This is a genomic window from Phenylobacterium composti DSM 19425 (assembly GCF_059568645.1).
The window spans coordinates 276314-330678 of the sequence record NZ_JCANTT010000011.1 but is presented as its reverse complement, the minus strand read 5'-3'; the positions used below and the strand labels follow the sequence as shown (position 1 = coordinate 330678).

Below are 54365 nucleotides of genomic sequence, written 5' to 3'. Positions count from 1 at the left end.
AGGGAATCCATGCCCTTCAGGGCCTTGGACTCGATGGGCACGCCCAGGACCGGCAGGTCGGTGAGCGAGGCGGTCATGCCCGGCAGGTGGGCCGCCCCGCCCGCGCCGGCGATGATCACCTGCACTCCGCGCGCCTTGGCGGTCTTGGCGAAGTCGTACATGCGGTCGGGCGTGCGGTGGGCCGAGACCACCTTGGCCTCATAGGCGACGCCGAGGCTGTCGAGCATCTCGGCGGCGTGTTTCATCACCGGCCAATCGGACCGACTGCCCATGATGATGGCGACGGGCGCGGCGGTAGCGCTCATGTCGTGTTCGGTCCTGATAGCCCCTTCCGGAAGGGCGCGGAGTATAGGCGCCGCCTTTGCGTGAGCAACCGAGCAGGGCTAGTTTCGTTCGAATCAACCGCCAGCCATTGATTCTCCTCGGAGAATCGCCCCTCGGGACCCGCCATGAAGATCGCCGGCGCGCGTAACGAAGCCGTCTCCCGGGTCCGCCGCGCGGCCGAGGCCGAGCTGCGCGCCCGGCTGGTGCCGCCGCCCGCCAGCGCCGAACGCCGCCCGCTCCAGGGGCTGACCGAGGCCGAACTGCAGAGCCTGCTGGCCGAACTCGACGACCTGCGCGAGGAGGTGAGCCAGCTGAAGGCCCGCCTGGCCGAGGCCCGGGGCCTGGCCGACCGCGACGCGCTGACCCCGCTGTTCAACCGCCGGGCCTTCCTGCGCGAGCTGCAACGGGCCGTGGCCTTCGCCCGGCGCTACGACGCGCCCACGAGCCTGGTGTTCTTCGACCTCGACGGCTTCAAGCAGGTGAACGACCGCTTCGGCCACGCGGCCGGCGACGCCGCCCTGCAGACGGTGGCCGAGCGCCTCGCCGGCAATGTGCGCGAAAGCGACGTTGTGGGCCGTCTGGGCGGCGACGAGTTCGGGGTGATCCTCATCCAGGCCGACCAGGCCGCCGCCGAGGCCAAGGCCCGGGCCCTGGCCCAGGCCATCGAGGGCGAGCCGCTGCAGGTGGGCGACTGGGCCGCGCCGCTGCGCGTCAGCTATGGCGCGCGCCAGCTCACGGCGGGCATGACGCCCGAGACCCTGCTCGCCGAGGCCGATGCCGCCATGTACGCCCACAAGCGGGCGCGGCGTCAGGCGATGATGTCGGGGGTCAGGTAGCTCTCGACCCGGGCGATCTCGTCCTTGAGGGCGAGCTTCTTGCGCTTCAGCCGGCCGATCAGCAGGAGGTCGGGCATGGGCGTCAGCGACAGGGCCTGGATGGCGGCGTCGAGGTCGGCATGATCCTGCTGCAGCTCCGTCAGGCGCGCGAGCAGGGCGTCTTCCGAGAAGGTCGAGTAGTCGATCATGGGGCGGCGGCGATCCTACTCCAGGGCGGCGGCGAGAACAGCCAGGGCCTCTCGCGGCGGCGGATTTTCCGGCGACCAGGCGCCGGCGGCGGCGGCGAGAGCCTCAAGAGCAGGCGCCTTTTCGGCGCAGGGCCCCAGGGCCGCCAGGGTCTCCAGGAGGACGCGCTCGGCCCGCAGCTCGACCGCCTTCACCTCCTCGCGCAGGCCCTCGCGGTCGGCGTCGGCCACGGGCGGATGGACGGCCTTGAGGGCGCGGCGGACAGCCCGCAGGGGCGATATGGCCTTGGCGTCCCACGCCCGGGCCACCTCGGCGGCCCGGCCGACGAATTCGGGATCGCGGGCGCCCGCCCACGCGGCCCAGAGCAGCAGGGGCACGTTCTGACCATGCGCATCCTGAAGACGCAGGCAGGCCTCGGCGACGCCGGGCCGGCCATAGGTGCGCAGCGACCAGGACCAGATGTCCACGCTCAGGCGTCGCCGGCGATGGGCCCGACGTCCTCGCCCCAGCGGCGAACCGGACGCCAGGAGAGGCCGAAGAGGTCGAGGGCGCGGCCGACGGACTGGTCGACCATGTCCTCCAGGCTGGCGGGCCGGGCGTAGAAGGCGGGCATCGGCGGGGCGATCACGGCGCCCATCTCCGCCAGGCGGACCATGGTGCGCAGGTGGCCCAGGTGGAGCGGGCTTTCGCGCACCATCAGGACCAGGGGCCGCCGCTCCTTCAGCGTCACGTCCGCGGCGCGGGTGAGCAGGGTCGAGGTCACCCCGGTGGCGATCTCGCTCATGGTGCGCACCGAACAGGGTGCCACGATCATGCCCAGGGTGCGGAACGAGCCCGAGGCGATGGCTGCGCCCACGTCCGCGACCTTGTGCACCACGTCGGCCCGCGCCTGGACCTCGGCCAGGGACAGGCCGGTCTCCTGGGTGATCGTCAGGGCCGCCGAGCGGCTGACCACCAGGTGGCTTTCCACGGCCAGGTCGCGGCAGGCGTCCAGCACCCGCAGGCCATAGATGGCGCCCGAGGCGCCGGACACTCCGACGACCAGGCGGTCCGGGGCGCCCGCGCGATGATCTGGCGACTGGTCGGATGTCGGCATGCGGAGGGTCCCCAACGCCTATGGCCGCGGCGCAGCTTCAGGCCCCGCCTTGCAAACATATGTGATCTGACAGGCCGTGAAAGCGGGTGTTCACTCTCCTGCCGTCCATTAGCGAGGAGGCTCTCCAGCCATGGCGTTAGATGCCCGTATCCGTGAACTCGGATCGCGTCACAAGTCTCTCGAACAGGCCATTCAAGACGAGTTGCGCAGGCCTTACGCCGACGAGCTTCGGCTCCAGGAACTCAAGCGACAGAAGCTCAGGCTGAAGGAGCAGATCGAGTCCTTGCAGGCTCAGCTCCACTGATCCCCTGGTCCTCGCCGCAAGGCGAGGGCTTCCGCGGCGACCGGGCGGGGAAGCCTTCCTCGCCCGGCGCTGGCGGCGTCGCCCTTCCGTCAGACCGGAAGGGCGGAATTCGAGGCTAGTCCTCGTCGCCGTCCGTCTCGTCGGTGAACACGCTCTCGGCGGTATGAACGCTGAGGTCGGCTTCCTCTTCCTCGGCGACAACGCCCGTCTCGGACGCCGGCCGCAGGGTCGGGCCGTCGGGATCGACGTCGCCGCGGCGGGCCGCTTCCTTGGCGCGCTTCTCGGCCGCCTTGCGGACCACGGCGTCCAGCTCGAGCTGGGTGGCCAGGCCCAGGGTCACCGGATCCACGGGCTTGATGTTGGCGCTGTTCCAGTGGGTGCGGTTGCGCACCTGGTCGATGGTGGCCTTGGTGGTGCCCAGCAGACGGGCGATCTGGCTGTCCGGCACTTCCGGGTGGTTGCGCAGGAACCAGGCGATGGCGTCCGGGCGATCCTGACGGCGCGACACCGGGGTGTAGCGCGGCGCCTTCTTCACCGGCTTCAGCAGCTCGGCATGGCGGCTCTTCTGGGGCGCCATACGGTAGTTTTCGTTCTTCTCGGCCTTGTCGAGCTCGGCCCGGCTCAGCTGGCCGTTGGCGATCGGGTCGGCGCCGCGGATGTCGCGCGCCACCTCGCCGTCGGCGATACCCTTCACCTCCAGCGGGTGCAGGCCGCAGAAATCGGCGATCTGGTCGAAGGTCAGCGACGTGTTGTCCACCAGCCAGACGGCGGTCGCCTTGGGCATCAGGATTTGGGTCATATTCGGCGTTCCGAAACGAAGGCGCCCGGCCTTTCGGCCGGGCGGTGAGACTTTGACATATAGGCCGGATCGAACCGCCTGAAAACGGTCTTGTGCTTGACCTTACGAGAAGATCCACCCCGGCGGCAGGCTTTCGAGCCGCACATTGGTCAGCACCATCCGGTCCGCGCCGCCCAGATCGACGATCACGTCGGCCCCTGACTGGTAGGCCGTATAGGCGTCGCCGGGGAACACGTTCACCCGGTCGCCCTCGCCCGGATTGAAGTCCACCACGAGGTCCAGGCCGGCGCCGGAGAAGGTGTGGAAGATATCCGCCCCCGGGCCGCCCGAGATGGTGTCGTCGCCGCGGTCGCCCGCCAGCCAGTCCGAGCCGGCGCCGCCGGAGACGCTGTCCGAGCCCTGGCCGCCGCGGACCACGTCATCGCCCTCGCCGCCCAGGAGGGTGTCATTGCCGAGATTGCCCAGCACCACGTCGTCGCCGCCTTCGCCATAGAGCAGGTCGCGCCCCTGGCCGCCCACCACCCAGTCGCCGGTGTCGCCGCCGAAGAGCGTGTCCTCGCCCTTGTTGCCGTGCAGGTCGTCGAAGCCGTCGCCGCCGTAGATGAGGTCGTCGCCGTCCTCGCCGCGCAGGTAGTCCTCGCCGTCGAAGCCCCGGAGGGTGTCGCCGCCCGCCCCGCCGTAGATGGCATTGGCCGCGGCGTTGCCGTTGATTTCGTCCGCGCCCCAGCCGCCGCGCGCGTTCTCGATCACCGCCCCCTTGGCGACGGCGACATTGCCCACCAGCCCGCCGACGTTGGAGAAGAAGCCCTCGCGCAGGTCGATCAACTGGCCGACGGAATAGCCGGAGAAGTCGAAGGTGTCGGTCCCGCCCGCGTCCCACACGGCGAACACCAGCCTCGTGGAAGCGCTGGCGGCCACGAACCACGGGCGGTCGGCGGTGGCGTTGAAGCCGTAGACCGTGTCGCCCGTGCGGGTGGCGAGGTTGGGACCGTATTCGAGCTGGGCGCCCGCGATGTCGTCCAGCAGCGGGACCGCGGAATAGACGCCCTTGAAGTCGGCGCCGGTGTTCCGCTCGCTGAAGTAGCTCATCACCGTGTACTGCCGGGAGTCTTCGTAATACTCGGCGCTGCCGGCGTAGGTGGTGGCGGTGTTGGCCTCGGCGTCGTAGTCGCCCGGGTGGGTCAGGCCGATGGCGTGGCCGATCTCATGGACCAGCACATGGGCCCCATAGTTGCCAATGGACGGCTGGGCGTTGCTGTTGGCGGTGATGTTGACCCAGACATCGCCCGAGGCCGAGCCGTAGGCGGGGTTGCCGGGATAGTTGGCGAAGGCCGCCGCGCCTTCCTGGCCCGAGGCATAGTTGCCGAACAGGATCGAGGCCTGGTCCGAATAGGCCGCCTCGCCGTAGCTGCCCGAGCCCACACGGACAAAGCGGATATTGGCCACGTCCGCCCATGCCTGCAGGGCGAGTTCCGCCTGGGCGATCTGGGCGGCGTTGAAGCGCGAGAAGCCGGCGGTCTCCTCGGGCATGGGGTCCGGCCCAGTGGCCCGGAAGGCGTAGGTCACGGTGTAGCCGACGCCGGGCCTTTCCGACCAGCCGGGATAGGGCTCGCCGGTGAGGAGATCGAACCCCGTGAGCTGCTTGGCCGCCCGGTCGATGGTGAAGCTGGGCTTGCCGGCGGCCGTCGCGCCGCGGGCGTCGGCATTGAGATAGGCCTGACCGTCCGGCGCGCCGCCCTCGCTGGTCATGGCGGCGTGGAACGGCTCCAGCGTGGCGACGGCGGCGTTGACGCGGACTTCGGCGGGCATATCGGCCGCATTCTAACAGGGCATCCCGTCCGAATCCTTAAGCGAGCAGCATCGCGCCGCCCCCGCGACCGTTGGGCGCAGCCCCGTGGGTCAGGCCAGGCGATCCTTGAGCCTCAGCGCGTCCAGGGGCGCGGCGCTCTTGATGTCGTTGTCGAAGTAGGCGTGGACGTCGAGGCCGCGCCGGCGCCAGGCGACGATCCGCCGGCCCCAGGCGGCAAGCTCGGCGTCGGGATAGCGTCCCGCATAGCGCCCGCCCGGGCCATGGCCGCGGACATAGGCCCAGGACGCGGTGAGCTCCCAGGGCGCGGGGGCGTGGTGGTGGTCGGAGATGCAGAGGGCGGCGTCGAAGTCCGCGAGGATGCGGAACACCGCCGGCTCGTACCAGGAGGGATGGCGGAACTCGACCGTCACCCGGCCGGGCGGCAGAAGCCTGAGGAAGCCCGCCAGCCGCCCATCGTCGCGCTTCAGCATGGGGGGCAGCTGCACCAGGGCTGGCCCGAGTTTGGCCCCGAGGGGCGCCATGCGGCCCCAGACCAGGGCCACGGACTCCGCGCAGTCCTTCAGCTTCTTGTTGTGTGTGATGAAGTGGCTGACCTTCCAGGCGAAGCGGAAATCCGCCGGGGTGCGCTCGGCCCAGCCCTCGACCATGGCTTCGGTGGGCAGGCGGTAGAAGCTGGCGTTGATCTCTGCCGTGTCGAACCGGGACGCATAGACCTCCAGGCGCTCACGGTCCTTCGTCCCCTCGGGATAGAAGGGCCCCTTCCAGTCCTTGTAGGTCCAGCCGGAGCAGCCGATGCGGAGTTCGCCCATCCGCACCGGAATGCGGACAGGCGCGCCGGGTTCTCGATCCGGCTCAGTCGAGCGGGACGCGACCCAGGATCTTCAGGCCATAGCCGCCGGAGCCCGGCAGCACGGTCGAGGAGGAGGTGAGCAGCATCATGTCGCGCACGCCGAGGTCCAGGAGGATCTGGGCCCCGATGCCGTAGTCGCGCAGCACGTTCTGGCTGTGGTCGGCCTGCTGGCCCCCGTAGCGCTCCGAGAGCCAGTGCGGATTGCTGTCGCGAATGAACACCGCCACCCCGGCGCCATCGTATTCGGCGATGGCCTTCAGGGCGTTGGGCACATAGCTGCGCCGGGCCTCGACGGCGCCCAGCATGTCGGCGGCCAGGTCCACCCGGTGCATCCGCACCAGGGTCGGCTTGTCGGGATCGATGCGGCCCTTGGTGAGGACCACATGCTCGGTCTGGTCCAGGATGTTGCGGTAGATGACCATCCGGAACCGCCCGCCGTAGGCGCTCTCGAACGGCGTCTCCAGCACCCGCTCCACCTGCCGCTCGGTGCGGCGGCGGTAGGCGATCAGGTCGGCGATGGTGCCGATCTTCAGGCCGTGCAGCTGGGCGAAGGCGACGAGGTCCGGCAGGCGGGCCATGGTCCCGTCGTCCTTCATGATCTCGCAGATCACCCCGGCGGGAACGAGGCCGGCCATGCGGCTGATGTCCACGGCCGCCTCGGTGTGGCCGGCGCGGACCAGCACGCCGCCGTCCTTGGCCACCAGCGGAAAGACGTGACCGGGCGAGACGATGTCGTCGGCGCCCTTGGTGGGGTCCACGGCCACGGCGATGGTGTGGGCCCGGTCATGGGCCGAGATGCCGGTGGTGACGCCTTCGCGGGCCTCGATCGAGACGGTGAAGGCGGTGCCGTGGCCGGACTGGTTGTCGCTGGCCATGGGCGGCAGGCGCAGCTGCCGGGCCCGGTCGGCGGTGATGGACAGGCAGATCAGGCCGCGGGCGTGCTTGGCCATGAAGTTGATCTGCTCGGGCGTGGCGAACTGGGCGGGGATGATGACGTCGCCCTCGTTCTCCCGGTCCTCGGCGTCGACGAGGATGTACGGACGGCCGTTGCGGGCGTCCTCGATGATGTCCTCGATCGGGCTGATGGCCTGGCTCACGGCGTCGGCTTCCGTTTCGCGCGGCGCGGCGCTGTCGGACGGGGTCACAAGGTAGGGGCGCTTCATGCGCGAGCCTTCATGCTGGCGAAGGCCATGACCTGCTCGGCGACCGTCGCGAGCTGCCAGGCGTCCTTCGCATCCTTAGGTTCACCGTCCTGGTCGAACAGTTCGGTGGTGGCGTTGAGGGCGGCGCCGAACGGCGTCGGCCAGCCCCGCAGGGCATGTATGATCGCACGCAGCGCCGTCAAAGTGGTTCCGGCGGCCTGCCAGCCGTCGGCGGTGATGATCGTGCCCACCGGCTTGCCCGTGAGATAGGGCGAGGCCTCGCCCCGGGTGAGCTCGAGGGTGTCGAGGGCGTTCTTCACCACCCCCGAGATCGAGCCGTGGTAGCCCGGGCTGGCGACGATGACCCCGTCGGCGCGGCAGATCGTCTCGGACAGCGACTTCTGGGCCGCGGTGACCTCGGTCGGACGCGGGTCGAAGATCGGCAGGGTCGAGATGAACTCGCCGCCCAGCAGGCAGGTCTCGGCGCCGAGATCCGCGCAGCGCCGGAGGCTGGCGACCAGGGCGCGCTCGCTGGTGGAGCCGGGCCGCACCGTGCCGCCGAGGCCGACGATCAGCGGCCGGCTCATCTTTGGGTCCCCAAGGTCATGCCGCCCGTCTTAGCGCGACGAACGCGCCGCGTCGCCCCTCACGCAAGGACCGACTCAGGCCGCCTCGCTCGCCTCCGGGAAAGCCGCCTTCAGCTCGGCCTTCATGATCTTGCCGTTGGCGTTGCGCGGCAGGGTTTCGGGCCAGAAGGCCACCTTCACCGGCACCTTGAAGGCCGCCAGGCGCGAGCGGACCAGCTCCCGCAGCTCCTCCTCGGTGGCCTTGCCGCCCGGCCGCAGGTGGACCACCGCCGCAGGCTCTTCGCCCAGGGTCTTGTGCGGCAGGCCGATGAGGGCCGCGTCCATCACGTCGGGATGCTCGTAGAGGACGTTCTCCACCTCGACGCAGTAGATGTTCTCGCCGCCGCGGATCAGCATGTCCTTGGCCCGGTCGATGATGTAGAGGAAGCCCTCCTCGTCGAGGCGGGCGAGGTCCCCCGTGCGCAGCCAGCCGTCGACGAAGGTCTCGGCCGTGGCCTCGGGCTTGTTCCAGTAGCCCTTCACCACCTGCGGCCCCTTCACCCACAGCTCGCCCACGCTGCCGGCGGGCAGGACGGTCTTGCCATCGGCCGGGTCACGGATCTGCATCTCGCCCACCGGCGCGGCGGGGCCGGCGCTGTCCGGCCGCGCCTCGTAGTCCTTGCCCAGGTGCGAGGTGAAGGTGGCGGTGGTCTCGGTCATGCCCCAGCCGTTGCCCGGCTGCGACCCCGGGAAGGTCTCGGCGATCCGCCGCACCAGCTCGGGGGCCGACGGCGCGCCGCCGTAGGTGACGGTGACCAGGGACGAGAGGTCGTACTTCTCCCGGGCCGGATGCTCGATGAGCTGCCAGGCGATGGTGGGCACCCCGCCGGTGGCGGTGACCTTCTCGCGCTCGATGAGCTGCATGGCCGGCTCGGCTTCCCAGCGCCGCATCAGCACGATCTTGCCGCCGCTGTTGAGGGCCGGCGACAGGGTCGCCGACAGGCCGGTGGCGTGGAACATGGGGATGACCAGCAGGGTGACCCGCTGGGGCAGCTTGGTGGGGTCGAGTTCGGGCAGCGGCTGGCCGGCCCGCAGGAAGTTCCGCGCCGACGAGATGCCCCCGGCCCCGATGTTGGAGGTCATGTTGCGGTGGGTGCCGAGGGCGCCCTTCGGCTTCCCGGTGGTGCCCGAGGTGTAGAGGATGGTGGCGTCGTCCTCCGGCTCCAGCGGCACGTCGGGGAGGGCCTGTTCGGGCAGGGCGCCCCAGTCGTTGACCTTGCCGATCACGTCCTCGAGGCGCGCGACGCGGGCGTCCGTGGCCTCGCCCTTGAGGCGCGAGACATAGATGCGCTCCAGGGCCGGCAGGTTGGCCAGGTGCGGGGCGATGCGCTCCAGCCGCTCGTCGTCGATGATGGCGACCTTGGCGCCGGAATCGGCCAGGCCGTACTCCAGCTCGGGACCAGTCCACCAGGCGTTCAGCGGGGTCACCACCGCGCCGACGAGCTGTCCGGCCCAGAAGGCCACCGGCCATTCCGGCAGGTTGCGCATGACGACGGCGACCCGGTCGCCCTTCCTGACCCCGTCGACGATCAGCCGGTGGGCGAGCGTCACCGTGGCGCGACCGAAGCTGTCGAAGGTGGCGCGGTCGCCCTCGTAGACCAGGAACTCCCGCTCCTTGAAGCGCATGCCGTTCAGGAACACGTCGCGCAGGGTCGGGGGCGCGTTCTTCCAGATGCGCGTGCGGACCCCACGGATGGTGGCCTCGGCGATCTCGAACGGAGCCCCCGGCGCCGTGAGGCGGGCGTGGGCCTCGGCGATGCTCAGAACCGGCCAGGTCTCTTGGCTCATGCGACTGTTTCCTACTCCTGATCCGCGGCCGGGGACTTGTCCCTGCGTGCCGCGTAATGGGCCCGTATCTCGGCCAGCTCCTTTGCGTACCGCTTCTCCGCCTCGGCGCGCAGACGGGGAATATGGTAGCTCGGGAATAGATCGTTATCCGGCGCGTAATCCTTCAAGACCTGCTTGGCCAGCGTCACCTTGTGAACCTCGGTTGGGCCATCGGCGATACCCATGACGAGGGCCGAGTTGACCATGTGCATGAACGGCATCTCGTTCGAGACGCCGAGCGCGCCATGCAGATGCGCCGCCTTCGTGGCGACGTCGTGGTAGACCTTGGGCATGGCCACCTTGATGGCGGCGATGTCCTTGCGGACCTTGTTGTAGTCCTTGTGCTTGTCGATCAGCCAGGCCGTCCGCAGCACCAGCAGGCGGAAGCTCTCAACGGCGATCCAGCTCTCGGCGATCTGCTCCTGGACCATCTGCAGGTCGGCGAGGCGGCCATCGCGGGTCATGCGCGAGACCGCCCGGCGGCACATCAGATCCAGGGCGTGGCGGCAGGCGCCGACCGTGCGCATGGCATGGTGAACCCGCCCGCCGCCCAGGCGCACCTGGGCGATGGTGAAGGCCTGGCCCCGCTCGCCCAGCAGGGCGTCATAGGGCACCCGCACGTTGTCGTAGCGGACATAGCTCTCGTTGCCGCCGCCGATCTCGCCGCCCGCGCCCACGGCCACATTGCGGATGATCTCCACCCCCGGCGTGTCGGTGGGGACGAGGAAGATCGAGGTGCGCCGGTACGGGTCCTTGGTGTCCGGATCGGTGACCGCATAGACCACCAGAAGCTTCGAATAGGCGGCGTTGGTGGAGAACCACTTCTCGCCGTTGATCACCCAGGTGTCGCCGTCGAGGACGGCGGTGGTGCGGAAGGTGAGCGGATCGGAGCCGCCGGTGGGCTCGCTCATGGAGAAGGCCGAGCGGATCTCCCCCTCCAGCAGGGGCTTCAGCCAGCGATCCTTCTGCGCCTGGGTGCCGTAGTGGGCGATGATCTCGGCGTTGCCGGTGTCGGGCGCCTGGCAGCCGAAGACCGTCGGCGCCAGGCTGTTGCGCCCCAGCTTCTCGTTCATCAGCGCCAGCTTGAGCTGGCCAAAGCCCTGGCCGCCCAGTTCGGGCCCCAGGTGGCAGGCCCATAGCCCCTGTTCCTTCACCCGGGCCTGCAGCGGCTTGATGAACGTCTCGCGGCCCAGCGAACTCCAGACGATCCGGCCCAGATGCGAGAGCGGCTCGACCTCGTCCCGCATGAACGTCTCGATCCAGTCCAGCTTCTCCTGGAACTCTGGATCGGTCTCGAAATCCCACGCCATCGGCATCTCCCCCCCGGGGGCCGTCCCAAGGGACGGCGTTTCGAATTTTCGGTATCCCCGTTCTGCATTATCTACGCGGCGGGCGGCTCCGCAACCACCAGAAGCCGCCGCGTGAGACGCCCCCCGCCGGCCGCATCGCCCTTGCGGCCCCCAGCCGGGCGTGGGCAAAACACTGTCATGAGCAAGGCCAAGTCCCTCGGGTTCAGCCCCGACCGTCTCGCCCGCATCGACCGTTTCCTGCAGGAAAAGTACGTGGAGCCGGGCCGCCTGCCCTGCGCCCAGTTCCTGCTCGCCCGCGACGGCGAGACCGTGCATCAGAGCGTGCTCGGCCAGCAGGACCCCGAGCGGGGCGTGGCCCTCGCCGAGGACACGGTCTTCCGCATCTATTCCATGACCAAGCCGGTCACGAGCGTGGCCCTGATGACCTTTGTCGAGGAAGGCGCCATCGCCCTCGACGATCCGGTGGCCGGGTTCATCCCGGAGTGGGCGAACCTCGGGGTCTTCTCGGCCGGGACGGGGCCCTACCTGACCACGCCGCCCACGCGGCCGATGCAGGTGGTGGACCTCCTCCGGCACACCTCGGGCCTCACCTACGGCTTCCAGAACCGCACCAACATCGACGCCGCCTACCGGGCGCAGAAGCTGGACGAGATCTTCGGCGGATACGACCTCGAGGGCATGATCCAGGCCCTGGCCAAGCTGCCGCTGGAATTCTCGCCCGGCGAGGCCTGGAACTATTCCGTCTCCACCGACGTGGTCGGCTATCTGGTGCAGAAGCTGGCGGGCAAGCCGCTCGACCAGGCTCTGAAGGAGCGCATCTTCGATCCGCTGAAGATGGCCGACACCGGCTTCTCCGTGCGCGAGGACCAGCGGAGCCGCTTCGCCGCCTGCTACGAAGCCCTCCCGGGCGGGGCCAAGCGGCTGCAGGACGATCCGACGACCAGCCCCTACCTGGGCGCGCCCAGGCTGCTGTCGGGCGGCGGCGGACTGGTGTCGACCGCGGCCGATTACATGCGCTTCGCCCGAATGCTGCTGAACGGCGGCGAGCTGGACGGGGCGCGGATCCTGGCCCCGAAGACCGTTCGGCTGATGGCCTCGAACCACCTGCCCGGCGGCGCGGATCTCACCCAGGTGTCACGCTCGCTATTCTCGGAAAGCACCAACGCCGGCATCGGCTTCGGCCTGGGCTTTGCGGTGGTGTTCGATCCGGTCAGGACGCTGCTTCCCTGTTCGCCGGGCGAGTTCTACTGGGGCGGCATGGCCTCGACCGCCTTCTGGGTCGATCCGGTGGAGCAGGTCACGGCGGTGTTCATGACCCAGCTGATCCCGTCGTCCGCCTATCCGGTCCGGCGCGAGCTGCGGACCCTGACCTATGCGGCGCTGACCGAGAGCCGGGCCTAGCGGGCGGTCTCCCCCTCCTCGACGGGCAGGCCAAGGCCGGTGTCGGGCGCCTCGCCCTCAACCTTGTCGGCGGTGGGCAGCATGTGGGCGTTCCGCCAGCCGCCCCAGCGGTAGTAGCCGGCGGCCAGCAGCACCATGACGATGCTGCCGACCGGGAAGCTCCACCAGATGGCGTCCGCGCCGATCCGGGGCATCAGCACCGAGGCGAAGGGGATCCGCACCACCCAGAGGGCGATGATCATGGCCAGCAGGGGCGGCCAGACCGAGCCGGTGGCCCGCACCACGCCGTTGAAGATGAAGGCCATGCCGAAGGGGATGAAGCCCCACAGGGCGATGGTGTTGATGCGGGCGGCGATCGGCAGGGCCGCGCTGTCCGCGGGCAGGAAGGCGGCCATGACGAAGGGCTTGGCGATCTCCAGCACCACCACCAGCACGGCGGTGCCGACGAAGGCGAAGAACACGCCCTTGCGGGCGATCTCGGCCACCCGGTCCATGCGGCGGGCGCCCACATTCTGGGCGGCCATGGTGGAGACCGCCGCCCCCAGGGCCATGGCCGGCATCTGCACATAGGTCCAGATCTGCACCGCCGCCCCGTAGGCCGCGGCGGTGTTGGAGCCGAAGCCGTTCACCAGGCCCATCATGGTCACCGCCGCCAGGCTGATGACCATCATCTGGAAGGCCATGGGCAGGCCCTTGAAGACCAGGGTGCGGATGATAGCGAGGTCGGGCTTCAGGAGATGGAACTCGCCCGGCCGCAGCACCAGGATCGACCGGCGCCGGTAGAGATGGGCCAGGAAGGCGGCAAGGGTGATCGCCTGGGCGATCAGGGTCGCCGTCGCCGAACCGGCGATCTCCAGCCGGGGGAACGGCCCGACGCCCAGGATCAGCAGCGGATTGAGGATGATGTCCAGCACCACCACCAGGGCCGAGAACAGGAACGGCGTGCGGCTGTCGCCCGTGCCCCGCTTGGCCATCATCAGGAAGGTGGTGAAATAGATCAGCGGCAGGGCCAGGAAGATGACCGTCAGATAGGCCACCGCCTCGGCCCGGGCGTCGCCCGGCGTGCCCATGGCGTCGAGGATGGCCGGGGTCAGGACGACGCCCGCCACGCCCACCAGGGTGGAGGCCACGGCGAAGAACAGGGTGCAGGTCCCCACCACCTTCTTGGCCAGGGCCTCGTCGCGCGCGCCCACCGCCTGGCCGATGAGGATGTTGGCCGCCATGGTCAGGCCGAACATGGCCCCCAGCATCAGGAAGAAGATCTGGTTGGCGTTGGAGATGGCCGCCAGGGCGGATTCGCCCAGGGTGTGGCTGACCCACATGGCGTTGGCCGAGCCGTTCACCGACTGCAGCACATTGGAGCCCAGCAGCGGCAGGGCGAACAGGATCAGCGTCTTGCCGATCGGCCCAGCCGTAAGGTCCGGCCCGCGCCGACCCATTGATCCCGTGCGCTGCACCCGCGTCCTCCCCCGTTTCTTCCGCGGGCTCTAAGGCCACGGCGCCCCGGAATCCATACCGGAGTTGCGATAATCGAACCGATTCGGCGGGCGGCGTCGCGCCCCGCGCGCGCCCCCTGCAGGGTTGAGCCGGCGGCGTTTCGCTGTAAGTACGGCGCGCGAGGGGTGAACTGGGTTCTTGTGCGGCGGGGCGCCGCAAAGCGAACGATCAGAAAGGCCGTATGAAAATCCTGATCACGGGCGGAGCCGGCTTCATTGGGTCGGCAGTGATCCGCCGGGCGATCCAAGAGGGCCACGCGGTGGTGAACCTCGACGCCCTCACCTACTCGGCCAACCTCGAGAACGTCGCCTCGGTGGAGAGCCACGAGGCCTATGCGTTCGAACAGGCCGACATCTGCGACAAGGCCCAGGTCGAGGCGATCTTCGCCCGGCACCGCCCGGACGCGGTGATGCACCTGGCCGCCGAGAGCCACGTGGACCGCTCCGTGGAAGGGCCCCTGGACTTCGTCCAGACCAATGTGATGGGCACCGCGGTGCTGCTGGAGGTGGCCCGCGCCTACTGGTCGGGCCTGGATGAGACCGGCAAGGCCGCGTTCCGCTTCCACCATGTCTCCACCGACGAGGTGTTCGGCGCCCTCGGCGAGGACGGCGAATTCACCGAGGAGACCCCGTACGATCCCACCTCGCCCTATTCGGCCTCGAAGGCCGCGGCCGACCATCTGGTGCGCGCCTGGGGCCGGACCTACGGCCTGCCGGTGGTGATCACCAACTGCTCGAACAACTACGGCCCGTATCAATTCCCGGAGAAGCTGATCCCGACGGTGATCACCCGGGCGCTGGAGGGCAAGTCGATCCCGGTCTACGGCGACGGCCGGCAGATGCGCGACTGGCTGCATGTAGACGACCACGCCGAGGCCCTGCTGACCGTGCTGCAGAGGGGCCGGCTGCACGAGACCTACGCCATCGGGGGCGACGCCGACCACCGCAACATCGAGGTGGTGCGGATGATCTGCGCCGAGCTCGACAAGCTGGCCCCCGCCAACACGCCCCACGCCGACAAGATCGAGTTCGTCGCCGACCGGCCGGCGCACGATTTCCGCTACGCCATCAACTGCTCGAAGATCGAACGCGAGCTGGGTTGGACGCCCAAGGTGACGCTGGAACGCGGCCTTGCCGACACGGTTCGCTGGTACGTGGACAACTACGGCTGGGTGGAGCGCATCCGCCAGCGCGGCTTCCATTCGGAACGGCTGGGGCTGGTGAAGGCGTGACCCTCCGCGCCCTGATGTTCGGGACCACGGGGCAGCTCGCCCGCGAGGTCCTCCGCCAGGCCGACGCCCACGACGTGACGCTGACGGCCCTGTCCCGGGCCGAGGCCGACCTTTCCGAGCCCGCGGCCTGCGCCCGGCAGGTGCTCGAGCACGGGCCGGACGTGGTGATCCTCGCGGCCGCCTACACCGCCGTGGACCTGGCCGAGACCGAGGGCGACCTGGCCGGCAAGGTCAATGCCGAAGCCCCCGCCGCCATCGCCCGGGCTTGCGCCGAGGCCGGGGCGGCGCTCGTCCATTTCTCCACCGACTATGTGTTCGACGGGACCAAGGGCGCGCCCTATGCCCCCAGCGACGCCACAAACCCGCTGAACGCCTATGGCGCCACCAAGCTGGCGGGCGAACGGGGCGTGCTGGCCGCCTGCGCCCGGGCCGCGGTGATCCGCACCTCCTGGGTGGTGTCGGCCCACGGCAGGAACTTCGTGAAGACCATGCTGCGGCTGGCCGGCGAGGGCCGCCCGCTGCAGGTGGTGGACGACCAGTTCGGACGCCCGACCAGCGCCGCCGATCTGGCCGGCTTCGTGCTTGGCCAGCTGCCCCGCTGGGCCGCCGCGGCCGCGGGCGATCCGGCCTTCGGCCTGCACCACTTCGCCAACGCCGGCGAGACGAGCTGGCGCGGCTTCGCGCAGGGGATCTTCGAGCTGGCCCTGGGCGACAAGGCCCCCGAAGTCGGGGCCCAGAAGACCGCCGACCGGCCGTCGCCGGCCAAGCGGCCCCTGCACGGCGTCCTGGACACCTCCGCCACGGAGACCGTCTTCGGCGTGAGCATCCGCCCCTGGCGCGAGGCCCTCGCCGAGATCATCGCCGAGCTGAATTCCAACCCCACGGCCGGTGGTCCGGCCCTAACCGAAGCGAGGCCGGCATGAGGCGCGGCATCATCCTGGCGGGCGGCGCGGGCACGCGGCTGCACCCGCTGACCCTGGCGGTCTCCAAGCAACTGCTGCCGGTCTACGACAAGCCGATGATCTACTATCCGCTGTCGGTCCTGCTGCTGGCCGGCGTGCGCGAGATCCTGATCATCACCACCCCCGAGGACCAGGCGGCGTTCAAGCGGCTGCTGGGCGACGGCTCGCAGTTCGGCGTGCGCTTCCAGTATGTGGTCCAGCCCACCCCCGGCGGCCTCGCCGAGGCCTATCTGCTGGGCGAGGAGTTCGTCGGCGGCGAGCCCAGCGTGATGATCCTGGGCGACAACATCTTCTTCGGCCAGCACTTCCGCCAGATGCTGCGGCGGGCGCACGAGCGCGACGTCGGCGCCACCGTCTTCGGCTATCCGGTGCACGATCCCGAGCGCTACGGGGTGGTCGAGCTCGCCCCCGACGGGCGGGCGCTCTCCATCGAGGAGAAGCCGGCCAAGCCGAAGTCCAACTACGCGGTGACCGGCCTCTATTTCTATGACGGCCGGGCCAGCGAGATCGCCAAGACCCTGACCCGCTCGGCCAGGGGCGAGCTGGAGATCACCGCCCTCAACCAGGTCTATCTGGAGGAAGGCGCCCTGCACGTGGAGCTGCTGGGACGCGGCTTCGCCTGGGAGGACGCGGGCACCCACGACAGCCTGATCCAGGCCGGCGAGCTGATCCGCACCTTCGAACAGCGCCAGGGCCTGCGCATCGGCTGCCTCGAGGAGATCGCCTACCAGCAGGGGTGGATCGGCCGCGAGGAGCTGATCAAGGTCGCCGACCTGCAGGCCAAGAGCGAGTACGGGCGCTACCTGCGCCAGCTCGCCGAGCGGCCGCCCGGCGAGCCTGCGGAGTAGCCGGCGGGTCAGCCGTCAGGCCGCGGCCAGGCGGCTCTTCCGGCGGGCGTAGGCCAGGTAGACCACCAGGCCGATCGCGTTCCAGATCAGGAAGTTGCGCATCGTCGTCAGCGGCAGGCTGGTGAACAGCCACAGACAGCCGACGATCGCCAGCACGCCCACCACCGGCCACAGGGGCGTGCGGAACGGCCGCGCCACGTCCGGCTCGCGCCGGCGCAGGATCATCATGCAGGCGGCGGTGGCGATGAAGGCCACCAGGGTGCCGGCGTTGGCCAGGGCGGCGATCTCGCCCAGCGGGAAGGCCCCGGCGATCACCGCCGCCACCATGCCGGTGAAGATGGTGACGAACACCGGCACGCCCCGGCCATTGACCTTGGCGAGGCCGCCCGGGAGCAGGCCGTCCCGAGCCATGGCGAAGAAGATCCGGCTCTGGCCGTACATGAAGGCCATGATCACCGTCGGCAGGGCCACAAAGGCCACCGCAGCCATCATGCCCGCGGCCAGGGGCTGGCCCAGGGTGCGCAGGACGAGGGCCAGGGGCTCCTCGCTCTTGGCCAGCTCGGCGGCCGGCATGGCGCCGAGGGCCGCGCCCGCCACCACCATGTAGATCAGGGTGCACAGCAGCATGGAGCCGACGATGCCGATGGTCAGGTCTCGGCTGGGATTCTTGGCCTCCTCGGCCGCCGTCGAGATGGCGTCGAAGCCGTAGAAGGCGAAGAAGATGATCGCCGCCGCGGCCGCGACGCCCACGCGGGTCCCCTCGGCGTTGGTGGTCGGCAGGAAGCCGTTGGGCATGAAGGGGTGGAAGTTGTCGGCATTGAAGGCAGTGGCCGCCACGGCCACGAACACGGCCAGGGCCAGAAGCTTCAGGATCACCAGCACGAAGTTGACGTTGGCGCTCTCGCGGGTGCCGGCCAGCAGCAGGCCGCTGACGGCCAGGGCGATGAACACCGCCGGCAGGTTCACGAGGCCCCCGGCGTGCGGCCCGGCGATGAGGGCGGCGGGCAGCTCGATCCCGGCCTGGTGCTGCAGGAAGCCCACCGCATAGGCGCTCCAGCCCACCGACACAGCGCTGCACACGACGGTGTATTCGAGGATCAGGCTCCAGCCCACGATCCAGGCCAGGAGTTCCCCCAGCACCGTGTAGGAGTAGGTGTAGGCGCTGCCGGCCGCCGGCATCATGGTGGCCATCTCGGCATAGGCCAGGGCCGCGCAGGCGCAGACCGCGCCGGCCAGGACGAATGACAGGATCACCCCCGGCCCGGCCAGGCCCGCGCCGACCCCGGTGAGCGTCAGGATGCCGGTGCCGACGATGGCGCCGACGCCCAGCGCCACCAGGTGCGGCCAGCTCAGCGTCCGGCGCAGGCCGTCCGCCGTCTCCGAGACCTGCGAGGCCGCGAGCGGCTTGCGGCGTCCAATGAAGCTCATGGTTTCCCCCTCGAACCGAGAAGCGCCACAATTCGCTGATCGGCGAGCGCTGGACAAGCCTTGCCTTGGCTATAGCCTGATCGCGCAATTTCATTGCGGGGGAACGTCGAAATGGGTCGCTTGCTGCCGGCCGTCTGCATGGCCTTCACCCTGATGGTCCAGCCCGTCGCCGCCCAGGAGAGCGCGGGCGAGGCCGCCATCGCCCGGCTGGTCGCCGACTATGAAGCCTGGTGGCTGTCGGAAGACCCGTTCACCGCCGGAAATCTGGGCGACCGGGCCGCGCTCGCCCGGCTGCCCGATGTGACGCCCGCCGCCGACGCCCGGCGCAAAGCGGCGCTGGAAGGCTTCAAGACGCGGCTGGCGGCGATTCCGGACGCCGGCCTATCGGACGAAGCGAGGCTGAACCGCCACCTGCTGCTCTGGACCGTGGACTCCGCCCTTGGGCGGCTGCGCTTCGACGAGGCGCGGATGCCCCTCTCCAGCGACGGCGGCTTCTACGACACCCTGGACTATTTCGCCTCGGTGACGCCCGTGCGCAGCCGCGAGGACGCCCTGGCCTGGATCGCCCGGCTGGAAGCCGCGCCGGTTCATTTCCGGGACAATGTGGAGAACGTGAAGCGGGGCGCCCGGACCGGCTTCACCCAGCCCCGCTCCACCGTCGAGGCCGTGATCGAGGCCCTGAAGACCCGGCAGGCCACGCCGCCAGAGGACGATCCGCTGCTGAAGCCCCTGGCGAAGCTGCCCGACACCGTCCCGGCGGCCGAGCAGACGCAGCTGAGGGCGCGGGCCCGGGCTGCGGCCGCCGCCCTGCGGCCGCTGCGCGCGGCCTTCATCGCCTATCTCGAAACCGACTATCTGCGCGCGGCCCGCCAGGGCCTGGGCGCCCGTAGCCTGCCGGACGGCGAGGCCTACTACCGCTTCGTGGTGCGCGACCACACCACCACCGACCTGACGCCCGACGAGATCCACGACCTGGGCCGGTCCGAGGTGGCCCGCATCCGGGCCGAGATGGAGGTGGCGATGAAGGAGGCTGGCTGGACCGGCGACCTTTCCGGCTTCATCGCCATGCTCCGCAAGGAGCCGCGCTTCTACGCCGCCTCCCGCGAGGCGCTGCTGGAGAAGGCCTCGGAGATCGCCAAGCGGATCGACGATCAGCTGCCCGGCTACTTCGCCACCCTCCCGCGCCTGACCTATGGCGTGCGGCCGGCGCCGAAGGAGATCGAGCAGGGCTATACCACCGGCCGCTATTTCCCCGGCAGCCCCGAGCGCGGCGTCGCCGGCGGCTACCTGGTCAACACCTACGCCCTGGACCAGCGGCCCCTCTACGAACTGCCCGCGCTCACCGCCCACGAGGCCGTCCCGGGCCATCACCTGCAGATCGCCCTCGCCCAGGAACTGCAGGGCGTGCCGGCCTTCCGCCGGGAGGCCGGCTATTCGGCCTTCGTCGAGGGCTGGGGCCTCTATTCCGAGAAGGTGGCCGGTGAGATGGGCATCTACCGGACGCCGTACGAACGGTTCGGCCAGCTTTCCTACGAGATGTGGCGCGCCTGCCGCCTGGTGGCGGACACCGGCATCCACTGGAAGGGCTGGAGCGTGGACGAGGCCAAGGCCTGCTTCCTCGAAAACACCGCCCTTGCGCCCCTGAACATCGAGGTGGAGGTGGCCCGCTACGTCTCGTGGCCGGGCCAGGCTCTGGCCTACAAGGTGGGCGAGCTGACCTATCTGCGCCTGCGCGCGAAGGCCAAGGCGGCGCTTGGCGAGCGGTTCGACATCCGCCGGTTCCACGACGCCGTGCTGCTGGCCGGCCCCCTGCCCATGGGCCTCCTCGAAGCCCGCATCGACGCCTGGATCGCGACCGAGGCGGCGCGTACCTGAACGCCGTTCACAAAATCAGTCTGAACGCTGTTCAGAAATATTCGTGCAACGTCGTTTTGCTGGGTTAGGATAATCAGGCTTATCAGGGACCGGACCGAAACCTCGAAAAATTGGGGATCGGCCTTGGGGAGGAAAATTGATGACGAAGGCACGCATTTCCGTGCTGGGCCTGCTGGCGAGCGCCGGCATGCTTTACGGCTGCGCCACCGATGATCAGGCCGCCAGCGCGCTGACGAATGCGGCGAATGTGGCGACGGTCGAAACCGCCACGGCGGCGACGCCGGCGATCGTCGACAACTTCATGCTGCCGGACGAGACCCTGATGGGTCACGAACTGTATCGGCTGGCCGACGCCAAGGCCGTCGTCATCATCACCCAGGCCAACGGCTGCCCGATCTCCCGCAGCCTCGCGCCCTCCGTGCGCGAGCTGAAGGCCAAGTTCGAAGGCCGCGGCGTCGAGTTCCTGATGCTGAACTCGGCCCTGCAGGACAGCCGCGAGGCGATCCTCAAGGAGGCCACGGAGTACAACTTCGGCATCCCGGTCCTGCTGGATTCCAACCAGCTCGTGGGCGAGCAGCTCGGCGTGACCCGCACGGGCGAGTTCTTCGTCATCGACCCGAAGACCTGGAAGGTGGTCTATCGCGGCCCGCTGGACGACCGCCGCGACTACGGCGTGCAGAAGGCCGTGGCCACCCACAACTGGGCCGCCGACGCCATCGAGGCGACCATCGCCGGCCGTCCGGCGCTCGCCGCTACCAAGGCCTCCCCCGGCTGCCTGATCGACTTCCCCGAGCGGGCCCGCAAGGCCCAGCACGCCCAGATCTCCTACGCCAAGGACGTGGCGCCGATCCTCGAGTCCAAGTGCGTGGGCTGCCACCAACCGGGCTCCATCGGGCCGTTCTCGATGACCAGCTACGAGATGGTGAAGGGCTTCTCGCCGATGATCCGCGAGGTGATCCGGACCGACCGGATGCCGCCGTGGAACGTCACCCATCACGTGGGCAAGTTCGAGGATGACCGCAGCCTGACCAAGGACGAGGTCAAGACCCTGGTCCACTGGATCGAGGCCGGCGCGCCGCGGGGCGATGGTCCTGACCCGCTGGCCAAGGCGCGAGCGCCGGTCTCCGACTGGCCGCTGGGCAAGCCGGACCTGATCCTCGACATCCCCTCCTACACGATCCCGGCCTCGGGCGTGGTCGATTACCAGCGTCCGTGGGTCCCGAACCCGCTCACCGAGGGCAAGTGGATCAAGGCCTCGACCTACAAGATCGGCTCGCGCCAGGGCGTGCACCACTACCTGTCCGGCTATGTGAAGCCGCAGGACCTCCCCAAGCCCGGCGAGCAGGTCAATGAAATGCGCTGGGGCGCGGGCGTGGGCGGCTACGCCGTGGGCGCCGAGTCCACCTTCTGGCCGAAAAACGTGGGCACCTACCTGCCGCCCGGCGGCGGCGTGGCCTTCCAGGCCCACTACACCCCCTTCGGCAAGGAGGAAGTCGAGAAGTCGCAGATCGGCCTCTACTTCTACAAGGACGACGAGCTGCCGAACCTGATGATGCGCAGCGTGGTGGTGATCGACAACACCATCGTCATCCCGCCGGGCGCCGAGCGTCACAAGGAAATCGCCTACGTCGAGTTCCCGAAGGACGCGCTGCTCTACTCGGCCTTCCCGCACGCCCACTACCGCGGCTACGCCTCGGACCTGTGGATCCACTACCCGGACGGCCAGAAGAAGCAGCTGCTGGCCATGCCGCGCTATGACTTCAACTGGCAGCGCGAATACACCTTCGCCGAGCCGATCAAGGTGCCGGCGGGGTCGAAGATCGTCGCCCACTACTGGTACGACAATTCCAAGCGGAACCCGGCCAACCCGGACCCGACCAAGGAAGTCCTCTGGGGCGACCAGTCGTTCGAGGAAATGTTCTTCACCTCCCTGCGCTTCCGCTGGATCGACGAGACGGCGACGAACCAGGTCAACTACGACGAGCTGATGAACCAGACCCGCATGCTGGGCATGCTGGACGACAATCTGGACGGCAGGATCCAGAAGGCCGAGCTGAAGGGGCAGCTCGGCAAGCAGCTCGCAGCCTTCTTCGGCCAGATCGACCGCGACTCCTCGGGGGCGATCGAGAAGGAGGAACTGGCGGCGGTCCAGCAGATGCTGTTCCAGCGCCGGCGCCAGGCGGAACGGCAACAGCAGGGCTCGAGCCCCGGCGGTCGCTGAGCCCCGCCGATCCTAGGGCCGCCCCCTGAACGAGAGGCCCCGCGGGCGACCGCGGGGCCTCTTCCTTTCAGCTCGGTCCGGACGCTCAGTCCGCCCAGATGTCGTGGATGTCGCCCTTGCGGTTCAGCATCCGTACCGCCCGCTTGACCACGGCGATCAGCCGCTCGCGGCGGGCGTCCTGGTCGTAGGTCATGGCGCCGCGGGCCAGGCCCTCCAGCAGAAACCGGCCGAGGTCGCGGCTGGTCTGGAAGCGCGGATCGTCGCCCGCCTGGACCATGGCCCCGAACCGGTCGCCGCCCAGCTGGGCGTGGTCGAAGGCGCTCTGGGCGGTGACCAGCCGCTCCCGCAGCATGGAATCGGTGCGGGCCGCGGCCTCCAGCTCGGCGAAGGCGATGAACGGGATTTCGTGCAGCAGCGCCCAGTAGCTGTCGATGGCGTGTTCGGCGGCGTCGACGCCCGGCGGCGGCGAGGCGGCGGCCTGTTCCAGCAGCCTGGCCCGGTTGAGCTCGATATGGGCGATCGCCGCCTCCACAAGCTCCTCGCGGGTGGCGAAATGATAGAGCATGGCGCCGCGGGTGAGACCGGCGGCGTCGGCGATCACCGCATTGGTCGCGGCGTGATAGCCGATCTCTGCGAAGAGGCGCATCGCCGCTTCGAGGATGCGCGCGCGTGTCCGCTGCGACTTCGGCGTCGCCTTGGCGGGGTAGGTTCGGGCGTCCATCGGACCCAATGTTTTGGCGACCTGGGGAGGGTCTGCTCTCTGCTCCATTCCGTAGCAGGACAAGGGAAAGCTCCGCCAGGAATTCAAGGGGGCGCCCCGCCTCTGGCATGCAATCCGCCCAACGACCAGGCGATGGAAAGCCGCAGAGGACGCGATCCGGCCCCGCGTCGGCCCCTCGCACGTCATACGCCCGCGTTGACTTGCCGCCGCAACTCGTGACAGTGGCGCTGCCATGAGGAGCCCCTCCGCGAGCCAGCGCGACCGCCAGCGGGAGGAGACCCGCGAGCAGATTCTAAGCGCCGTCGGCGCCCAGCTTGAGACCCGCTCGCTGGAAGACCTGAGCTTCGCGGAGATCGCCAAGGCCGCCGGCGTCGGTGAACGCACCGTCTATCGGCACTTCCCCACCAAGGAGGCGCTGCTGGGCGCCTTCTGGGCCTGGATGCAGACCCAGGCCATCGGCGAGGCCGATCGAATCAGGCCCGACCGGTCCGACCGGCGCCTGCGCGAGGCCATCACCGCGCCCCGCGACGCCCAGCGGCCGATGCGCATCCTCCTGGCGACCGACGCCTGGGAGCCGCAGGTCAACGGCGTGGTGCGCACCCTGACCCGGGTGGTCTCCGAACTGAAGGACATGGGCCACACGGTGGAGGTGATCCACCCGGGCCAGTTCAAGACCTTCCCGCTGCCCACCTATTCCGAGATCAAGGTGGCGATCGGGGTCTATGAGCCGGTGCAGGAGCGCTTCAAGGCGTTCGAGCCGGAGGCCATTCATATCGCCACCGAAGGGCCCATTGGCCTGGCCGCCCGGCGCATCTGCGTGGAATGGAAGCTGCCCTTCACCACCAGTTACCACACGCGGTTCCCGGAATATGTCTCGGCCCGCCTGCCGCTGCCCCTGGCCGCCGGCTATGCGTACATGAAGTGGTTCCACAAGCCGTCGGGCCGGCTGATGGTGGCGACGCCCACCATGCGCGACGAGCTGACCCGCCACGGCTTCCGCAACATCTCCGCCTGGTCCCGGGGCGTCGACACCGAGGTCTTCCGCCCGCGCGCCGAGGGCGACCCGGACGTCTTCGAGGGCCTGCCACGGCCGGTCTTCCTCTATGTGGGCCGGGTGGCGGTGGAGAAGAACATCGAGGCCTTCCTCAGCCTCGACCTGCCCGGCAGCAAGGTGGTGGTGGGCCCCGGCCCGCAGCTGGAGGAGCTGAAGGCCAAGTACCCCAAGGCGGTGTTCACGGGCCCGAAGTCCGGCGCCGACCTCGCGGCGGCCTACGCCTGCGCCGACGTCTTCGTCTTCCCCTCGCTCACCGACACCTTCGGCCTGGTGATCCTTGAGGCCATGGCCTCGGGCACGCCGGTGGCCGCCTATCCCGCGCCCGGCCCCATCGACCTGATCCCCGGTTCCGGAGCAGGCGCCCTCGCCGCCTCGGCCACTGAGGGCCTGCGCGACGCCTGCCTTGAGGCCCTGAAGCTCGATCGAGCCCAGGTGCGCCGGTTCGCCGAGGGCTTCTCGTGGCGGGCATGCGCCGAGGACTTCGTGCGCAACCTGCAGCCCTATCCCGAGCCGCAGAAGACCCGCTTCTGGCGCCGGCTGCGGCGCCTGGCCCGGGTGCGGCGGGGACGCGAGTTCGTCTGAGCACGGACGTCCTGCCCGCGGGATGGGGCGGGACGGAACGATCCTGACATCCACAGAAGCGCCGATCCGAACGTCAGTTCGATGGCGCTCATGTGATAGCGGATGTTGGCGCGGTGTGGGCCGGCAGTGTAGAGGGGCCTCGTCCGTACACCGCCCGAGCGGCCGACGCGCCAGGGGACCCGATGCTGAGCTGGTTCAACGCCATCATGCCCAAGGAAGCGGGCTTCTTCGATCTGTTCGAAGCCCACACGCGGACCATCTGCGGCGGGGCGAGGTCGCTGCGCGAACTCCTGGACGGGGGCGACCGGGTGCCTGAGCTGTGCGCCGACATCGCCCGCCACGAGGAGGCCGCCGATGCGGTCACCCACGAGGTGATGTTGGCCGTGCGCCGCACCTTCATCACGCCCTTCGACCGCAGCGACATCCGCAACCTGATCGGCTCGATGGACGATGCGGTCGACCAGATGCACAAGACCGCCAAGGCGGTGATGCTGTTCGAGACCCGCGCCTTCGAGCCGGACATGAGGCGCCTGGGCGACGTCATCGTGCAGACGGCCGAGCTGACCGCCGAAGCCGTGCCGCTGCTGCGGCAGATGAAGGCCAACGCCCAGCGGCTGAACAGCATCACCGAGCAGATCACCCAGCTCGAGGAAACCTCGGACCAGATCTACGACGAGGGCATGCGGGCCCTCTACCGCGGCCCGGCCCGACAGGATCCCATGGCCTTCATCGTCGGCGGCGAGATCTACGACCACCTGGAGAAGGTGGTGGATCGCCTGGAGGACGTGGCCAACCGGATCAGCGGCGTGCTGATCGAACACCTCTAGGGCCGCCGCAGCATGGACATCGGCGGCCTGAGCCTCGTCCTGATCTTCCTGATCGGGGTGGCGCTCTTCTTCGACTTCCTGAACGGCCTGCACGACGCGGCCAATTCGATCGCCACCATCGTCTCCACGCGCGTGCTGCCCGCGCGCTGGGCGGTGATCTGGGCCGCGTTCTTCAACTTCATCGCCTTCCTGTTCTTCGGCCTGCACGTGGCCAACACGGTGGGCAAGGGCATCCTGCAGCCCGACGTGATCTCGGACGCCGTGATCTTCGGGGCCCTGGGCGGAGCGATCTTCTGGAACATCCTCACCTGGTTCCTGGGCATCCCCTCGTCCAGTTCGCACGCCCTGATCGGCGGCCTGATCGGCGCCGGCGTGGCCAAAGCCGGTTTCGACCCGATCGTCTGGTCGGGCGTGTTGAAGACCATCGCCGGCATCGTGGTGTCGCCCGCCCTCGGCTTCGGCCTCGCCCTGATCCTGGTGCTCGCGGCGTCCTGGGCCTTCATCAAGGCGACCCCCGCCTTCGCCGACAGCGCCTTCCGCAAGCTGCAGTTCGTCTCGGCGGCCCTGTTCTCGCTCGGCCACGGCGGCAATGACGCCCAGAAGACCATGGGGATCATCGCGGTCCTGCTCTATTCCCACGGCCACCTGGGCGGGGAATTCCACGTGCCGTTCTGGGTGGTGATCAGCTGTCAGGCGGCCCTGGGCCTGGGCACCCTGTTCGGCGGCTGGCGGATCGTCCACACCATGGGCTCCAAGATCACCCGCCTCTCGCCCCAGCAGGGCTTCTGCGCCGAGACCGGCGGGGCCATCGCCCTGTTCTTCTTCACCAACCTCGGGATCCCGGTCTCGACCACCCATACCATCACCGGCTCCATCGTCGGCGTCGGCGCGGCCCGGCGGATGTCGGCCGTGCGCTGGGGGGTGGCCAAGAACATCGTCTGGGCCTGGATCGTGACGATCCCCATGGCCGGCCTGACCGGGGCCCTGTTCTACGGCCTGGCCCGATTGGCCGATCGCGCGTTTGGATAGGATGAGCAAGCCGCCCCAGCGCCTACGACCCGAGCCCGACCGGGAGCCCAAGACCCAGTATGCGGCCCTGCCGTGGCGGCGGACGGCGGACGGCCTCGAGGTGCTGCTGATCACCTCGCGCGAGACCCGCAGGTGGGTGATCCCCAAGGGCTGGCCGATCAAGGGGCTGACGCCCGCCGCCTCGGCCGCCCAGGAAGCCTTCGAGGAGGCCGGCGTGGGCGGCCCCACCTCGTCCAAGGCGGTCGGCCTCTATCACTACAACAAGCGCCTGCGCAGCGGCCGGACCCAGCACGTGCGGGTGTTCGTCTATGACCTCGAGGTCACCGAGCTGCGGGACGAATGGCCCGAGCAGCACCAGCGCGAGCGCCGCTGGATGCGCCCAGCCGAAGCCGCCGAGGCGGTGGACGAGCGGGAGCTGAAGCAGCTCCTGCTCGCCTTCGATCCCTGAGGGCGGCTCCCTAGAGCAGCCGGCTCCGCATGGCCTGCGACAGCAGGTCGATGAGCGACACGGCCACGATGATCACGATCACGATCGCCGACAGCTGGTGGTAGGCGAAGCCGTTGATGCTGTCGAACAGCAGCCGGCCGATGCCGCCCGCCCCAATCAGGCCCAGGACGGTGGCCGAGCGCGAGTTGGATTCAAAGCGATACAGCGCGTAGCTGGTCCACAGCGGCGCCACCTGCGGGATCACACCCCAGACGATCTCATGCAGCTTGCCGGCGCCGGTGGCGCGCACGCCTTCCACGGGCCCCTTGTCGATGGACTCCACGGCCTCGGAAAACAGCTTCGCCAGCACCGCGCCGGTATTGATGGCCAGCGCCATCACCCCCGCGAACGGGCCCAGGCCCACCGCCACCAGGAACAGGGTGCCCAGCACCAGGTCCGGGATCGAGCGCAGGAAGTTCATCAGGAGCCGCATGGGCTGCTGCAGCCACACCGGCGAGATGTTGCGCGAGCAGGCAAGGCCGAAGGGCACGGCCACGATCACCGCCAGGAACGTGCCCCACAGGGCGATCTGGATCGTCAGCCACATCTGGGCGACGTAGGTCCGCCATTCCGTGAAGTCTGGCCGCAGGAGGTCCGCGCCATAGAGGCGCATGTTCTCGGAGTTGGTGAAGAGGCGGGTGAAGTTGCTCACCTCCACCGGCTTGAAGCTGATGAGCAGCAGGATGATCACCGCGCCCCAGACCAGCAGGTCGGGCCCGCGCTGAGCCAGGCTGCGGGTCGGCGGCGGCGGGACCGCGGTGGCGGAGGCTGAGGTCATCTTACGGCGCCGGGGCGGTGGCGCGCCGCTGGGCGGCGGCGGCGGTGATCTTGTCGAACTCGGCCTGGGCCTTGGCGATGCGGGCCTGGTCGCCCGAGCGGCGCGCCTCGGCCAGCTTCTCGGCGGCTTCCATCTCGCGCACCGGGTCGAGGTAGGAATTGTCGGCGGCCCGGAAGCCGCCGTAGGCGAGGCCTTCCAGCACCTTACGCTGCCTGGCCCCGACCTCGTCGTCGCCGGTGCCGTAGGTGAGGAAGAACTGGCGGATCTTCTCCTTCAGCGCCGGATCGAGGTCCTTGCGCACCACGATGGAGCTTTCCGGAAGCGGCGGCGATTGCCAGATCACCTCGATGCGGTCGGCGATCTCGGGCTTCTGCCGGCGGTTGAACAGCAGGCCGACGGTGTTGTTGGTGGCCACGTCCAGCACGCCGGTGCCCACCGACAGGACATTGGCCTCATGGCTGGCCGAGCGGACCGCCTTGAAGCACTTGGCCGGATCGATGCCGCGCGGGGTGAAGAGATAGGCCATGGGCGCCAGGGTGCCCGAGGTGGACTGGGCGTCGCCGATGCCGAAGTTCAGGGTGCGGTCGCATTGCAGCACCTTGTCCAGGGTGATGCCGCTGCCCTTGCGGACGATCAGGACCGACTTGTAGGTGGCCTCGCCGCCCGCATCGACGACCCGGCCCAGGACCTCGCCATTGGCCCGCTCGGTGGCGCGCAGGGCCGGAGCGGCCGAAAACCAGCCCATCTGCACCTGGTTGAAGCGCATCGCCTCGACCATGGCCGTGTAGTTGGAGATGAAGAACGGCTTCACCGGCACGCCGATCTGGGCTGACATCTCATCCAGCAGCGGCTGCCACAGGGGCGCCATGGAGGCTTGGCCCTCGGCCGGCAGGATGGCGAAGGTCAGCTCGTTCGGCGTGCCGCCGGTGATCTGCGAGGGGCCCTTGTTGTCGCCGCACCCGGCGAGGCCGAGCGTGGCGGCGGCGATGAGAGCTGCGCCGATCAGGTGGCGGCGGATCATTGGGGCGCTCCTTCCCAGAAGACGTCCTCGAATTCGGGGCCGTAGATTTCGACGAGGCGCGGCCGGTCGAGGCCGCTGGGCGGGCCGTCATAGACGACCTTGCCCGACTTCAGGGCGACGACCCGATCGCAATAGCGCAGGGCGTAGTCGACCTGGTGAAGGGTGACGATGACCGTCAGGCCATCATTGTCATTGAGCTCGCGCAGGATCTCCATGACCCGGCGCGCCGAGACCGGGTCGAGCGAGGCCACAGGCTCGTCGGCCAGGATGATCTTCGCCTTCTGGACCAGAGCCCGCGCGATGGCGCCGCGCTGCTGCTGGCCGCCGGACAGGGTATTGGCCCGCTGGGCGGCGTACTCGGCCAGGCCGAAGCGATGCAGAGCGGCCATGGCCGACTGCTTGGTCTCTTCCGGCCACAGGCCGAGCAGGCCCTGGAGGGCGCCGATGCGGCCGAGCGAGCCCAGGGCCACATTGGCGAAGAGCGTCAAACGCCCGACCAGGTTGAACTGCTGGAAGATCATGCCGATGCGGGTGCGGACCTTGCGCACGCCCGCGGCGACCCGCCCGTTCTCCTGCACCGGCGCGCCGAAGGCGGTGATCGTCCCGCCGGCGTCGATGGTCTGCAGGGCGCTGATCGAGCGCAACAGGGTGGACTTGCCGGAGCCCGACGGCCCGATGAGGGCGATCATCTCACCCTTGCGAACATCCAGGGAGACCCCGTCGAGCGCTCGGCGCTGACCGAAGGTCTTGGAGGCGTTCCGTATCGACAGAACGGCGGCTTCGGTCATCGAATAGTAGCGCTTTCCCCGTGGCGTCGACTGCCGGCGACACGGAGCATGCCGTCCCCGCCGCCTGCCAGGGCTTCATGGCATGTCGGCGCATGGCCGGTCCAGCGGGCAACGTGCGCGCCAGCGCCGCAGGGACGCCCCCGGGCGCGAAAATCAGGCGATTCTACGCGCGCCTGCGCCCGCCTGTACTAGCCCCGACCGTGCGCGCCCCCGAATATATAACAACGATCTCAGTAGTGACAGGACGTCGCAGGCCCTAAGCCCTTTACACGCCGGCCAGATACCCCTATTTGCGCGGCTTCCGGCGGACCCGAAGTCCTAAAAAGCGCTGCTAACGCCGGTCTGGGTTCAACAATCCGTTGGGGGTTGCGTGAGGTGCATACGTACCATACGCCCCTGGACCTGGTCCGCGAGCGGTCCCCGGAGCGTCCTGTCGCCCTTGCGCGACCGGATGCGGTGGCCGTAGCGGCGCGCTGGTTCCAGGACAATTTTCGAGGCGACGTTTTCTACGCTGTGAAGGCGAACCCTTCGCCGTGGGTCATCGAGACCCTGGTGAAGAGCGGCGTGAATTCGTTCGACGTGGCGTCGGTCCCCGAGATCGAACTGGTGTCGCGGCATGCGCCCGGCGCCCGGATGGCGTTCATGCATCCGGTGAAGAGCCGCAGGGCCATCGCCCAGGCCTACTTCGACCACGGCGTGAAGACCTTCGCCCTCGACACCCATGAGGAGTTGCAGAAGATCCTCGACGCCACCGGCGGGGCCGACGACCTGTCGCTGATCGTCCGCCTGGGCGTGTCGGCGGAGGGCGCGTCCTATTCGCTGGCCGGCAAGTTCGGCGTCGATACGTGGGAGGCTCCCTCGCTGCTGCTGGCCGCCCGCCGGGCGACGCAGGACCGCATGGGCGTCTCGTTCCACGTGGGCAGCCAGTGCATGCGTCCCACCGCCTATCAGGCGGCCATGGCCCAGGCGAACCGCGCCATCGTGCGCGCCGGCGTCATGGTGGACGTGGTGGACGTGGGCGGCGGCTTCCCATCGGTCTATCCGGGCATGATGCCGCCGGACATGGCGGACTATGCGGACTCCATCCACCGCGGCTTCGCCGAGATGAGCGTGCACGACGACACCGAACTGTGGGCCGAACCGGGCCGCGGGCTGGTGGCCGAGGCGACCTCGCTGCTGACCAAGGTCGAGCTGCGCAAGGGCGACGCCCTCTATCTCAACGACGGCAGCTACGGCTCGCTGTTCGACGCCGCGCACATGAAGTGGCCCTTCCCGGTGAAGCTGTACCGGGGCGAGGGCGAGACGGCGCACGAGGTGGAAGGCCCGCTGAAGCCCTACCGCTTCTACGGCCCGACCTGCGATTCCATCGACCACATGCCCGGGCCGTTCTGGCTGCCCGAGGACGTCCGCGAGGGCGACTATGTGGAGATCGGCATGCTGGGCGCCTACGGGATCGCCATGAGCACCCGCTTCAACGGCTTCGGCGACGCCGAGACCGTCGCGGTGGCGGATGCGCCCATGGCCTCCATGTTCGGCCTGGCCGGCCGCTCGATCCGCCTGCCGCGCGAGCGGCACGAGGAAGAGCGCAAGGTCGTCCGCCTGTCGCGGCCGAAGGGCGCCGCCGGCAAGCGGGGCCGCAAGCGGTAAAACGGCCACAATCCACGTGTTAAAAAGGCGCGGCCGGTCGCTCCGTCCCGGCCGCGCTTTCCATTTGATGACGGGCGATCAAACCCAAAGGGAACTTTGAGAATGAACGCTCCCGTGAATTCGAACCGGAAGGCCGAACTGCTGGCCAACACCGTCGAGCACGTGGCGATCGACCAGTACGACGCCCGCCCGATCATCGATTCCATGCGCAAGATGAGCTTCACGAGCCGTGACACGGCCCGTGCGGCCGACATCTGGCAGATGAGCCTGGAAGACGCCGAGTGCTCAACCTGGCTGACCCTGGCGGGCTCCACCTCGGCCGGCGGCTGCATGCACATCTACCGGGACATGGTGAAGTACGGGATGATCGACGCGGTGGTCGCCACCGGCGCCTCGATCGTCGACATGGACTTCTTCGAGGCCCTCGGCTTCAAGCACTATCAGGCCCAGTCGAACGTCGACGACCGCGACCTGAGGGCGCTCTACATCGACCGCATCTACGACACCTACATCGACGAAGAAGAGCTGCAGGCCTGCGACGCCACGATCTACGAGATCGCCGAGTCCCTGGAGCCGCGCCCCTATTCGAGCCGCGAGTTCATTTATGAGATGGGCAAGTGGCTGGCGGCCGGCAACGCCAAGAAGCCCGACAGCCTGATCGAGGTGGCCTATCGCGAGGGCGTGCCGATCTTCTGCCCGGCCTTCGTGGACTCCTCGGCCGGCTTCGGCCTCGTGAAGCACCAGGTCGAGCGGATGAAGGCGGGCAAGCCCTACCTCACCATCGACGCCGTCGCGGACTTCCGCGAGCTGACCGAGATCAAGCTGAAGGCCGGCGCCACGGGCCTGTTCATGGTCGGCGGCGGCGTGCCGAAGAACTTCGCCCAGGACACCGTCGTGTGCGCCGAAATCCTTGGCCACGAGGTGGACATGCACAAGTACGCCATCCAGATCACGGTGGCGGACGTGCGCGACGGCGCCTGCTCGTCCTCGACCCTCAAGGAGGCCTGCTCCTGGGGCAAGGTGGACGTGACCTGGGAGCAGATGGTGTTCGCGGAGGCCACCACGGTGGTGCCGCTGATCGCCTCCAACGCCTGGCACCTGGGCGCCTGGAAGACCCGCCAGCGCCGCCGCTGGAACGACCTCTTCCAGAAGTAAGTCAGAGCGGCCCCGGAGCAATCCGGGGCCGTCTTTCTATCCGGCCGTCGCCAGCCTCAGGCGAGAAGGCTGATCTGGCGGTTGGGCGTGATGTTGGTGAAGTTCGGAACGTCGCCGACCACCTCGGCCGCGCGCGGGCCGCCCATGCTCTTCTGCAGCGCCTCAGGGCTTTCGAAGACAAGGTTGGCGATGGCCACATAGGGCGGTTGGGCGCCGTCCGGGCCGGGCAGCCCCTGGAGCACCTGGACCGAGGCCAGGCCGGTGGGGCCGAAGGCCTCCTTCACCAGCGGAATGTGGGTGGCGTTGTAGTAGTCCATGTCGAACGTCCCGCCCTCGGTGCTGGGATACATCACGCTGACCACGATCATCCGGCTTCCTCCGCCCATTCATGCCCGCCAAGGCTAGCGGCCCTGACGTGCGGGAAGCAAAGACGCCGCCCCTAGCGATTGCCGCCGATGAAGTCGCCCAGTTCGCCGAGGAGCGAGCCTTCGCCGCGGTTCTGCCCGCCCGTGCCGGCGGCGGCCAGCATCCGGCCGGCCAGGCGCGAGAACGGCATCGACTGCACCCACACCCGCCCGGGCCCGCGAAGCCGGGCGAAGAACAGGCCTTCGCCGCCGAACAGCACGCTCTTCACCCCACCGGCCATGACGAGGTCGAAGTCGACGCTGGGCGTGTAGGCGGCGAGGCAGCCGGTATCGACGTGAATCTCCTCGCCCGCCGCGAGCTCGCGCTCCACCACCGTGCCGCCCATCTGGACGAAGACCCAGCCGTCGCCGTCCAGGCGCTGCATGACGAAGCCCTCGCCGCCGAACAGGCCGGTGAGGATTCGCCGCTGGAAATGGACGCCGATGGACACGCCCCGGGCCGCCGCCAGGAAGCTGTCCTTCTGGCAGATCAGGGTCCCGCCGAGTTCGGCCAGGTGCAGGGGCAGGATGGAGCCCGGAGTCGGCGAGGCGAAGGCGACGCGCGCCTTGCCGCGGCCCTGGTGGGTGAAGACCGTGGTGAACAGGCTCTCGCCGGTGATCAGGCGTTTGCCGGCCCCCAGGAGCTTGCCCATGAAGCCCTGGCCCTGACCGCCCGAGCCGTCTCCGAAGACGGTGGTCATCTCCACGGCGGCGTCCTTCCAGACCAGGGCGCCGGCCTCGGCCACGGCGCTCTCGCCCGGGTCGAGCTCGATCTCGACGAACTGCAGCTCCTGGCCCTTGATCTCGAAGTCCACGTCGTCGGCGACGCCGGCGCTGCGGTGATGGGTCCAGGGACTGGTCATGGGGGCTCCTCTTGGCTTTGACGCCAATCTAGGGCCTCGCGGCGGGACGGAAAGAGCCCGCCCTCTAGACCAGGTCGGTGATCCGTCGGGCCCCCGCCCGATGGCCGATCAGCCGCTCCAGCATCAGCTCGAACACCTGCTCGGCGATGGCGAGGCTCTCGGAATCCACGTCTGCGGTCAGGCGCTCGTTCACCTCCACCACCTGGCCCAGGAGTTCGAGGCGCAGGGCCTTGCCGGCGGCCGTGAGGGAGGCCTCGGTGAGGCGGCGGTCATGGGGCACCTCGGCGCGGACGACGAGCCCGCGCTCCACCAGCCGGTCGATGGTCCGGGTAAGGGTGGTCCGGTCCAGGGCGAGGAAATCGGCCACCTCGTTCATGGTCCGGCTCTTCAGCAGGCCCAGGCCCACCAGGACGCGCCACTGGGTGATGGTCAGGCCGTGCGGGCGGATGATGTCCTCCAGCACCCGGTCGCGGCGCGCGGCCAGGTGCGAGACCAGGTAGAAGATCCTCGACTGGTTGACCGGTTCCGGCTGCGGCTGGAACTCGACGACCGCCTGTTGCGGCATATGTCCCCCTAGACACTGGTGCTTCGGCGACCCGGCCGAGGCAGTCGGGCCGTCGCCTTTCCTCCGAAGGCGGGGAATCGCAACGGCGCACGCGCGCTTACGCGGCGCAGACGTCTCCGTAAAGGAAGGCCTCTGACGTCTAGACCGGGCGTCGGTCCAGCGGTTTGACGCAGGTCAAGCCAGCCGAAAAGGCGGGCGGACGGGTTGTCGCAGGCGAGCTTCAGGCCCTGGCCCGGACCGCGCCGCTTGGGCTCAGACGCCGGCGTACCATTCGTAGCCGCGGTCTTCCCAGAAGCCGCCCTTGCCGCCGTAGATGTGGGCGAAGCTCTCCACGGCCTCGATGCGCATCACATACTTGGCGTGCTTGTAGCCCAGCTGCCGCTCCACGCGCAGACGTAGCGGCGCACCGTGCTTCACCGGCAGGGGCGCGTCGTTCATCTCATAAGCCAGGATGGTCTGCGGATGCCGCGCGTCGATCAGGTCGATGCTCTCGTAGTATCGGCCGTTGGGCCCCTCCGCGAGGGTGTCGGCGCAGTGGAACACGAGGTAGCGGGCCTCGGGCTTCAGGCCCGCCCGGTCCAGCAGCGGCCCGAGCCGGGCGCCGGTCCACTTGCCGATGGAGGACCAGCCCTCCACGCAGTCGTGCCGCGTGATCTGGGTGCGGGCCGGCAGGGCGCGGATCTCTTCGAGGCTCAGGCTGAGCGGCCGCTCCACCAGGCCGTCCACGACCAGCCGGTAGTCGGCGAAGCCGCCCTCGCGCAGGGCCACATATTCGGGATCGCGGGGATTGAGCGAGCCGTTGGGCCTAAAGTCGGGGGAGATGTCCGCGGGCGAGAACTCCCGGGCCAGGGCGTTGCGGTCGGTCACGGCCCGCTGGACCTGCCGGCTGAGGTTCTCGGCGCTGCCGATGAAGCCCATGAAATTCGGATTGCGGGTCAGGCGGTCGCAGGCCGAGACCCAGAGGCCGGCGAGGGTCGCGCCCGCCGCCTTCAGCCAGGTACGGCGATGGAGGCTCACGTGCGTTCCTCCTCAAGCTCGATGGCGTAGCGCCCGGTGATCATCGCCCGCAGATTGTTCCAGGGGCCGGAGGCCAGGACCATGGCGAGGTGGACGAGCACGAACAGCACCGTCAGGGCCGCGGTGAGGAAATGGAGGCTGCGGGCGCTCTGACGGCCGCCGAACAGGTCGATCAGCCAGGGGACGGTGGCGTTGAAGCCCGGCGACATGCACAGCCCCGTGAGCACCATCATCGGCAGCAGGACGAAGGCGGTCGCCAGGTACGATCCCTTCTGCAGGACATTGTAGCTGCGCGCCGCCTCGCCCCGGGCGAAGCGCAGGCGGGCGTGGTCGGCGACCTCGGCCAGCACATGGCGCAGGCGCAGTTGCTCGCGAGTAGGCAGAAGCATCCGGCGACGTCGCCGGCTCAGCACGGTCACGGCCACGTACACCGCCCCGTTGAGGACGAACAGCCAGGCAAAGAAGAAGTGCCAGCGCCGCCCGCTCGCCAGGTCGCGCCAGCTCGGAATGGTGGCCCAGGCGGGAAAGGCCTGGTTGCGCCGGTCGCCGTGCCGCCCGGTCCAGCCGAGCAGACCGGTGGTGTCGGCGTAGCGGTTCCCTACGGTGGTGACGCCCCGCGGGCCGTCCGGCGTCTCCACCATGCGGATCGAAAGCCATGGACGGGCGAAGGTGGAGGTCTGACCCCAGTAGAGGGCGGGATGGGCGTTGAAGATCTGCAGCCCGCTCATCAGCAGGACGATGACGGCGAGGGCGTTGACCCAGTGGGTGATCCGCACGACCGGCCCGTGGCGGGGGACCAGAACGCGTCTCCTCTTGCCCATGAACGTCTCCACAAAACCGGGATACGCACACTGTGCCACAGCCGCGCCGGGCGGAACATCGCGCGGGGCCGGGCGCTTTCGACGGGAGCAATCCTGCAAGGAGATCCCCATGGCCGGCGACGACAAGATCCAGAGCGAGGGCCGCCGCGAGAACGCCGCCCAGCCGCTGAACGCGGCCAAGGACCGCGGCGGACCGGAACGCTATCCGGCCGTCCGCCAGGACGACGGCGTCGAGGGCGAGCGCCGCGCCTTCGCTTCGGGCAACCCGCAGCCACGCCAGGGGGCCGGCGACACCACCGCCCCGTCCCCGGCCAACGAGGACCGTCTGGGCCCTGGCGCTGATCCGGCCGAAGGCAAGCGCTAGCGACGCGCGGCCGGCCTCCCTAAGCTCACCCCCAAAAGCGGGGGGGAGCGTTCAGGGTGAGTGACGTGGGCGTCGAGGTCTGGCGGGGCAGCGTGGCCGCATGGGAATGCGACCACATGGGCCACATGAACGTTGGCTTCTATGTGGCCAAGGCCATGGAGGGGCTGGCGGGCCTGGCCGCGGAGCTCGGCATGCCCCAGGCCTTCGTCCCCGAGGCCGATGCGACCCTGGTGGTCCGCGACCAGCACATCCGCTTCCTGAAGGAGGCCCGCCCCGGCGCGGCCCTGACCATGACCGGCGGGGTGCTCTCGGCCAGTGAGGACGAGGCGCGGCTGCTGCTCCTGATGCGCCACGCCGACGGGAGCCTGGCGGCCACCTTCCAGACCCTGGTGGCCCACGCCACCGCCCGGGACGCCCGCGCCTTTCCCTGGCCCGACCGCATCCGCGCCCGCCTTGAGGCGCTGCGGGTGGAGGCGCCCGAACAGGCCGCGCCGAGGTCGATCTCCCTCGATCCTGTCCAAAGCCAAGCCGGCCTCGCCCGGGCGGAGGAGCTGGGCCTGAAGCGCACCGGGCTCGGCGCCATCCAGCCCGTGCACTGCGACGCCTTCGGGCGCATGCGGACCGAGATGCTCATGGCCCGGATTTCGGAGGGCATCCCGCACTTCTTCGACGGGGAGCGGCCGGGCGCGCGCGAGGGCCGCCGGGTGGGTGGCGCGGCGCTGGAGTACCGCCTGGTCCACTTGGCCTGGCCCCGGGCGGGCGATCGGGTGGAGCTGCGGTCCGGGTCGGCGGGGGGCGACGCCCGGTTCCGCCGGCTGGTTCACTGGCTGCTGGATCCCCGCACCGGTCAGGCCTGGGGCGCGGCCGAGGCCATCGCCGTGTCCTTCGACCTCGACACCCGCAAGATCATCGCTCTGTCCGACGAGGAACTGGCCCGGGCCGAGGCCAAGGCGGTCAGAGGGCTGTCGCTGTAGCCGCGAGCAGCGCCCGGGCCTGTTCCGGCCGCTCCATGGGCAGGAAATGGGTCGTCCCCGGCAGCGTCTCCATCACGATGCGGCCGGCGGCCAGGAGCTCGTCCGCATGGGGACCGAGCTGGGTCGTCGAGCCCTCCTCGGCCGTGAGGATGCGGATGGGACAGCGGCTGGCGCGGAAGGCCGCGTAGGGATCGTAGTTGTGGGTGGCGTAGCTCGCCGCCTCCCAGAGGGGGGCGCAGGCAAGGATCGCCTCGCCGTCGGCTGTCTCCTGGAAGCCGGCCTCCACATAGTCGGCCAGCATCTCGGGCGGCCAGGTGCGGAAGGCGCCCCGGCCCAGATAGGCGGCATAGGCCGCCGCCTTGTCCGGAAACACCGCCCGACGGCGGCGGGCGCCCTGGTAGAGGGCCGATTCGTCGCCCCGGTCCGAGTTGATGGCCGAATCGAAGATCACCGGATCGAGCAGGCCCAGCGCCCGCACCTTATCCGGCCGGTGAGCCGCCGCCAGCAGGCTGGAGGTGCCGCCCATGGAGTGGCCGGCAAGGGCCACCGGTCCCTCGGCCACGGCGTCGAGGAAGGCCAGGAGGTCGTCGCGGAACATGTTCCAGCCGCCGTGCCGCTCGGGATCGGCCGGGAGGGTGGTGGCGCCATGGCCGCGCAGGTCGATGGCCAGGATGCGCAGGTCCGCCGCCAGGGGCGCCAGCAGGGTCCGGTAGGTGCGGGCGTTGAAGCCGTTGGCGTGGGAGAAAACGAGGTCGACCGGCCGATCCTCGGGGCCGAAATCGAGATAGGCCATCTCGCCGCCACGGGCGGGCAGGGCCTGGCGCCGCGCGCGCGGCTCGAACTCAACCGGGGTAGCCATGGGCGACCTATAGCTGACCTCGCCTTCGCCGAAACCTTCACCTCGCGTCAGGCGGCGACGGGCCGCGGTTGCGACGCCGGACCCCGACCGATCCACAGCGCCGCCGCGGCGGCGGCCAGGCCAAAGATCCCCGCCAGGACGAAGACCTCGAGGTAACGGCCCTGCAGGTCGCGCAGCAGGCCGCCCAGGAACGCCGCCGTGGCCGCCCCCGTCTGGTGGCCCACGGCGATCCAGCCGAAGACGATGGGGGCGCTGCTCTCGCCGAAGTTCTCATTGGCCAGGCGCACCGTAGGCGGCACGGTGGCCAACCAGTCCAGGCCATAGAACACCGCGAACACCGTCAGGCTGACGGCGTTGAACTCGAGGAACGGCAGGGCCATCAGCGAGAGGCCCCGCAGGGCGTAGTAGACGAACAGCAGCTTGCGGGGATCGTAGCGGTCGGTCAGCCAGCCCGAGGCGGTGGTCCCGACCATGTCGAAGAGGCCCATCAGCGCCAGCAGGCCGCCGGCCTGGACCAGGGCCAGGCCCTTGTCGCCGCAGAACGAGATCAGGTGGACGCCCACCAGCCCGTTGGTGGTGAAGCCGCACACCCAGAAGGTGGCGAAGAGCAGCCAGAACGCCGGGGTCCGGGCGGAGCGGACCAGGACTGACAGGGCCAGCCGGACGCTGTCGGCCGGGCGGCCGCGGGGCGGGTCCGGCGGGGCCTCGGTTGCGCCATAGGGCGCCTGGCCGATGTCGGAGGGCTTCTCGGGCATCAGGAAAAAGACGACCGGGATCAGGGCCGCAGCGGCGAGGGAGACAGCCATGACCACCGGCCGCCAGCCGCCAGCCTGGGCGAGGGCCGCCATCCCCGGCAGGAAGATCAGCGAGCCCGTGGCGGTGCTGGCGCTGAGCAAGCCCATGACCAGGCCCCGGCGCTGGGCGAACCAGCGGTTCACCACCGCGGCCCCGAGCACCAGGGCCACCGCGCCCGAGCCGAAGCCCGAGAGCACGCCCCAGGTCAGCAGGAAGTGCCAGGGCTCGGTCATCAGCAGGCTGAGCCCCGTGGAGGCGCTCATCAGCGCCAGACCCGCCAGCAGGGTGCGCTTCAGGCCGAGCGTCTGCATCAGGGCGGCGGCGAAGGGACCCACCAGGCCGTAGAGGAAGATGCCCACCGCCGCGGTCACCGAGAGCTCGCCCCGGTCCCAGCCGAAACCTTCGTGCAGGGGCGTCAGCAGCACGCCGGGCGCCGAGCGCAGGCCCGCGGCGGCCAGCAGCGCCAGGAAGGTCACGCCGGCGACGACCCAGGCGTAGTTCTGGCCGAACGGGCGGCGCATCGTCATGGCGCGAAACTCCCCAGCGCCAGTTGCGATCGCCTGGCGGAGGCTCATTTAGGGAGCCATGAAGCTTTGCACCATCGGCTACGAGGCCGCGCCCCAGGCAGCGGTGATCGAGGCCCTGAAACAGGCCGGCGTCGAGGTCCTGATCGACGTGCGCGCCATCGCCGCCTCGCGCCGGGCGGGGTTCTCCAAGGGCCTGCTGTCGGCGAGCCTGGAGGATGCCGGGATCGACTACGTCCACCTGCGGGCCCTGGGCACGCCGAAGCCCGGCCGCGACGCCGCCCGCAAGGGGCGCACCGCCGAGATGCGGGCGATCTTCGAGGAGCATCTTCAGGAGCCGCAGGCGCAACTGGAGCTGGCCAAGGCGGTGGAGATCGCCTCGGGCAAGCGGGCCGCCCTGCTCTGCTACGAGGCCGAGGCCTGCGGCTGCCACCGCCGGATCGTCGCCGAGCGGATGTGCGAGGCCGTCCCCTTCGAAGTCGAGGACCTGAAGCCCTAGGGCCTAGACCTCCATCTCCGCGCCGGTGAGGTCGCAGCCCGCCATGCGCGCGCCCTTGAGGTCGGCCTCGAGGAAGCGCGCCTTGGCGGCCGAGCCGCCCCGCAGGTCGGCCGCCCGCAGGCTGGCGCGGGTGAAGTCGGTGCGCACGAAGCGGCCGGGGGCGATCATCAGCGGCCCCATGCGCGCCCCGCGCAGGTCGGCCCGGATGAGCTGGGCGCCGACGAACTTGGCGCCGCGCAGGTCGGCGTCGCGCAGGATCGCCCCGCGGAAATCGCAGCCCGACAGGTCGGCGCCCTGGAGCTGGGCGCCCGTCAGGTCCATGCCAAAGAAGATCGAGCGCGGCGCGGCCAAGGCCGTGAGCTTGCGCTGCCTCAGGGCCCGCAGAGGCCGGAAGTCCACCTGCTCCAGCCGCACCACAGCGCCCCGGGCGCCGTCGGTCTCGCAATAGGTCTCGTGGTCGGCGAGGACATCCTCCAGCGAGCGGTCGTCCACATAGACGATGGGCGGCGGAGCCCGAAGGACCTCGGAAAGGTCCACGTCGTCCAGCCGCGCCTGCTCCAGGTTCACCCCCGCCAGCACCGCCCGCTTCATGGAGGCGCCGGTGAGGTCGGCCCCGCCCAGGTCCGCGCCGGACAGGTCCGCCCCGTCCAGCACCGCCCGGGTCAGGCGCGCGCCGGCGAGTACGGCCCCTGCGAGGTTGGCGTCGGTGAAGTCGCTGGCGATGGCCTGGGCTCCGGCCATCTGGGCGCCCGCGAGATTGGCGCCTGAGAGCACCGCGTAGTTCAGCTCGCCCGGCCGGTGCTCGTGGCGGAGGATCCGGAAGCCGTCCAGTTTGTCCTGCAGGGCGATGCGCCCCTCGCGCAGGTCGCAGCCCGCGAGCTCGGCGCCGGCGAGGTTGGCCCCCTTCAGACAGGCGCCGCGCAGGTCTGCGCGCTTGAGGTTGGCGCCCCTGAGGTCGGCCTCGCGGAGATTGGCTCCGAAGAGGATCGTCCGGGCCATGTTGGCCCTAGCCAGCATCGCCCCTTCGAGCTTGGCGCCCGCGAGGTCGGCGTCACGCAGGTCGACGCCCTCCAGCGAACAGTTGGACAGGTCCACATAGGGCAGGGCGAAACGGCGCCCGCCCGAGCGGCCCGCCAGGAAACGCTGATGCGCCTCCAGCGCCTCGCGCAGCGTCTGGGCGTCGATCGCCACATGGTGCTGTTGGGCTTGGGTGCGCATGGGACCGTCGCCGCGAACCATGGCGGCCGCGCGCTTAAGGAACGGTTTCGCAACACCCCTAAGCTCGGATTACGCCCGGCGGACGTACGGCGGGGCGATCAGTTGCCGGGAGTCTCGCCGCGGGCGGCGGCCGCGATCAGGGCGGCGATCCGGTCGGTGGAGTCGGCGGCCTGCGAGAGCACGCCCATAGGCCCCGCGCCCGGCCGCACGGCGGCGCCCATCTGGCTGGCCGCGGACTGGGCCACGGCGATCATGCCGTTCTGGACCTTGGCGAGGCCCGAAGCCGCAAGGAGCTTGGCCGAGGCGTCCGGATAGATGAAGCCGTGAGTCGGATAGGTCGAGTTGCCCAGATCCTTGGTGGGGTCGTACCAGACCTTCACCTGGCTCCAGTCGCCGTTGGGAGAGACGTCCACCACGGTGACGTCCTTCTCCACCTTGCCGCGGGAGCCCTCAATGGGGGACCAGTTGGCGTGGGTGATCTGCACCACACGGTCGGTCAGCACCTGGCTGACCACGGCCACGTGGCCCAGGCGCATGCGAGAGGTCGGCTTGAAGCACAGCACGGCGCCGGCGCGCGGCTGAATCCCAGTCTCGTAGCGGCCGGCGGCCTGTTGCCACCAGGTGCGCGCATCACCGAAGATCTGGATGCCGGAGATCAGGCGGGCGAAGGGGACACACTGCCAATAGGTGTCGGCGATCGCGCCCGCAGGCGCGAGGGTCATAACGGCCGCGGCGGCCAGGGAACCCAGGAGGGTCCTCGTCCGTTTACGCATGTTGCAGTTACTCCCCGACACTGGGCGAAGGAATAACCCTATCCGCGCTTGAGTGAAAAGAGGGTTTACGCGGACTCTCCGTCGCATGCGGCTCACTTATCCACAACCGCTCCGGCCCGCCGCCTCGGATCATGCGAGGCTGACGAAGAGTCTAGGCTGGACCCGCGACGTTCACGATCCTTAATCCAAGAATTCTATGCCCGCCTCTCAGGGGAAGACTTCGTATTTAAGCTTGTCCGATACGACAGATGATCTTCCCTCGACTTGATCAGCACATACACAGTCGCCCCGCACAGACTGAAACAAGTGCTGAGCCGGCCATCAAAAGACGTTGTCGAGGCCGCCGCCTGCCGACGCCACAAAGCCGCCAGATTATTCACAGCCCTCTCGGCGCCCAGAAAATTGGCGCCGTCTGCGCCCGCATGAGAGCTAGGCGGCCCGCCAAAGCGGGTTATCTAGCTCCACAGGAACTGAGAGAGGCCTGAATGGACATCGCCGCTCTGCTGAGCGACCCGGCCGCCTGGGCCGCCCTTGTCACCCTGATCGTGATGGAGGTGGTGCTGGGGATCGACAACCTCATCTTCATCTCGATTCTCTCCAACAAGCTGCCCGAGCATCAGCGCGCCAAGGCCCGCCGGATCGGCATCAGCCTGGCGCTGGTCCTGCGCCTCGCCCTGCTCTCCACCCTCGCCTTCATCGTCGGCCTCACCCAGCCGGTCTTCACCCTGCCCTGGCAGGGCCCGCTGGGCGAGCACGGCGAGCCGATGTGGGAGCTGGCGTTCTCGTGGCGCGACCTGATTCTGATCGCCGGCGGCCTGTTCCTGGTGTGGAAGGCGACGACCGAGATCCACGAGAAGGTCGAGCCGGGCGAGGGCCAGGGGGTCATGGACACCGCCGGCAAGGTGGTGACGAACATGGGCTCGGCCATCGTCCAAATCCTGCTGCTCGATCTGGTGTTCTCGATCGACTCGATCCTGACCGCCGTCGGCATGACCGACCACCTGCCCATCATGTTCACCGCGGTGATCGTGACCGTGGGCCTGATGCTGGTGGCGGCCAATCCGCTGGCCAACTTCATCAACAACAACCCCACCGTGGTGATGCTGGCTCTGGGCTTCCTGCTGATGATCGGGGTGGTGCTGATCGCCGACGGCTTCGGCTTCCATGTGCCCAAGGGCTACATCTACGCCGCCATGGCCTTCTCGGCGACAGTGGAAGGCCTGAACATGCTGGCCCGGCGCGCGGCGGCCAAGCGGACGCCGCCGCCCGGCGAAACGCGTCACTGACAAGGGCGTCACTGACAAGGGCTCAGAGGAAGCTGTACGGGTCGATGTCGATGGCCACCCGCACCTGGCCGGGCGGCCGCACCCGGGCGCGCCAGGCGGCCATATAGGCTGAGAGGTCGACGCTGCGATCGGCCCGCACCAGGAAGCGCTTGCGCCGCCGGCCGCGCACGAGGCTCAGCGGAGCGTCGGCCGGTCCGTACACCTCCACGCCCGGGGCATTGGGCGCGGCCTGGGCCATGGCCTGCATGAAGGTCTCAAGCTGGGCCGCGTCGGGGCCCGAGGCGATCACCGCGGCGAGGCGCCCGAACGGGGGCAGGCCGGCAAGCTCCCGCTCGGCCATCTCGGCCGCGACGAAGGCGTCCCGGTCCTGGGCCTTCAGCGCCTGCATGACCGCATGGTCCGGGGCGTAGGTCTGCAGCAACGCCCGGCCCGGCCGGTCCTTGCGTCCCGCACGGCCCGTGGCCTGGGCCAGCAGTTGATAGGTGCGCTCGGCCGCCCGCAGGTCGCCGCCGCGCAGGCCAAGATCGGCGTCCACCACGCCCACCAGCGTCAGTTTCGGAAAGTTGTGGCCCTTGGCCGCCGCCTGGGTGGCCACCAGGATGTCGATCTCGCCCTCGGCCATGCTCTCCACAAGCCGCCGGGCTTCACGGGCGTCGAAGACGGTGTCCGAGGAGAAGACGGCGATCCGCGCCTGCGGGAACAGATGGCGGGCCTCCTCCTCCACCCGCTCCACGCCAGGGCCGATGGAGACGAGGCTGTCCTTGGCCCCGCAGTGCGGGCAGGCCGCGGGCTTGGGCATGGAAAAGCCGGTGAGGTGGCAGACGAGGCGCCCCGAGTAGCGGTGCTCCACCAGCCAGCTGTCGGTGTCGGGAGCCGTCATCCGCTCGCCGCACGCCCGGCAGAGCACCAGCGGCGCATAGCCCCGGCGGTTCAGGAACAGCAGCGTCTGCTCGCCCCGGGCCAGGGTCTCGCCCATGGCCGCCACCAGGGGCGGCGAGAGCCAGCGACCGGTCTCGGGCGGCGTTTCCCTGAGGTCGATGAGCTGGATGTCGGGCAATTGCGCCGTCCCGTGACGGGCCGAGAGGCGCAGCCAGCGGTAGCGACCGGTCTCGGCGTTGCGCAGGGTCTCCAGCGAGGGCGTCGCCGAGGCCAGGATCACCGCCGCCCCCTCGATCTTCGCCCGCACTACGGCCAGGTCCCGGCCCTGGTAGATGAAACCGTCCTCCTGCTTGAAGGAGCTGTCGTGCTCCTCGTCCACGATGATCAGCGCGAGCTTGCGGAACGGCAGGAACAGGGCCGAACGGGCGCCGACGACGATGCGGCAATCGCCCGAGGCGACCGCCTCCCACACCCGCCGCCGGGCGGGCGGGGCGACATCCGAATGCCACTCACCCGGACGGGCGCCGAACCGGGCCGTCACACGGGCGATCACCGCCTGGGTCAGGGCGATCTCGGGCAGCAGGATCAGCACCTGGGCCTGTGGATCGGCGGCCAGCGCCGCCGCCGCGGCCTCAAGATAGACCTCGGTCTTCCCTGACCCCGTGACCCCGTCCAGCAAGGCCGCCTCGAACCGTCCCGCCTGCGCGAGGTCGCACAGAACCTGGGCGGCGGCGGCCTGGCTGGGGTTCAGGGCCGGGCCCTTGCGCGACAGGTCGGGCGCCTCGAAGCCGCTGGCGGGCAGGACCAGCCGTTCGGCCAGCACGCCCTCGTCCAGGAGGCCCTTCACCACGCCGGCCGAGACCCCGGCGGCGCGGGCGAGGTCGGCCGGCGGCATGGGTCCCGCAGCCGCCGCCTCCAGCACCTTGGCGCGGGCGGGGGTCATCCGCGCGGGCGTCTGGCCGGTGAGTTCAAGGACGCGCATGGGCCTGGGCTTGGGCGCCCGGGCGCCGCGCAGGGCGATGGCCAGGGGCGCCCCCGGAACATCCACCGCATAGCGGGCGGCCCACTGGACGAACTCCACCGTGCCGGGCGGCAGGCGCGGCTCGTCCAGGCGCTCGGCCACCGCCTTGAGCGGCCGGTTGACGCCGGCCCCGTCACGGACCGCCGCCACCACCCCGCGCACGAGGCGCGGCCCGAGGGGGACGGCCACCTGGTCGCCGAGGTCGAGCGCCATCCCGTCCGGCGCCTCGTAGTCGAAGGCCTCGGGCAGGGGCGCGGGGATGAGGACGGAGGCGATGCGGCTCATCGGGGGTTCGCTCACCTCCTCTTGGCGGCTACAAGCAGGCCGAACAAGTGCAAGGCCTGAAAATGCAGCTCTTCCTCGACACGACCGACGTCGCCCTCCTCAAGGACCTCGCCGCCACGGGCCTCGTGGACGGCGTGACGACCAACCCCTCGCTGATCGCCAAGTCCGGCCGCAACATGCTGGAGGTGATCGCCGAGATCTGCGGGATCGTAGAGGGGCCGGTCAGCGCCGAAGTGGCCGCCACCGATGTGGAGACCATGCTGGCCGAGGGCCGCAAGCTGGCGGGCGTGGCCCCCAATGTGGTGGTGAAGGTGCCGCTCACCCGAGAGGGCCTGATCGCCACGGCCGAGTTCTGCGCCGAGGGCATCCAGACCAACGTCACCCTGTGCTTCTCGGCCGCCCAGGCCCTGCTCGCCGCCAAGGCCGGCGCCACCTACATCAGCCCCTTCATCGGCCGCCTGGACGACCACGGCGCCGAGGGGATCGACCTGATCAGCGAGATCCGGGCGATCTACGACAACTACGACTACGACACCGAGATCCTGGCGGCCTCGATCCGGACCCCGGCCCATGTGAAGGAAGCGGCCCTCGCCGGCGCCGACTGCGCGACCATTCCGCCCGACGTGTTCCAGGCCCTCTTCAAGCACCCGTTAACCGAAAAGGGGCTTCAACAATTCCTCGCCGACTGGGCCAAGACCGGCCAGTCGATTCTCTAGGTAAAGCCTCAGGGACAGCGGGCTTCGGTTCGTCCCCCGCGAGGCTCTCGGCGTTTCGGGGGATTAACCATGGACGGCACCCAGGGCGACATGTTCGGCGTAGCGCTCGAACCGTCCGCCGTCCGCCGCTTCCTGGCCGACAACCCCGACTTCATCCGCGAGGACGAGGGCCTGCTGGCCGAGCTCGGCCTGAAGGTCGCGGCCGGCAATGTGGTCGACTTCGGCCCCGCCGCCCTCGCCCGCGTCCACGCCGCCCACCAGCGCGAGGCCGAAATGCGCCAGCTGCTGGAGGAGACGGCGCGGGCCAATTTCTCGGCCCAGGCCCAGACCCACGGCGCGGTGGTGGACCTGCTCGACAGCCGCAGCCACGCCGACCTCGCCCACCGCGTCGATGAACTGGCCCGCAGCCGCTTCGGCCTGGCGGCCGGCGTCGTCGCCCTGGAAGCCGGAGCCGAGGCGCCCGACGGCTGGCGCCCGCTGGTGGAAGGCCAGGTGGACATGATCCTGGGCGGCGCCCACCGGCAGACGCGCATGGGCTTCGCGCCCACCGCGCTTGGCCTGTTCGGCGAAGCGTCCGGCGAGATCCGCTCGATGGCCATGGTGCGCATGGCCGCCTGGGAGCCGGCGCGGGCGGGCCTGCTGGCCTTCGGCTCGCACGATCCGGAGGGCTTCACCCCCGACATGGGCGCCGAACTGGTGACCTTCCTCGCCCGCGTGGTGGAGCGCACCGCGGAGCGATGGCCGCTCCTCTGAGCGCCGCCGACGCCCGCGCCGCCTGGCTGGAGCACCTGGCCAACGAGCGGCGGGCCTCGCCGCGGACGCTGGAGGCCTACGGCTTCGCCGCCGCCCGCTACATCGCCTTCCTCGAACAGCACCGGGGCGAAGCGCTCTCGGCGAAAGACCTCGGAACGGTCGCCGCCGGGGAGGTGCGCGCCTGGCTGGCCCATCTGCGCGCCGGCGAACCGCCCCTGTCGCCCCGCTCCCTCAGCCAGGCGCTGTCGGCCATCCGCACCTTCCACCGCTTCCTGGACCGCCGGCTGGACATCCCCAACGCCGCCATCGCCCTCGTCCGCGGTCCGCGGGTGAAGCCGGGCGCGCCGCGGCCGGTCACCGAGGATCAGGCCCTCGGCCTGATCGCCGAGCCCGCCCTCGATCCCGATCGCGAGGACTGGGAGGTGGCCCGCGACCAGGCGGTGCTGACCCTGCTCTACGGCTGCGGCCTGCGGATCTCGGAGGCGCTGTCCCTGAAGCGGTCGGATGCGCCGATCCCCGGCCAGCTGCGGATCACCGGCAAGGGCTCCAAGACCCGCATCGTCCCGGTCCTGCCGGCCGTCCGCGAGGCGGTGGACGCCTATCTGGCCAGCGTCCCCTTCGGGCTCGCCCCCGATGAGCCGCTTTTCCGGGCCAGGCGCGGCGGCCCCCTCAGCCCCCGTCACGTGCAGGCGACGGTGCAGAACCTGCGCAGCCGCCTCGGCCTGCCGGAGAGCGCCACGCCCCATGCCTTGCGCCATTCGTTCGCCACCCACCTGCTCGGGGCGGGCGCCGACCTGCGCTCGATCCAGGAACTGCTGGGGCACGCCTCGTTGTCGACCACCCAGCGCTACACCGAGGTCGACGCCGCGGCCCTGCTCAGCGCCTACGCCTCGGCGCACCCCCGGGCCTGACCGCGGCTAGCGTCCTGCGCCGTACTGCACGACCCGCGGATTGGCGCAGCGCCGACGGAGCGGGCGACGGCCTTTTCGTGGCTGGCCTTGGCAGGTCGGCGGGTTCGACGGCCTTGGCCTTGCCGTCCTTGCGATAAGGCAGGGCCGGATCGGAGAAGGTCTGGATGATCCTGCCCTGGGGGGCATAACCCATCGGCCTGGGCGCGAGCGGGCGCGGCGGGCCGCGATAGGCCTTGATGCTGGCCGTCGGCGCCGGCCGGGCCGAGCCCATGGCGGCGGCGGCAAGAAGGGCGAGCATCCCGACCTCCCCGGGGCTTCGGGGACCGAGCGGACTCGGCCCGGGGCGGCGGCAAATGAACTTTCAGCGGACGAAGCGCAGCCAGGCGACGCCGTTGTCCGAACCGGCCTCGACGCAGGCGAAGCCTTCGCGGCGATAGAAGGCCTGGGCCCGAAGATTGGCGGCCTGACACTTGAGAGACAGCGGACCGTCCGCCTGGGCGCTCACATGGTCCAGGAGCGCCTTGCCGACGCCCCGGCCGCGGTCGGCCACGAAGAGCGAATGCAGGAAGTTCTGCGGACGGTAGAAGGCGGCGAGGCCGACGATGCGGCCGGCCTCGATCGCCACATAGACCTCCTCCACGCGGGCGGCGCGCAGGAAGTCGGCCTCCTGGTGCCGCTCGGGCGGCTGCCAGGTGAAGGTCTCGCGCAGGACGCGGACGTAGAGCTCGGCGCAGGCCGCCAGCTCGTCCGTCCGCGCGCGGCGGACGATCAGGCCTGCATCGTCCATCCTTCGACGCCCATGGCGGCCTGGCGCATGGCCTCGGACCGGGTGGGGTGCGGGTGGCAGGTGCGGGCCACGTCCTCGGAGGCCGCCCGGAAGGCCATGGCCACGCAGAACTCGCCGATCATCTCGGACACCGACGGACCGATGGCATGGGCGCCCAGGATCTCGTCGGTGGCGGCGTCGGCCAGCACCTTCACGAAGCCTTCCGTCTCGTGATTGATCTTGGCCCGGCTGTTGGCGGTGAAGGGGAACTTGCCGACCTTGTAGGCGCGGCCTTCTTCCTTCAGCTGCTCCTCGGTCTTGCCGACCCAGGCCACTTCCGGCGCGGTGTAAACCACCGACGGGACGAGGTTGTAGTCCACGTGGCCGTAGCCTCGGGCGATGGTCTCGATGACCGCCACGGCGTCTTCCTCGGCCTTGTGGGCCAGCATCGGACCATGGGTGACGTCGCCGATGGCCCAGACGCCCGCCGCCGAGGTCTGGAAGTGGTCGGTCTCGATAAAGCCGCGCTTGTCGGGCGTGATCCCCACCGTTTCCAGGCCCAAGCCTTCGGTGTAGGGACGACGGCCAATGGCCAGGAGGACATAGTCCCCTTCGATCGTCTCGGCCGGACCGCCCGCGACGGGCTCGAAGGTGAGGGTGACGTCCTTCTTGGACACCTTCGCGCCGGTGACCTTGGCGCCCAGCTTGAACTCCATGCCCTGCTTGGTCAGCGAGCGCTGGAAGGTCTTGGCCACCTCGGCGTCCATGCCGGGGGTGATGCGGTCGAGGTACTCGACCACGGTGACCTTGGCGCCCAGGCGGCGCCACACCGACCCCAGCTCCAGGCCGATGATGCCGGCGCCGATGACGATCAGGTGCTTCGGAACCTCGGGCAGCGACAGGGCGCCGGTGGAATCCACGATCCGCTGCTGATCAACCTCGACGCCCGGCAGCTTCGACGGCTCCGAGCCGGTGGCGATGACGATGTTCTTGGCTTCGAGGGTGGTGACCGCGCCGTCCTCGGCGGTCACCTCGACCTTGCCGGGACCGGCGATACGGCCGAAGCCCTTCACCCAGTCGATCTTGTTCTTCTTGAACAGAAACTCGATGCCCTTGGTGAGCTGGGCGACGCTGTCGGCCTTCTGCTTCATCATCTGGGCGAGGTTGAGCTTCGGCTTCACCTCGATGCCCAGGTGGGCGAACTCGTTCTCGGCGGCGGCGAAGAGTTCGGACGCGTGCAGCAGGGCCTTCGAGGGCATGCAGCCAACGTTCAGGCAGGTGCCGCCCAGGGCGCCGCGGCTTTCGACGCAGGCCGCCTTCAGGCCGAGCTGGCCCGCCCGGATCGCCGCATTGTAGCCGCCGGGGCCGCCCCCGATGATCACGACGTCGTAGGTGGTGGTCTCAGCCATGGTCCGCTTCGGTCCCCGAAAATAACTGGCGCGCAAAATGGGCGGGCACCCTAGGCCCGGATGGCCCAAGGTCAACCTTCAAGCGAGGCGCCCTACGCTTCAAGGCCGCGCAGCGCGTCCATATGGGGATCACGTGGGCGCGGTGCACGGTCTGTAGGCTCAGAACCCTGCTGCATCCGGTCAACCCCGCCGCCAGCGTTGGCGACCGCCGCCTTCTTCAGCATCCCGGGGCCGCAGGGCGACCCGGGGGAAGGCAGTAAACGGTAGCTTAAGGCGAACGGCCACACTTGGGTTCTTTAGCGATTCGCCGGCTGAACGGCGTTCGTCCCTGGCTGAAGATCATGAGCGTCGCGCGCACCCTGCACCACTTCCCCCTGGACCCCGCTTCGCGCCAGGTGAGGTTGACGCTGGGCGAAAAGCGGCTGCCGTTCACGGATGTCCAGGTGCGCTACTGGGAGCGCCCCAAGGCGCTCACCCGCATGAACCCGTCGGGCCTGATCCCGGTGCTGGTGGAGGCTCGCGAGGGCGCCGAGCCGCTGGTGCTGTGCGAGACCCGGGCGATCCTGGATCACCTGGAGGAGACCGCGCCCGAGCCGGCCCTGCTGAGCCGCGACCTGGCCGAGCGGGCCGAGGCGCGGCGGCTGCTGTCCTGGTTCGACCGCAAGTTCGAGTTCGAGGCCGGCGGTTACATCCTGCACGAGAAGATGGAGAAGCGGCTGCTGGGCCTCGGCGCGCCCGAACTCGCCAACCTGCGCCAAGGCCGCGACGGCCTCCGGAACCACCTGCACTATCTCGAGACCCTGCTCGAAACCCGCGAATGGCTGGCCGGCAAGCGCCTGTCCCTGGCGGATTTCGCCGGCGCCGCCCACCTGTCGGTGATCGACTATTTCGGCGACGTGCCCTGGAAGGACTTCCCGGGCGTGAAGACGTGGTACATGAAGCTGAAATCCCGGCCGTGTTTCCGGCCGCTGCTCACGGACCGCTGGCCGGGCCTGACGCCCGCGCCGCATTATGACGACCTCGACTTCTGACGCCCGCGAAGAGCTGATCCGCGCCGAGGCCCTGGCGCTGGGGTTCGACCTCTGCCGGTTCACCGACATCGACAAGGCCTGGGCTGCGGCGGGCCGCCTGGACGCTTTCGTCGAGGCCGGGCGGCACGGCGAGATGGGCTGGATGGCCGAGACCCGCGAGCGCCGCCGCCATCCTCGCGCCATGTGGGCCGACGCCCGCTCGGCGGTGATGCTGGGGGTGAATTACGGCCCAGCCCACGATCCCGCCGCCGTCCTGGCGCAGAAGGATCGGGCGGCGATCAGCGTCTACGCCCAGGGCGACGACTACCACGACCTGATCAAGAAGAAGCTCAAGCGCCTGGCCGGCTGGATCCAGCAGCAGTTCGGAGGCGAGGTGAAGGTGTTCGTCGACACCGCGCCGCTCCTGGAAAAACCCCTGGCCGAGCGGGCGGGGATCGGCTGGCAGGGCCGGCACACCAATCTCGTCAGCCGGGAGTTCGGCTCCTGGCTGTTCCTGGGCTCGGTCCTGACCACTCTGGAGCTTTCGCCCGACGCCGCCGAGGCGGTCCACTGCGGCTCGTGCCAGGCCTGCCTGGAGGTCTGCCCCACCAGCGCCTTCCCGGCGCCGTTCCAGCTCGACGCCCGGCGCTGCATTTCCTACCTGACCATTGAGCTCAAGGGGGCGATCCCCCGTGAGTTCCGCTCCGCCCTCGGCAATCGCATCTACGGCTGCGACGACTGTCTGGCGGTCTGCCCCTGGAACAAGTTCGCCCGGGAGGCCCGGGAACAGAAGCTGGCCGCCCGGGAGGCGCTCAGGGCGCCGGCGCTGGCCGACCTTGTCCGCCTGGACGATCCCGCTTTCCGCGCCCTTTTCACCAAGAGCCCCGTCAAGCGCATCGGCCGCGACCGGTTCGTGCGCAACGTCCTCTACGCCATCGGCAATTCCGGCGAGGCTGGGCTCGCCCCCGAGGCGTTCAGGCTGCTGGACGATCCGGCCCCCGTGGTGCGCGGGGCGGCGGTCTGGGCCCTGTCTCGCCTGCTGCCGGCCGCCGACTTCGAGGCCGCCCGCGCGGCTCGCCTGCCGGCGGAGCCCGATCCCGAAGTGCGAGAGGAATGGCTGGCGGCTAGAAGCTGACCGGCCCCAGATCCTTCAGGCGCGGCAGGACGCGGTCCTTGTCGGAGAGCACCGGCTCGCCCTCGAGCGGCCAGGCGATGGCGAGGTCAGGATCGTTCCAGGCGACGCCGCCCTCGGTCTGCGGCGCATAGAGGCCGTCCACCTTGTAGAAGAGCATGGTGTCGTCCACGAGAGTCACATAGCCGTGGGCGAAGCCGCGGGGCACCCACAGCTGCTCGCCCCCCTCGGCGGTGAGGGTCGCGCCGACCCACTTGCCGTAGGTGGCCGATCCCGGCCGGACGTCCACCGCCACATCGAAGATCGCCCCGTGCAGCACCCGCACCAGCTTGCCCTGGGCGTGCGGGGCCTTCTGGAAATGCAGCCCGCGCAAGGTGCCCTTCCGGGCGTTGAAGGCCTGGTTGTCCTGGACGAACTCGGTGTCGACCCCCGCCTCGGCCATGGCCTTGCGGCTCCAGGTCTCGGAGAACCAGCCACGGGCATCGCCGAAACGCTTCGGCGTGATAAGCAGGACTTCAGGCAGGTCGGCGAGCGGCGTGACGATCATGTCGCTTAACAGAGGTTACAGACAGGCCCCGCATGGCCCACCCAGAACGTGAAGACAAGCCGCAAGTCCCCGCCGTCACCGTCGCGGTCGTGGCCTATCGCAGCGGCGCCACGCTGCGTGGCTGCCTCGAGGGGCTAGCGGCCCAGACCTATGGCGACTTCGAGCTGGTGCTGGTGGACAACGCCTCGCCCGACCGAGAGGCGCAGGCCGTCGCCGACGTGGTCCCCGGAACCCGGCTGATCGAGAACGCCGAGAACCTGGGCTTTGCAGCCGCCTGCAACCAGGCGGCCCGGGCAGGGCGCGGCCGCTGGCTGGCGCTGCTCAACCCCGACGCCTATCCGCAGGCCGACTGGCTGGAACGGCTGATGGCCGCCGCGGCCCGCCGACCCGAGGTGCGGAGCTTCACCTCCCGCCAGGTGATGGACGACGACCCGCGCGTCCTCGACGGCCTGGGCGATGTCATGAGCCTCCCATGCATTCCCTATCGCGGCGGCTATCTGCAGCCGGACCCGGGCGATACGCCCGAGGGCGAGGTCTTCAGTCCCTGCGGCGCGGCGATGCTCATCGACCGGGAGCTGTTCCTGGCCCTCGGCGGCTTCGACGAAAGCTTCTTCTGTTACTGCGAGGACGTGGACCTGGGCTACCGGCTGCAACTGGCGGGAGAGCCGACGGTGCTTGCGCCCGACGCGGTGGTGCGCCACGTGGGCTCGGCCTCCTCGGGCGGCGCCAAGTCCGAGTTCGCCCTGTTCCACGGCTACCGCAACCGCTTCTGGGTGCTGGTGAAGGACACCCCGGACCTTTTGCTACCCCTGGTGCTGCCGGCCCATCTGCTGGCGGTGGCCTATATCGCCGCCCGCCGGCCCAACCGGCCCTATTTCGGCATCACCCTGAAGGCCTACCGCGCCGCCCTGGCCGGGCTTGGGCCCGTGCTGCGCAGGCGGCGGGCGGTGCAGAAGGCCCGGCGGCGCTCGGCGCTGGCCATCGCCCGGGCCATGACCTGGAACCCCCGCGACCTCATGGGCCGGCGGGCGGTGATCAGGCCTCTGCCGCCCATTCGATCAGCCGGCGCATGAAGCTCGCGCCGCGCTGCATCTGGCTGACCTCCACATATTCATCGGGCTGATGGGCCTGGGCGATGGAGCCCGGCCCGCAGATCACCGTCGAGAAGCCCGCCTCCTGGAACTGCCCGGCCTCGGCGGCGAAGGCCACCACCCGGGGCGGACCGTTGTCGCCGGCCAGGCGCCGGGCGAAGGCCTCGGCCACGCCGTTCCGCTCGGGGGCGAAGGGCGGCACGTCGGTGCGCTTCTCCAGC

The 54365-nt window shown here is 69.8% G+C and carries 55 protein-coding genes and 1 pseudogene (2 of these 56 running past the window's edge); 25 read left to right on the top strand and 31 right to left on the bottom strand.

Features of this window, described 5'->3' with window-relative positions:
• Window positions 1-305: the 5' portion of a 5-(carboxyamino)imidazole ribonucleotide mutase gene (gene purE, locus BO64_RS04590; RefSeq protein ID WP_496402096.1), read on the bottom strand. It extends 187 nt beyond the left edge of the window; only the first 305 of its 492 coding nucleotides appear in the window; the start codon lies at window positions 303-305; the stop codon falls past the left edge of the window.
• A gap of 144 nt (window positions 306-449) precedes the next feature.
• Here purE and BO64_RS04585 point away from each other — a divergent pair, with 144 nt between their 5' ends.
• The gene (locus BO64_RS04585) at window positions 450-1160 is read left to right on the top strand and encodes a GGDEF domain-containing protein (RefSeq protein WP_496402095.1); all 711 of its coding nucleotides are present in this window, start codon (window positions 450-452) and stop codon (window positions 1158-1160) included.
• On the opposite strand, the gene BO64_RS04580 is transcribed toward BO64_RS04585, so the two are convergent.
• From BO64_RS04580 to BO64_RS04570, 3 genes are read right to left on the bottom strand one after another with little or no spacing between them, the layout of a single operon-like run.
• On the bottom strand, window positions 1133-1348 hold the full coding sequence (locus BO64_RS04580) for a YdcH family protein (RefSeq protein WP_496402094.1): 216 nt from the start codon (window positions 1346-1348) through the stop codon (window positions 1133-1135). The genes BO64_RS04585 and BO64_RS04580 overlap by 28 nt on opposite strands.
• A 15-nt stretch (window positions 1349-1363) precedes the next feature.
• Window positions 1364-1813 (bottom strand): TIGR02444 family protein, encoded by a 450-nt coding sequence (locus tag BO64_RS04575; protein ID WP_496402093.1) that lies wholly within the window; start codon window positions 1811-1813, stop codon window positions 1364-1366.
• Between the two features lie 2 nt (window positions 1814-1815).
• Window positions 1816-2442 (bottom strand): UbiX family flavin prenyltransferase, encoded by a 627-nt coding sequence (locus tag BO64_RS04570; RefSeq protein ID WP_496402092.1) that lies wholly within the window; start codon window positions 2440-2442, stop codon window positions 1816-1818.
• A 130-nt stretch (window positions 2443-2572) separates the two neighbouring features.
• Between BO64_RS04570 and BO64_RS04565 the strand changes: the two genes are divergently transcribed.
• Window positions 2573-2746 (top strand): YdcH family protein, encoded by a 174-nt coding sequence (locus tag BO64_RS04565; protein WP_496402091.1) that lies wholly within the window; start codon window positions 2573-2575, stop codon window positions 2744-2746.
• A gap of 115 nt (window positions 2747-2861) precedes the next feature.
• Here the strand turns inward: BO64_RS04565 and BO64_RS04560 are convergent, their stop codons facing one another.
• From BO64_RS04560 to BO64_RS04530, 7 genes are all read right to left on the bottom strand, one after another.
• Complete coding sequence (locus tag BO64_RS04560; protein ID WP_496402090.1) at window positions 2862-3545, bottom strand: DUF1013 domain-containing protein; 684 nt, start codon at window positions 3543-3545, stop codon at window positions 2862-2864.
• Window positions 3546-3647: 102 nt separating this feature from the next.
• On the bottom strand, window positions 3648-5354 hold the full coding sequence (locus tag BO64_RS04555) for a M10 family metallopeptidase C-terminal domain-containing protein (RefSeq protein WP_496402089.1): 1707 nt from the start codon (window positions 5352-5354) through the stop codon (window positions 3648-3650).
• A 90-nt stretch (window positions 5355-5444) separates the two neighbouring features.
• Complete coding sequence (locus tag BO64_RS04550; protein WP_496402088.1) at window positions 5445-6164, bottom strand: DUF72 domain-containing protein; 720 nt, start codon at window positions 6162-6164, stop codon at window positions 5445-5447.
• Between the two features lie 43 nt (window positions 6165-6207).
• Complete coding sequence (gene ribB, locus BO64_RS04545; RefSeq protein ID WP_496402087.1) at window positions 6208-7368, bottom strand: 3,4-dihydroxy-2-butanone-4-phosphate synthase; 1161 nt, start codon at window positions 7366-7368, stop codon at window positions 6208-6210.
• On the bottom strand, window positions 7365-7934 hold the full coding sequence (locus BO64_RS04540) for an NADPH-dependent FMN reductase (protein WP_496402086.1): 570 nt from the start codon (window positions 7932-7934) through the stop codon (window positions 7365-7367). Before BO64_RS04540 ends, ribB begins: the two co-directional genes overlap by 4 nt.
• 75 nt (window positions 7935-8009) lie before the next feature.
• Complete coding sequence (locus BO64_RS04535) at window positions 8010-9761, bottom strand: class I adenylate-forming enzyme family protein (protein ID WP_496402085.1); 1752 nt, start codon at window positions 9759-9761, stop codon at window positions 8010-8012.
• A gap of 11 nt (window positions 9762-9772) precedes the next feature.
• Window positions 9773-11110: an acyl-CoA dehydrogenase family protein gene (locus tag BO64_RS04530; protein WP_496402084.1), complete on the bottom strand. Its 1338-nt coding sequence runs from the start codon at window positions 11108-11110 to the stop codon at window positions 9773-9775.
• A 177-nt stretch (window positions 11111-11287) separates the two neighbouring features.
• Between BO64_RS04530 and BO64_RS04525 the strand changes: the two genes are divergently transcribed.
• Complete coding sequence (locus BO64_RS04525; RefSeq protein ID WP_496402083.1) at window positions 11288-12511, top strand: serine hydrolase domain-containing protein; 1224 nt, start codon at window positions 11288-11290, stop codon at window positions 12509-12511.
• Here the strand turns inward: BO64_RS04525 and BO64_RS04520 are convergent.
• The gene (locus tag BO64_RS04520; protein ID WP_496402082.1) at window positions 12508-13968 is read right to left on the bottom strand and encodes an MATE family efflux transporter; all 1461 of its coding nucleotides are present in this window, start codon (window positions 13966-13968) and stop codon (window positions 12508-12510) included. The genes BO64_RS04525 and BO64_RS04520 overlap by 4 nt on opposite strands.
• Window positions 13969-14189: 221 nt before the next feature.
• Between BO64_RS04520 and rfbB the strand changes: the two genes are divergently transcribed.
• From rfbB to rfbA, 3 genes are read left to right on the top strand one after another with little or no spacing between them, the layout of a single operon-like run.
• Complete coding sequence (gene rfbB, locus BO64_RS04515; protein WP_496402081.1) at window positions 14190-15239, top strand: dTDP-glucose 4,6-dehydratase; 1050 nt, start codon at window positions 14190-14192, stop codon at window positions 15237-15239.
• Window positions 15236-16162: a dTDP-4-dehydrorhamnose reductase gene (gene rfbD, locus BO64_RS04510; RefSeq protein WP_496402080.1), complete on the top strand. Its 927-nt coding sequence runs from the start codon at window positions 15236-15238 to the stop codon at window positions 16160-16162. The genes rfbB and rfbD overlap by 4 nt, the downstream gene beginning before the upstream one ends.
• Window positions 16159-17049, top strand: coding sequence for a glucose-1-phosphate thymidylyltransferase RfbA (rfbA, locus tag BO64_RS04505; protein ID WP_496402079.1), 891 nt, complete (start codon window positions 16159-16161; stop codon window positions 17047-17049). The genes rfbD and rfbA overlap by 4 nt, the downstream gene beginning before the upstream one ends.
• Window positions 17050-17064: 15 nt before the next feature.
• Here rfbA and BO64_RS04500 read toward each other — a convergent pair whose 3' ends face one another.
• On the bottom strand, window positions 17065-18477 hold the full coding sequence (locus BO64_RS04500; protein WP_496402078.1) for an amino acid permease: 1413 nt from the start codon (window positions 18475-18477) through the stop codon (window positions 17065-17067).
• A gap of 111 nt (window positions 18478-18588) precedes the next feature.
• Between BO64_RS04500 and BO64_RS04495 the strand changes: the two genes are divergently transcribed.
• On the top strand, window positions 18589-20352 hold the full coding sequence (locus BO64_RS04495) for a DUF885 domain-containing protein (protein ID WP_496402077.1): 1764 nt from the start codon (window positions 18589-18591) through the stop codon (window positions 20350-20352).
• Between the two features lie 139 nt (window positions 20353-20491).
• On the top strand, window positions 20492-22573 hold the full coding sequence (locus BO64_RS04490; protein WP_496402076.1) for a redoxin family protein: 2082 nt from the start codon (window positions 20492-20494) through the stop codon (window positions 22571-22573).
• An 85-nt stretch (window positions 22574-22658) separates the two neighbouring features.
• Here the strand turns inward: BO64_RS04490 and BO64_RS04485 are convergent, their stop codons facing one another.
• Window positions 22659-23294, bottom strand: a complete 636-nt coding sequence (locus tag BO64_RS04485) for a TetR/AcrR family transcriptional regulator (RefSeq protein WP_496402075.1) — start codon at window positions 23292-23294, stop codon at window positions 22659-22661.
• A 232-nt stretch (window positions 23295-23526) separates the two neighbouring features.
• Here BO64_RS04485 and BO64_RS04480 point away from each other — a divergent pair.
• The 5 genes and pseudogenes from BO64_RS04480 to BO64_RS04460 form a co-directional block, all read left to right on the top strand.
• Window positions 23527-23709 (top strand): annotated as a pseudogene (locus tag BO64_RS04480) (TetR/AcrR family transcriptional regulator); the annotation flags it as partial.
• Between the two features lie 126 nt (window positions 23710-23835).
• Complete coding sequence (locus BO64_RS04475) at window positions 23836-24930, top strand: glycosyltransferase family 4 protein (protein WP_496402452.1); 1095 nt, start codon at window positions 23836-23838, stop codon at window positions 24928-24930.
• A 182-nt stretch (window positions 24931-25112) separates the two neighbouring features.
• Window positions 25113-25757, top strand: coding sequence for a DUF47 domain-containing protein (locus BO64_RS04470; RefSeq protein WP_496402074.1), 645 nt, complete (start codon window positions 25113-25115; stop codon window positions 25755-25757).
• A gap of 12 nt (window positions 25758-25769) precedes the next feature.
• Window positions 25770-26786, top strand: coding sequence for an inorganic phosphate transporter (locus BO64_RS04465; protein ID WP_496402073.1), 1017 nt, complete (start codon window positions 25770-25772; stop codon window positions 26784-26786).
• Window position 26787: 1 nt separating this feature from the next.
• Window positions 26788-27234 (top strand): NUDIX hydrolase, encoded by a 447-nt coding sequence (locus BO64_RS04460; RefSeq protein ID WP_496402072.1) that lies wholly within the window; start codon window positions 26788-26790, stop codon window positions 27232-27234.
• A 10-nt stretch (window positions 27235-27244) separates the two neighbouring features.
• On the opposite strand, the gene phnE is transcribed toward BO64_RS04460, so the two are convergent.
• Genes phnE through phnC form a run of 3 tightly spaced genes read right to left on the bottom strand, consistent with a single transcriptional unit; the run spans window position 27245 to window position 29860 of the window.
• Window positions 27245-28051, bottom strand: a complete 807-nt coding sequence (gene phnE / locus BO64_RS04455) for a phosphonate ABC transporter, permease protein PhnE (protein WP_496402071.1) — start codon at window positions 28049-28051, stop codon at window positions 27245-27247.
• Window position 28052: 1 nt separating this feature from the next.
• Window positions 28053-29072: a phosphate/phosphite/phosphonate ABC transporter substrate-binding protein gene (gene phnD, locus BO64_RS04450; RefSeq protein ID WP_496402070.1), complete on the bottom strand. Its 1020-nt coding sequence runs from the start codon at window positions 29070-29072 to the stop codon at window positions 28053-28055.
• Window positions 29069-29860 (bottom strand): phosphonate ABC transporter ATP-binding protein, encoded by a 792-nt coding sequence (gene phnC, locus BO64_RS04445; protein ID WP_496402069.1) that lies wholly within the window; start codon window positions 29858-29860, stop codon window positions 29069-29071. Before phnC ends, phnD begins: the two co-directional genes overlap by 4 nt.
• A 375-nt stretch (window positions 29861-30235) precedes the next feature.
• Between phnC and BO64_RS04440 the strand changes: the two genes are divergently transcribed.
• Entirely contained in the window at window positions 30236-31507 is a 1272-nt protein-coding gene (locus tag BO64_RS04440) for a type III PLP-dependent enzyme (protein ID WP_496402068.1), read from the top strand.
• 102 nt (window positions 31508-31609) lie between these two features.
• A complete protein-coding gene (locus BO64_RS04435) occupies window positions 31610-32662 on the top strand; it encodes a 1,9-bis(guanidino)-5-aza-nonane synthase (RefSeq protein ID WP_496402067.1) in 1053 nt (350 codons plus the stop codon).
• Between the two features lie 56 nt (window positions 32663-32718).
• On the opposite strand, the gene BO64_RS04430 is transcribed toward BO64_RS04435, so the two are convergent.
• From BO64_RS04430 to BO64_RS04410, 5 genes are all read right to left on the bottom strand, one after another.
• Window positions 32719-33030, bottom strand: coding sequence for an EthD family reductase (locus BO64_RS04430; RefSeq protein WP_496402066.1), 312 nt, complete (start codon window positions 33028-33030; stop codon window positions 32719-32721).
• A 71-nt stretch (window positions 33031-33101) separates the two neighbouring features.
• Entirely contained in the window at window positions 33102-33929 is an 828-nt protein-coding gene (locus tag BO64_RS04425; protein WP_496402065.1) for a TIGR00266 family protein, read from the bottom strand.
• A gap of 64 nt (window positions 33930-33993) precedes the next feature.
• On the bottom strand, window positions 33994-34494 hold the full coding sequence (locus BO64_RS04420; protein WP_496402064.1) for a MarR family winged helix-turn-helix transcriptional regulator: 501 nt from the start codon (window positions 34492-34494) through the stop codon (window positions 33994-33996).
• A gap of 252 nt (window positions 34495-34746) precedes the next feature.
• Complete coding sequence (locus BO64_RS04415; RefSeq protein ID WP_496402063.1) at window positions 34747-35511, bottom strand: molybdopterin-binding protein; 765 nt, start codon at window positions 35509-35511, stop codon at window positions 34747-34749.
• Window positions 35508-36332 (bottom strand): cytochrome b/b6 domain-containing protein, encoded by an 825-nt coding sequence (locus BO64_RS04410; protein WP_496402062.1) that lies wholly within the window; start codon window positions 36330-36332, stop codon window positions 35508-35510. Before BO64_RS04410 ends, BO64_RS04415 begins: the two co-directional genes overlap by 4 nt.
• 109 nt (window positions 36333-36441) lie before the next feature.
• On the opposite strand from BO64_RS04410, the gene BO64_RS04405 reads away from it, so the two are divergent.
• Window positions 36442-36696, top strand: coding sequence for a hypothetical protein (locus tag BO64_RS04405; protein WP_496402061.1), 255 nt, complete (start codon window positions 36442-36444; stop codon window positions 36694-36696).
• A gap of 56 nt (window positions 36697-36752) precedes the next feature.
• Window positions 36753-37670 carry a thioesterase family protein gene (locus BO64_RS04400; RefSeq protein ID WP_496402060.1) on the top strand — a complete coding sequence of 306 codons (918 nt, stop codon included), beginning with the start codon at window positions 36753-36755 and terminating at the stop codon, window positions 37668-37670.
• Here BO64_RS04400 and BO64_RS04395 read toward each other — a convergent pair.
• Window positions 37651-38529 carry an alpha/beta fold hydrolase gene (locus BO64_RS04395; protein ID WP_496402059.1) on the bottom strand — a complete coding sequence of 293 codons (879 nt, stop codon included), beginning with the start codon at window positions 38527-38529 and terminating at the stop codon, window positions 37651-37653. The two genes, BO64_RS04400 and BO64_RS04395, sit on opposite strands and share 20 nt — an antisense overlap.
• Before the next feature lie 47 nt (window positions 38530-38576).
• Window positions 38577-39851, bottom strand: a complete 1275-nt coding sequence (locus BO64_RS04390; RefSeq protein ID WP_496402058.1) for an MFS transporter — start codon at window positions 39849-39851, stop codon at window positions 38577-38579.
• A gap of 58 nt (window positions 39852-39909) precedes the next feature.
• On the opposite strand from BO64_RS04390, the gene BO64_RS04385 reads away from it, so the two are divergent.
• Window positions 39910-40347 (top strand): DUF488 domain-containing protein, encoded by a 438-nt coding sequence (locus BO64_RS04385; protein WP_496402057.1) that lies wholly within the window; start codon window positions 39910-39912, stop codon window positions 40345-40347.
• A 3-nt stretch (window positions 40348-40350) separates the two neighbouring features.
• On the opposite strand, the gene BO64_RS04380 is transcribed toward BO64_RS04385, so the two are convergent.
• Window positions 40351-41565 (bottom strand): pentapeptide repeat-containing protein, encoded by a 1215-nt coding sequence (locus BO64_RS04380; RefSeq protein WP_496402056.1) that lies wholly within the window; start codon window positions 41563-41565, stop codon window positions 40351-40353.
• Between the two features lie 98 nt (window positions 41566-41663).
• Window positions 41664-42338, bottom strand: a complete 675-nt coding sequence (locus BO64_RS04375) for a CHAP domain-containing protein (protein WP_496402055.1) — start codon at window positions 42336-42338, stop codon at window positions 41664-41666.
• A gap of 485 nt (window positions 42339-42823) precedes the next feature.
• Here BO64_RS04375 and BO64_RS04370 point away from each other — a divergent pair, with 485 nt between their 5' ends.
• On the top strand, window positions 42824-43624 hold the full coding sequence (locus BO64_RS04370) for a TerC family protein (RefSeq protein ID WP_496402054.1): 801 nt from the start codon (window positions 42824-42826) through the stop codon (window positions 43622-43624).
• A gap of 22 nt (window positions 43625-43646) precedes the next feature.
• Here BO64_RS04370 and BO64_RS04365 read toward each other — a convergent pair whose 3' ends face one another.
• Window positions 43647-45809, bottom strand: a complete 2163-nt coding sequence (locus tag BO64_RS04365) for a primosomal protein N' (protein ID WP_496402053.1) — start codon at window positions 45807-45809, stop codon at window positions 43647-43649.
• Window positions 45810-45871: 62 nt separating this feature from the next.
• Between BO64_RS04365 and fsa the strand changes: the two genes are divergently transcribed.
• The 3 genes from fsa to BO64_RS04350 all read left to right on the top strand — a co-directional run bounded on the left by fsa (window position 45872) and on the right by BO64_RS04350 (window position 48189).
• The gene (gene fsa / locus BO64_RS04360) at window positions 45872-46525 is read left to right on the top strand and encodes a fructose-6-phosphate aldolase (RefSeq protein ID WP_496402052.1); all 654 of its coding nucleotides are present in this window, start codon (window positions 45872-45874) and stop codon (window positions 46523-46525) included.
• A gap of 69 nt (window positions 46526-46594) precedes the next feature.
• On the top strand, window positions 46595-47278 hold the full coding sequence (locus BO64_RS04355) for a DUF484 family protein (RefSeq protein ID WP_496402051.1): 684 nt from the start codon (window positions 46595-46597) through the stop codon (window positions 47276-47278).
• The gene (locus tag BO64_RS04350) at window positions 47263-48189 is read left to right on the top strand and encodes a tyrosine recombinase XerC (protein ID WP_496402050.1); all 927 of its coding nucleotides are present in this window, start codon (window positions 47263-47265) and stop codon (window positions 48187-48189) included. Before BO64_RS04355 ends, BO64_RS04350 begins: the two co-directional genes overlap by 16 nt.
• Before the next feature lie 361 nt (window positions 48190-48550).
• Here BO64_RS04350 and BO64_RS04345 read toward each other — a convergent pair whose 3' ends face one another.
• Together BO64_RS04345 and lpdA are read right to left on the bottom strand one after the other, a co-directional pair.
• Window positions 48551-48976, bottom strand: a complete 426-nt coding sequence (locus BO64_RS04345; RefSeq protein ID WP_496402049.1) for a GNAT family N-acetyltransferase — start codon at window positions 48974-48976, stop codon at window positions 48551-48553.
• On the bottom strand, window positions 48958-50364 hold the full coding sequence (gene lpdA, locus BO64_RS04340; RefSeq protein ID WP_496402048.1) for a dihydrolipoyl dehydrogenase: 1407 nt from the start codon (window positions 50362-50364) through the stop codon (window positions 48958-48960). The genes BO64_RS04345 and lpdA overlap by 19 nt, the downstream gene beginning before the upstream one ends.
• 341 nt (window positions 50365-50705) lie before the next feature.
• Here lpdA and fzlA point away from each other — a divergent pair, with 341 nt between their 5' ends.
• Together fzlA and queG are read left to right on the top strand one after the other, a co-directional pair.
• Entirely contained in the window at window positions 50706-51395 is a 690-nt protein-coding gene (gene fzlA, locus BO64_RS04335) for an FtsZ-binding protein FzlA (protein WP_496402047.1), read from the top strand.
• Window positions 51376-52509 (top strand): tRNA epoxyqueuosine(34) reductase QueG, encoded by a 1134-nt coding sequence (queG, locus tag BO64_RS04330; RefSeq protein WP_496402046.1) that lies wholly within the window; start codon window positions 51376-51378, stop codon window positions 52507-52509. The genes fzlA and queG overlap by 20 nt, the downstream gene beginning before the upstream one ends.
• Here the strand turns inward: queG and rfbC are convergent.
• Window positions 52499-53053 carry a dTDP-4-dehydrorhamnose 3,5-epimerase gene (gene rfbC, locus BO64_RS04325; protein ID WP_496402045.1) on the bottom strand — a complete coding sequence of 185 codons (555 nt, stop codon included), beginning with the start codon at window positions 53051-53053 and terminating at the stop codon, window positions 52499-52501. The two genes, queG and rfbC, sit on opposite strands and share 11 nt — an antisense overlap.
• Window positions 53054-53085: 32 nt before the next feature.
• Between rfbC and BO64_RS04320 the strand changes: the two genes are divergently transcribed.
• Window positions 53086-54126 (top strand): glycosyltransferase family 2 protein, encoded by a 1041-nt coding sequence (locus BO64_RS04320; protein WP_496402044.1) that lies wholly within the window; start codon window positions 53086-53088, stop codon window positions 54124-54126.
• On the opposite strand, the gene argE is transcribed toward BO64_RS04320, so the two are convergent.
• Window positions 54089-54365, bottom strand: the 3' portion of a protein-coding gene (gene argE / locus BO64_RS04315) for an acetylornithine deacetylase (RefSeq protein WP_496402043.1). Its footprint extends 890 nt past the window's final position; 277 of the gene's 1167 nt are visible here — the last part of the coding sequence; its start codon lies beyond the right edge, outside the window; its stop codon occupies window positions 54089-54091. The two genes, BO64_RS04320 and argE, sit on opposite strands and share 38 nt — an antisense overlap.

What these genes read in the sequence shown, in the direction of transcription:
- BO64_RS04435 (WP_496402067.1), top strand. Translation starts at nt 31,610, where the DNA reads ATGAACGCTCCCGTGAATTCGAACCGGAAGGCCGAACTGCTGGCCAAC.
- fsa (WP_496402052.1), top strand. Translation starts at nt 45,872, where the DNA reads ATGCAGCTCTTCCTCGACACGACCGACGTCGCCCTCCTCAAGGACCTC.
- BO64_RS04420 (WP_496402064.1), bottom strand. Translation starts at nt 34,494, where the DNA reads ATGCCGCAACAGGCGGTCGTCGAGTTCCAGCCGCAGCCGGAACCGGTC.
- BO64_RS04495 (WP_496402077.1), top strand. Translation starts at nt 18,589, where the DNA reads ATGGGTCGCTTGCTGCCGGCCGTCTGCATGGCCTTCACCCTGATGGTC.
- BO64_RS04490 (WP_496402076.1), top strand. Translation starts at nt 20,492, where the DNA reads ATGACGAAGGCACGCATTTCCGTGCTGGGCCTGCTGGCGAGCGCCGGC.
- phnC (WP_496402069.1), bottom strand. Translation starts at nt 29,860, where the DNA reads ATGACCGAAGCCGCCGTTCTGTCGATACGGAACGCCTCCAAGACCTTC.
- BO64_RS04475 (WP_496402452.1), top strand. Translation starts at nt 23,836, where the DNA reads ATGCGCATCCTCCTGGCGACCGACGCCTGGGAGCCGCAGGTCAACGGC.
- BO64_RS04405 (WP_496402061.1), top strand. Translation starts at nt 36,442, where the DNA reads ATGGCCGGCGACGACAAGATCCAGAGCGAGGGCCGCCGCGAGAACGCC.
- BO64_RS04375 (WP_496402055.1), bottom strand. Translation starts at nt 42,338, where the DNA reads ATGCGTAAACGGACGAGGACCCTCCTGGGTTCCCTGGCCGCCGCGGCC.
- BO64_RS04485 (WP_496402075.1), bottom strand. Translation starts at nt 23,294, where the DNA reads ATGGACGCCCGAACCTACCCCGCCAAGGCGACGCCGAAGTCGCAGCGG.
- queG (WP_496402046.1), top strand. Translation starts at nt 51,376, where the DNA reads ATGACGACCTCGACTTCTGACGCCCGCGAAGAGCTGATCCGCGCCGAG.
- BO64_RS04500 (WP_496402078.1), bottom strand. Translation starts at nt 18,477, where the DNA reads ATGAGCTTCATTGGACGCCGCAAGCCGCTCGCGGCCTCGCAGGTCTCG.
- fzlA (WP_496402047.1), top strand. Translation starts at nt 50,706, where the DNA reads ATGAGCGTCGCGCGCACCCTGCACCACTTCCCCCTGGACCCCGCTTCG.
- BO64_RS04350 (WP_496402050.1), top strand. Translation starts at nt 47,263, where the DNA reads ATGGCCGCTCCTCTGAGCGCCGCCGACGCCCGCGCCGCCTGGCTGGAG.
- BO64_RS04580 (WP_496402094.1), bottom strand. Translation starts at nt 1,348, where the DNA reads ATGATCGACTACTCGACCTTCTCGGAAGACGCCCTGCTCGCGCGCCTG.
- BO64_RS04430 (WP_496402066.1), bottom strand. Translation starts at nt 33,030, where the DNA reads ATGATCGTGGTCAGCGTGATGTATCCCAGCACCGAGGGCGGGACGTTC.
- BO64_RS04555 (WP_496402089.1), bottom strand. Translation starts at nt 5,354, where the DNA reads ATGCCCGCCGAAGTCCGCGTCAACGCCGCCGTCGCCACGCTGGAGCCG.
- BO64_RS04355 (WP_496402051.1), top strand. Translation starts at nt 46,595, where the DNA reads ATGGACGGCACCCAGGGCGACATGTTCGGCGTAGCGCTCGAACCGTCC.
- BO64_RS04390 (WP_496402058.1), bottom strand. Translation starts at nt 39,851, where the DNA reads ATGACGATGCGCCGCCCGTTCGGCCAGAACTACGCCTGGGTCGTCGCC.
- BO64_RS04470 (WP_496402074.1), top strand. Translation starts at nt 25,113, where the DNA reads ATGCTGAGCTGGTTCAACGCCATCATGCCCAAGGAAGCGGGCTTCTTC.
- BO64_RS04585 (WP_496402095.1), top strand. Translation starts at nt 450, where the DNA reads ATGAAGATCGCCGGCGCGCGTAACGAAGCCGTCTCCCGGGTCCGCCGC.
- BO64_RS04550 (WP_496402088.1), bottom strand. Translation starts at nt 6,164, where the DNA reads ATGGGCGAACTCCGCATCGGCTGCTCCGGCTGGACCTACAAGGACTGG.
- BO64_RS04565 (WP_496402091.1), top strand. Translation starts at nt 2,573, where the DNA reads ATGGCGTTAGATGCCCGTATCCGTGAACTCGGATCGCGTCACAAGTCT.
- BO64_RS04560 (WP_496402090.1), bottom strand. Translation starts at nt 3,545, where the DNA reads ATGACCCAAATCCTGATGCCCAAGGCGACCGCCGTCTGGCTGGTGGAC.
- BO64_RS04465 (WP_496402073.1), top strand. Translation starts at nt 25,770, where the DNA reads ATGGACATCGGCGGCCTGAGCCTCGTCCTGATCTTCCTGATCGGGGTG.
- BO64_RS04530 (WP_496402084.1), bottom strand. Translation starts at nt 11,110, where the DNA reads ATGGCGTGGGATTTCGAGACCGATCCAGAGTTCCAGGAGAAGCTGGAC.
- lpdA (WP_496402048.1), bottom strand. Translation starts at nt 50,364, where the DNA reads ATGGCTGAGACCACCACCTACGACGTCGTGATCATCGGGGGCGGCCCC.
- BO64_RS04535 (WP_496402085.1), bottom strand. Translation starts at nt 9,761, where the DNA reads ATGAGCCAAGAGACCTGGCCGGTTCTGAGCATCGCCGAGGCCCACGCC.
- BO64_RS04425 (WP_496402065.1), bottom strand. Translation starts at nt 33,929, where the DNA reads ATGACCAGTCCCTGGACCCATCACCGCAGCGCCGGCGTCGCCGACGAC.
- phnE (WP_496402071.1), bottom strand. Translation starts at nt 28,051, where the DNA reads ATGACCTCAGCCTCCGCCACCGCGGTCCCGCCGCCGCCGACCCGCAGC.
- BO64_RS04460 (WP_496402072.1), top strand. Translation starts at nt 26,788, where the DNA reads ATGAGCAAGCCGCCCCAGCGCCTACGACCCGAGCCCGACCGGGAGCCC.
- rfbA (WP_496402079.1), top strand. Translation starts at nt 16,159, where the DNA reads ATGAGGCGCGGCATCATCCTGGCGGGCGGCGCGGGCACGCGGCTGCAC.
- BO64_RS04385 (WP_496402057.1), top strand. Translation starts at nt 39,910, where the DNA reads ATGAAGCTTTGCACCATCGGCTACGAGGCCGCGCCCCAGGCAGCGGTG.
- BO64_RS04410 (WP_496402062.1), bottom strand. Translation starts at nt 36,332, where the DNA reads ATGGGCAAGAGGAGACGCGTTCTGGTCCCCCGCCACGGGCCGGTCGTG.
- BO64_RS04365 (WP_496402053.1), bottom strand. Translation starts at nt 45,809, where the DNA reads ATGAGCCGCATCGCCTCCGTCCTCATCCCCGCGCCCCTGCCCGAGGCC.
- BO64_RS04540 (WP_496402086.1), bottom strand. Translation starts at nt 7,934, where the DNA reads ATGAGCCGGCCGCTGATCGTCGGCCTCGGCGGCACGGTGCGGCCCGGC.
- BO64_RS04320 (WP_496402044.1), top strand. Translation starts at nt 53,086, where the DNA reads ATGGCCCACCCAGAACGTGAAGACAAGCCGCAAGTCCCCGCCGTCACC.
- BO64_RS04525 (WP_496402083.1), top strand. Translation starts at nt 11,288, where the DNA reads ATGAGCAAGGCCAAGTCCCTCGGGTTCAGCCCCGACCGTCTCGCCCGC.
- BO64_RS04345 (WP_496402049.1), bottom strand. Translation starts at nt 48,976, where the DNA reads ATGGACGATGCAGGCCTGATCGTCCGCCGCGCGCGGACGGACGAGCTG.
- BO64_RS04395 (WP_496402059.1), bottom strand. Translation starts at nt 38,529, where the DNA reads ATGGCTACCCCGGTTGAGTTCGAGCCGCGCGCGCGGCGCCAGGCCCTG.
- BO64_RS04370 (WP_496402054.1), top strand. Translation starts at nt 42,824, where the DNA reads ATGGACATCGCCGCTCTGCTGAGCGACCCGGCCGCCTGGGCCGCCCTT.
- BO64_RS04570 (WP_496402092.1), bottom strand. Translation starts at nt 2,442, where the DNA reads ATGCCGACATCCGACCAGTCGCCAGATCATCGCGCGGGCGCCCCGGAC.
- BO64_RS04380 (WP_496402056.1), bottom strand. Translation starts at nt 41,565, where the DNA reads ATGCGCACCCAAGCCCAACAGCACCATGTGGCGATCGACGCCCAGACG.
- rfbC (WP_496402045.1), bottom strand. Translation starts at nt 53,053, where the DNA reads ATGATCGTCACGCCGCTCGCCGACCTGCCTGAAGTCCTGCTTATCACG.
- rfbB (WP_496402081.1), top strand. Translation starts at nt 14,190, where the DNA reads ATGAAAATCCTGATCACGGGCGGAGCCGGCTTCATTGGGTCGGCAGTG.
- phnD (WP_496402070.1), bottom strand. Translation starts at nt 29,072, where the DNA reads ATGATCCGCCGCCACCTGATCGGCGCAGCTCTCATCGCCGCCGCCACG.
- ribB (WP_496402087.1), bottom strand. Translation starts at nt 7,368, where the DNA reads ATGAAGCGCCCCTACCTTGTGACCCCGTCCGACAGCGCCGCGCCGCGC.